Raw genomic sequence first — 56502 nt, forward strand, 5'->3', positions numbered from 1 at the left:
TCGACTCGGTCTTTCAGGTCGATGTATCCCGCAAGACAACTCGGTCGGCTCCCTCTCCCTCTGGGAGAGGGCTGGGGTGAGGGTGTGCTTTTATTCGTGATGCGGCTCGCCAAGGAATGTCAGCGAACTGAACAACCCACGACTGTCCACATCCGCGCTGTCCCTCACCGGCACCTCGACCTGCGCCGCAATCACATTCAACCCTTCATTACGCACCAGCACCTGCGCACGCCCATCCTTGTCGGTCTCGGTGCTCAGGGTGTTTGGCGCGCTGCGATAGTCGCCATACAACTTCACCCCCGCCGCCGGTTTGCCATCGAGCAGCACCCGCACCGGTAACGATTTACCCGGCCCGACCGTCAGCGGATCAACCTCCGGCAGGATCAGCAGTTTGATCTGCTCCAGTTTCGGCAACTTCGTCCCCGGCTGATAGATCGCCAGGCTGTACTTGAACGTCTGCGTGGCCTCGGTGGCGCCGGGCACTTTGCTGCGTCCTTCGTTGATCCACTTCTTGTCCGCCGTCTGCGACCACATGCCGTTGTTCAGCGCCACGGCCAGCACCGCCGGCGGCTTCAATGGTTTCAAACGGGCATGATCGGCCAGGCGCTCGACGCTGACCGGGATCATTTTGCCGCTTGCGTCATAAGCCCAGGCACCGCTGATTTTCTGCGCCTTGAAGGCGTTGTCTTCGGCGCCGTGGCCGTAGATCACTTCGATGTTGCCGCGTCGCTCCTCTGTCCACAGGCCGTGCGCCGACACCTGGCCGGTGAACAGCGCAGCGATGAGCAGAAGGGATTTGCCGTAGTGCATGGTGACGTCCTTTTACAGGTTGAGTGTCAGGCTGACAGTGAAATTGCGTGGCTCGCCGGGGTTGACCCAGTAGTTGCTGTAAGAGCGCTCGTAGTATTTTTCGTCGAAGATGTTGTTCAGGTTCAGGCCGAGCGTGACGTTGTCGCTGGCCTTGTAATGCGCGAGCAGGTCGACGGTCTGGTAGGCCGGCAATTCGAAGTCGCTGCCGGATTCGCCCGAGCGATCGCCGACGTAAGTGAACGCTGCGCCGACGTCTGAACCGCGCAGTCGGCCATCCTGAAATTCATAAACACCCAGCAGACTGCCGCTGCGTTTAGCCACGCCGAGGATGCGGCTGCCGGTAGGAATGGTCGCGTCGCCCTTGGTCACCTCGGCGTCGATGTAGGCGAAGGCGCCGATGACCCGCACCGCGTCGGTCACCTGGCCGCTCACTTGCCAATCGAAACCCTGACTGCGCGCCTTGCCCATGGCGCGGCTGGTGTCGGTGCCCGGATCGAGGGCGAGAACGTTTTCCTTGTCGATGTGGAAGAAGGCGAGGGTGCTGCTCACGCGCTCATCGAACAGTTCGTTCTTGATCCCCACTTCGTAACCGACACCTTCTTCCGGGTCGAAGGATTTGCCGGAGGCATCCAGGCCGTTGTTCGGTTTGAACGAGGTCGAGGCGTTAGCGAACAGGCCGGTGCTCGGCGTGAGCTGATAGAGCAGGCCGGCGCGTTGAGTCAGTGCGTCGTGGCGCTGCTGGCTTTTGGCGTTGCGGCTGTGATCGTCGATGCGCTGATCGAAATGCTCGAAGCGCGCGCCGACCATGCCGCGCAGCTTGTCGGTGAAGATGATCTGGTCCTGCAGATTCAGCGCATGACTTTCGACGTGTTCGAAGAAGTCGGTTCCCGAGCGTGCGCCGTTGGGTTTCGGCTGGCCGTAGACCGGCTTATAGATGTCGATAGCGTAGGGGCCGCCAGCAATGGTGGTGACGCGTTCGTCCTTGCGATAATTCTCGTACTCGGTGCCGATCAGCAATTCGTGCTGCCACGGGCCGAGGTCGAACAGACCGCGCAGTTCCAGTTGGGTGATGCTGTCGTGCCAACTCGTATCGCGTTCGCGCAAGCGGCGGTTGACCGTGTGGCCGTCGGCGTTCAGCGCGCGTTGTTCCGTGGCGTCGCCCCAGAGCTTGCCTTCCTTGTAGTGGCTGGCCAGACGCAGTTTCCAGCTGTCGTTCAGATGGTGTTCAAGAGTGGCCTGGAGCAGGTTGTTGTGGTTGTCGATGTTGCCGTCGTTGGGCTCGCCGAGGAAGGTCGAGCGCGATACGCCGCTCCACTTGTTGTTCGGCGCCACCACACCACGATCGAACGTCGAGTTGTGACGGACGATTTCGCTCTCCACCAGCAGCGAGGTGTCCGGGTTCAACTGCCAACTGATCGAGGGCGCGACGAATACCCGCTGGCTGTCGACGTGGTCGCGAAAGCTGTTGTTGTCTTCTACGGCGAAGTTGATGCGCGAGAGCACATTGCCCTGGTCATCAAGGGGCGTGTTGACGTCCAGCGCGGTGCGGTAGCGATCCCAACTGCCGGCGCTGGTTTGCACAGTGGTGAACGCTTCGGGCTGCGGCTTCTTGGTGACGATGTTCACCGTGCCGCCCGGATCTCCCCGGCCGTAAAGGCTGGCGGCCGGGCCTTTGAGCACTTCGATGCGCTCGATGTTCGCTGCATCCGGCGTGCTCGGGTAACCGCGATTGGCACTGAAGCCGTCCTTGTAGAACTCCGAGGTGGTGAAGCCGCGCACGCTGTATTCGTACAGGGTCAGGCCGCCGAAGTTGTTCTGCTTCGACACGCCGCCGGCAAAATCCAGCGCGCGTTCAACGCTGGTGCTGCCCAGATCCGAGAGCACACTGGCCGGGACCACGCTGATGGCTTGCGGGATATCGCGAATCGCCGTGTCGGTTTTGGTCGCACTGGCCGAGCGAGTCGCGCGATAACCGCTGACCGGGCCGGTGGGTGATTCGTAGTCGGAAGTGACGCTGATGGCTTCCAGCTCAACGGGCTCCGGCTCATCGGCGAAGGCGGGATCGCAGAGCAAACCCAGAGTCAGGCCCAGCAGCGAGGCCTTTTTGCGAGACGACATGTTATGTTGTTCCAATTGCTAGAATTGAAACAATATAACATGCCTGTTGAGAATGTCTGTTATTCGCGCCACTGGCGCGAAAACATTTTTACTCTTCTTTTTCTTTCACCGGTGCCGGCGGTGGACGCAGGCCGATTTCAGCCGTCAGCTTCAGCTCCTTGCCGTTGCGCATGACCTGAATCGTCACCTTGTCGGTCGGTTTGATCCGCGCCACCTGGTTCATCGAGCGGCGACCATCGCCGGCCGGCTCGCCATCGATGCTCAGAATCACATCGCCCAGTTGCAGGCCGGCTTTCTGCGCCGGGCCGTCACGGAAGATCCCCGCGACGACAATCCCCGGTCGCCCGGACAAGCCAAACGACTCCGCCAGTTCCTGAGTCAGCGGTTGTACTTCGATGCCCAGCCAGCCGCGAATCACCTGGCCGTGCTCGATGATCGACTTCATCACTTCCATCGCCAGTTTCACCGGGATGGCAAAACCGATGCCTTGCGAGCCGCCGGATTTGGAAAAGATCGCCGTGTTGATACCGGTGAGGTTGCCGTTGGCATCGACCAGCGCACCGCCGGAGTTGCCCGGGTTGATCGCCGCATCGGTCTGGATGAAGTCTTCGTAGTTGTTCAGGCCCAACTGATTACGGCCGGTGGCGCTGATGATGCCCATGGTCACGGTCTGGCCGACGCCGAACGGGTTGCCGATGGCCAGCGCGACGTCACCGATGCGAATGCTGTCGGAGCGGCCGACGGTGATTGCCGGCAGGTTTTTCAGATCGATTTTAAGGACAGCAAGGTCGGTTTCCGGATCGCTGCCGATCACCCGCGCGAGTGTTTCGCGACCATCCTTCAGCGCCACGACAATCTGGTCGGCGCCGCTGGTGACGTGGTTGTTGGTAAGGATGTAGCCTTCCGGGCTCATGATCACCCCGGAACCCAGGCTCGATTCCATGCGCTTCTGTTTCGGCGAGTTATCACCGAAGAAGCGGCGGAACTGCGGATCCTCGAACAAGGGATGCGCCGGTTTGTTGATGACCTTGGTGGTGTACAGGTTGACCACCGACGGCGCGGCGATGCCCACCGCATCCGCATAGGACACCGGCCCCTGCTGCACGATCGTGGTCTGAGGGGCCTGTTGCAGATTGACGTCGAGGCTCGGCAGCCCGACCCACTCGGGGTAACGCTGAATAATCAACAGAGCGATAAGCACACCGGCCAACAGCGGCCAGCCAAAAAAACGCAGCGCCTTGAGCATTAAGCACGTTCCTGGAAAGGTTGCAGGCGAGGTCAGACCGCCCATAATGTCGCGCATTATACGAGGCCGCGCGCGCCTCTGAACGGGATATTTAGGAGTCTTTCATGGCCGTTGCCCTCAGCACCCTCGTCGAAGAAGCCGACCGTTACCTGGGCAGTGCGAAAATTGCCGATTATTGCCCCAACGGATTGCAGGTCGAAGGCCGCCCGCAGGTGATGCGTATCGTCAGCGGCGTCACCGCCAGCCAGGCTTTACTGGACGCGGCCGTGGAAGCCGAGGCCGACCTGATCCTGGTCCACCACGGTTATTTCTGGAAAGGCGAAAACCCTTGCGTCACCGGCATGAAACAGCGCCGCTTGAAAACCTTGCTCAAGCACGACATCAGTCTGCTCGCCTATCACCTGCCGCTGGATCTGCACCCGGACGTCGGCAACAACGTGCAACTGGCGCGTCAGCTCGACATCACTGTCGAAGGGCCGCTCGACCCGAGCAATCCGAAAGTCGTCGGGCTGGTCGGCTCACTGAATGAGCCAATGACTGCGCGGGATTTCGCGCGCAAGGTGCAGGAAGTCATGGGCCGCGAGCCGCTGCTGATCGAAGGCAGCGGCATGATCCGCCGCGTCGGCTGGTGCACCGGCGGTGGCCAGGGCTATATCGACCAGGGCGTGGCGGCGGGTGTCGACCTGTTCATCAGTGGCGAGGCCTCCGAGCAGACTTTCCACAGTGCGCGGGAAAACGACATCAGCTTCATCGCCGCCGGCCACCACGCCACCGAGCGCTATGGCGTACAGGCGCTGGGTGAGTATCTGGCGAAGCGCTTTGCCCTGGAGCACATCTTCATCGATTGCCCGAATCCGATCTGAACTCACCTCAAACTCCTGTGGGAGCGAGCCTGCTGGCGAAGGCGTCAGACCTTCAATACAAAGGTGCCTGACACCCCGCCTTCGCGAGCAGGCTCGCTCCCACGTTCGGCCCTGACGGCCGAACTGGTGGGCATATTCATATACCCTTTCGATCTAGTTGGCGTCCTGATTAGAAGAGGTCGCTGTGCTAGGATTCCTCGCTCGAACACGGCCCGCTGGCCGTTCATAAGAAAGCTTTCGTGAGTAGCCATGGTCGACAAACTGACGCATCTGAAACAGCTGGAGGCGGAAAGCATCCACATCATCCGCGAGGTGGCCGCCGAGTTCGATAACCCGGTGATGCTGTACTCCATCGGTAAAGACTCCGCCGTGATGCTGCACCTGGCACGCAAGGCGTTCTTCCCGGGCAAACTGCCGTTTCCGGTGATGCACGTCGACACCCGCTGGAAATTCCAGGAAATGTACAAGTTCCGCGACAAGATGGTCGAAGACTTGGGCCTGGACCTGATCACCCACATCAACCCCGATGGCGTGGCGCAGAACATCAACCCGTTCACCCACGGCAGCGCCAAGCACACCGACATCATGAAAACCGAAGGCCTGAAACAGGCACTCGACAAGCATGGTTTCGATGCAGCGTTCGGCGGCGCCCGTCGCGATGAAGAGAAATCCCGCGCCAAAGAGCGCGTGTACTCGTTCCGCGACAGCAAGCACCGCTGGGACCCGAAAAACCAGCGTCCAGAGCTGTGGAACGTCTACAACGGCAAGGTCAACAAGGGCGAATCCATCCGTGTGTTCCCGTTGTCGAACTGGACCGAGCTGGACATCTGGCAGTACATCTATCTCGAAGGCATCCCGATTGTGCCGCTGTACTTTGCCGCCGAACGCGAAGTGATCGAGAAGAACGGCACGCTGATCATGATCGACGACGAGCGCATCCTCGAGCACCTGTCCGATGAAGACAAAGCGCGCATCGTGAAAAAGAAAGTGCGGTTCCGCACCCTTGGCTGCTACCCGTTGACGGGCGCGGTGGAGTCCGAGGCCGAAAGCCTGACGGACATCATTCAGGAAATGCTCCTGACGCGAACTTCCGAGCGCCAGGGCCGGGTCATCGACCACGATGGCGCAGGCTCGATGGAAGACAAAAAACGTCAAGGCTATTTCTAAGGGGCTGTCATGTCGCATGTTTCTGATTTGATCAGCGAGGACATCCTCGCCTACCTGGGCCAGCACGAACGTAAAGAGCTGCTGCGCTTTTTGACCTGCGGTAACGTCGATGACGGCAAGAGCACCCTGATCGGGCGCCTGCTGCACGACTCGAAAATGATCTACGAAGATCACCTCGAAGCGATCACCCGCGATTCGAAGAAAGTCGGCACCACCGGTGACGACATCGATCTGGCGTTGCTGGTCGACGGTCTGCAGGCCGAGCGTGAGCAGGGCATCACCATTGATGTCGCCTACCGCTATTTCTCCACCGCCAAGCGCAAATTCATCATCGCCGACACCCCCGGCCATGAGCAGTACACCCGCAACATGGCCACCGGTGCGTCCACCTGTGACCTGGCGATCATTCTGGTCGACGCCCGTTACGGCGTGCAGACCCAGACCCGTCGCCACAGCTTCATCGCTTCCCTGCTGGGTATCAAACACATCGTCGTCGCCATCAACAAGATGGACTTGAAGGACTTCGACGAAGGCGTGTTCGAATCGATCAAGGCTGACTACCTGAAGTTCGCCGAAGGCTTGAAGATGAAGCCGACCAGCATGCACTTCGTGCCGATGTCTGCCCTCAAGGGCGACAACGTGGTGAACAAGTCCGAGCGCTCGCCGTGGTACACCGGCCAGTCGCTGATGGAAATCCTCGAGACTGTGGAAGTGGCGGGCGATCGCAACTTCATCGATCTGCGTTTCCCGGTGCAGTACGTCAACCGTCCGAACCTGAACTTCCGCGGTTTCGCCGGCACCCTGGCCAGCGGCATCGTGCACAAGGGCGACGAAGTCGTGGTGCTGCCGTCGGGCAAGAGCAGCCGGGTGAAGTCCATCGTCACTTTCGAAGGTGAGCTGGAACACGCAGGTCCCGGTCAGGCGGTAACGCTGACCATGGAAGACGAAATCGACATCTCCCGTGGCGACCTGTTGGTGCATGCCGACAACGTGCCGCCGGTGACCGACAGCTTCGAAGCGATGCTGGTTTGGATGGCTGAAGAGCCGATGCTGCCGGGCAAGAAATATGACATCAAACGCGCCACCAGTTACGTGCCGGGCTCGATCGCCAGCATCGTCAACAAGGTCGACGTCAACACGTTGGAAGAAGGCCCGGCGAGCGCGTTGCAGCTCAACGAAATCGGCAAGGTGAAGATCGCGCTCGACGCGCCGATCGCCCTCGACGGTTACGAAAGCAACCGCACCACCGGCGCGTTCATCGTCATCGATCGCTTGACCAACGGCACCGTTGGCGCTGGCATGATCGTCGCGCAGCCAGTGACGCACGGCACCGCCACGCATCACGGCAAACTGGCGCACGTGGCGACTGAAGAACGCGCCCAGCGCTTCGGCCAGCAACCAGCCACCGTGCTGTTCAGCGGCCTGTCCGGTGCGGGCAAAAGCACCTTGGCGTATGCGGTCGAGCGCAAGCTGTTCGACATGGGGCGCGCGGTGTTTGTACTCGATGGCCAGAATCTGCGTCATGATTTGAACAAAGGTCTGCCACAAGATCGCGCCGGGCGTACCGAGAACTGGCGTCGTGCCGCGCACGTGGCGCGTCAGTTCAACGAAGCGGGGCTGCTGACGCTGGCCGCGTTCGTTGCGCCGAGTGCCGAAGGTCGCGAGCAGGCCAAGGAACTGATCGGCAAGGATCGCTTGCTGACGGTCTATGTGCAGGCGTCGCCGACCGTGTGCGCCGAACGTGATCCGCAAGGTCTGTACGACGCTGGCGGCGACAACATCCCGGGCGAATCCTTCCCGTACGATGTGCCGCTCAATGCCGACCTGGTGATCGACACGCAGTCGCTGAGCCTGGAAGAAAGCGTCAAGCAAGTGCTGGAGCTGTTGCGTCAGCGTGGCGCAATCTAAGGTAGAAGCAGCGACAGGCTTCTAGCTGCAAGCGGCAAGAAAAAGCCCGCCGGTGAGTGATCATCGGCGGGTTTTTTATTTCAGAGCGCTGCAATTAAAACTGTGGGAGCGAGCCTGCTCGCGAAAGCTTTATCTCATTCAACATCTTTGTATGCTGATCCACCGCTTTCGCGAGCAGGCTCGCTCCCACAGGGGGTTATTGGTGACCTGGAAATTCGCGGTGCATCTGCTCCAGCAACGCATCCTTGTCCAGCCACAGCTGATTGATCCAGCCCTGGAACTGCAATCGATACTCGCCGTCCTGATCGTAGTTCTTGCCGATGAAGGCCGGCGGGATTTTGATTTCTTCAAAATGCACCACCACATCGCGCACATTGCCGCAGAGCAAATCCCAGAACCCCGGACGCCCGGCCGGATAATGAATCGTCACATTGACGATTGATTCCAGCTGTTCGCCCATCGCATCGAGCACAAAGGCGATCCCGCCGGCCTTGGGCTTGAGCAGGTACTTGAACGGTGACTGCTGCTGCGCATGCTTGCCTGCGGTGAAGCGTGTGCCTTCGACGAAGTTGAAAATTCCCACCGGGTTATGCCGGAATTTCGCGCAGGTCTTGCGCGTGGTTTCTAAGTCCTTGCCTTTCTTCTCCGGGTGTTTTTCCAGGTACGCCTTGGAGTAGCGCTTCATGAACGGAAAGCCCAGCGCCCACCAGGCCAGGCCAATCACCGGCACCCAGATCAGCTCCTGCTTGAGGAAGAATTTCAGCGGTTGGATCTTGCGGTTGAGCACGTATTGCAGCACCAGAATATCCACCCAGCTCTGGTGGTTGCTGGTGATCAGGTACGAGTGCTGATAGTCGAGACCTTGCAGGCCGCTGAGGTGCCAGCGGGTGCGCCGTACCAGATTCATCCAGCCCTTGTTGTTGCTGATCCACGCCTCGTGGGTGTGGCTCATCAGCCAACCGGCGATGCGCTGGGTAAAGGCAAACGGCAAAGCCTTGACCAGCGCCACGCAGAACAGGAACGAGCACAGCAGAATCGTATTGAGCGCCAACAGCAGCGAGGCGATTACGCCGCGCACGGGTGCGGGTAGAAAATCCAGCATTTACACATCCATAGGTCGGTTGGCGGCTTGAATTGCGGTGAGCGCGATGGTGTAGACGATGTCATCGACTTGCGCGCCGCGCGGCAGGTCGTTCACCGGTTTGCGCAGGCCTTGCAGCATCGGCCCGAGGCTGACGCAATCGGCGCTGCGCTGCACGGCTTTGTGCGTGGTGTTGCCGGTGTTCAGATCGGGGAACACAAACACCGTGGCGCGCCCGGCGACCTGACTGTTCGGCGCCAGTTGCCGCGCCACGTCGGCGTTGGCGGCAGCGTCGTACTGCAACGGGCCGTCGATCAACAGCGAGTTTTGTTGCTCATGGGCGAGCAGAGTTGCCTCGCGGACTTTCTCGACTTCTTCACCGCGCGCCGATTCGCCGCTGGAGTAGCTGATCATCGCCACCCGTGGGGTAATGCCGAATGCGGCCGCCGAGTCAGCGCTTTGCAGGGCGATCTCGGCCAGTTCCGCGGCGCTCGGGTGCGGGTTCATCACGCAGTCGCCGTAGACCAGCACTTCTTCCGGAAAAAGCATGAAGAACACCGACGACACCAGCGTGCAGCCCGGTGCGGTCTTGATCAGTTGCAAGGCCGGGCGGATGGTGTTGGCGGTGGTGTTGATTACCCCGGAGACCAGGCCGTCGACCTCGTCCAGCGCAAGCATCATGGTGCCGATCACCACCGTGTCTTCCAGTTGCTGCTCAGCCATCGGAGCGTTGAGGCTTTTGCTCTTGCGCAGAGCGACCATCGGCTCGACGTAACGCTCGCGGATGTGGTCCGGGTCAAGGATTTCCAGACCCGGCGGCAGCACGATGCCTTGGGCGCGGGCGACCGCTTCGACGTCTTCGGGTTTGGCCAATAGCACGCAGCGGGCGATCCCGCGTTCCTGACAGATCGCCGCCGCTTGCACGGTGAACGGCTCGCTGCCTTCGGGCAGCACGATGCGCTTGTTCGCCGCTTGCGCGCGCTGGATCAATTGATAGCGGAACACTGCCGGCGACAGGCGCATCTCCCGAGGCGTACCGCAGCGCTGGTGCAGCCAGTTGGCGTCGAGGTGGCTGGCGACGAAATCGGTGATGATCTCCGCGCGCTCGCGGTCATCGATCGGGATTTCCTTGTTCAGGCCATTGAGCAGATTGGCGGTGTCGTACGAGCCGGTGCTCACCGACAACACCGGCAAACCGGCCTGCAACGCGCCCCGGCACAGGTCCATGATGCGCGGGTCGGGCAGGGTGTCGCTGGTCAGCAGCAGGCCGGCCAGCGGCACACCGTTGATCGCCGCAAGGCTGACGGCGAGGATGATGTCGTCGCGATCGCCCGGCGTCACCACCAGCACGCCGGGCTTGAGCAGCTCGACGGTGTTGCGCATGGTTCGTGCGCAAATGATGATTTTGCTCATGCGCCGGGTTTCGTAGTCGCCCGCGTTGAGCACTTGCGCGCCCATCAGGTCGGCGACGTCGCGGGTGCGCGGCGCATTGAGTTCCGGCTGAAACGGGATGCAGCCAAGCAAGCGGAAATCACCGCTGCGCAGCAACGGCGAATGTTCCTTCAGACGCGTGGCGAAGGCGTCCATGCTCTCGTCGGTCTTGACCTTGTTGAGGATCACCCCGAGGACCTTCGGATCCTTCGGGCCGCCGAACAATTGAGCCTGAAGCTCGACACGGCCAGAAAGCTCGGCGAGCACTTCGTTTTCCGGCGCCGAGACCAGAATCACCTCGGCATCCAGGCTCTTGGCCAGGTGCAGATTGACCCGCGCGGCGTAACTGGCGCTGCGGGTCGGCACCATGCCTTCTACCACCAGCACGTCTTTGCCGACCGCCGCTTGCTGATACAGGGCGATGATTTCTTCGAGCAATTCGTCGAGCTGACCGTCGCCGAGCATGCGTTCGACGTGCGCCAGCCCCAACGGCTGCGGCGGTTTCAGGCCATGGGTGCGCGCCACCAGTTCGGTGGAACGCTCAGGGCCAGTGTCGCCCGGATGTGGCTGGGCGATCGGTTTGAAGAAGCCGACTTTGAGACCGGCGCGTTCAAGCGTGCGCACCAGCCCGAGGCTGATGGAGGTCAGACCCACGCCAAAATCGGTGGGGGCGATAAAAAAAGTTTGCATGGGAATTCTCTATGCAAGGGTGTCAGCCTATGTCTGGCCGACTACCGAAATTCAGTCGCCAAGGTTAGCGCTAACCGAGCCTTGTGCACACCAACCGCAGGCAAAGGGTTGACCTGTTTTTTCAATACGTTGCGCCGGATCCAGGACCCAGGCGCGGGTTTGCCACGGCGGCTGGTGGCGCAGGTGCTGGGTGTGGCCACAGGAAAGCTCGACCACCCAATGGCCATCTTCGTCCTGATGGAAGCCGGTGATGGTCGAAACCCGTTTGTCCGGGTTGTGGTCGCTTTCACGCGATTGCTTCGCTAAACTTGGCCTTTCTATATTCTTATGCAAAAGGTCTCGCCCCATGCTGATCGCCGCCAATAAGGCTGTCTCCATCGACTATACCCTGACCAACGACGCTGGTGAGGTCATCGACAGCTCCGCCGGCGGCGCTCCGCTGGTTTACCTGCAAGGCGCAGGCAACATCATCCCGGGCCTGGAAAAAGCCCTTGAAGGCAAAGCTGTCGGCGACGAGCTGAAAGTAGCCGTTGAGCCGGAAGACGCTTACGGCGAATACGCCGCCGAGCTGGTCAGCACCCTGAGCCGCAGCATGTTCGAAGGCGTTGACGAGCTGGAAGTCGGCATGCAGTTCCACGCTTCGGCGCCGGACGGCCAGATGCAGATCGTCACCATCCGTGATCTGGACGGCGACGACGTCACCGTTGATGGCAACCACCCTCTGGCCGGTCAGCGCCTGAACTTCGAAGTGAAGATCGTTGATATCCGTGACGCCAGCCAGGAAGAAATCGCTCATGGTCACGTCCATGGCGAAGGTGGCCATCACCACTGATTTTCTGCGCTAAGCTTCGAGTACTGGAGAGGCGCCTGTGGGCGCCTTTTTAGTCCGCGGCTGTCCTTGGTGGCCTCGCCAAGTGGCTGTTTCGAGTAGAACACGAGAATCCTGGAGTTCGGCATGAGTGCTTTTCACGACCTTAAGTTGACAGCCCTGGATGGTCAGGAGCTACCGCTGGCGCCGTTCAAGGGCCAAGTCGTGCTGGTGGTCAACGTGGCCTCCAAATGCGGCTTGACCCCTCAGTACGCGGCACTGGAAAACCTCTACCAGCAATACAAAGATAAAGGCTTTGCTGTGCTGGGCCTGCCGTGCAACCAGTTTGCCGGTCAGGAGCCAGGCTCGGAGAAAGAAATCCAGGAGTTTTGCAGCCTCAACTATGGCGTGACCTTTCCGTTGTCGAGCAAGCTCGAAGTCAATGGCCACGAGCGGCATCAGTTGTATCGCCTGCTGGCGGGCGAGGGCGCCGAGTTTCCCGGTGACATCACCTGGAACTTCGAAAAGTTTCTGCTCGGCAAGGATGGCCGGGTGCTGGCGCGGTTCTCGCCGCGCACCGCGCCGGATGATCCGACAGTGATTGCCGCGATCGAAAAAGCCTTAGCCTGAATCAGAAAATCGCAGCATTGAGCTGCGATTTTTTTTGCCTGCCTTTTGACCCTTAATCATTCAGATCAATAGTGCTGTCACGCAAAGGACGTGGCGGATATTATCGCCGTCATATCGATTCATGCCTGTCGCCAACGTTTTCGTGGAGCCTCTCGATGCCTGTTCAAGCCCTGTTCAAACCGTTCCATCTCGGTGCCCTCGAACTGCCGACCCGCGTGGTCATGGCGCCAATGACCCGTTCGTTTTCGCCGGGCGGTGTGCCGAATTCCAAAGTCATTGAGTACTACCGTCGTCGTGCGGCCGCCGGGGTTGGTTTGATCATCACCGAAGGCACCACCGTCGGCCACATCGCGTCCAATGGCTATCCTAACGTGCCGCAATTTTTCGGTGATGCGCCGCTGGCCGGCTGGAAAAAAGTTGTCGACGCCGTGCACGCCGAGGGCGGCAAGATCGTCCCGCAACTGTGGCACGTCGGCAGCGTACGCCGCCTCGGCACCGAGCCGGACGCCAGCGTGCCGGGCTACGGTCCATCGGAAAAACTCAAGGATGGTCAGGTCGTGGTGCACGGCATGACCAAACAGGACATTCAGGACGTGATCGCCGCGTTCGCCCAGGCCGCCAAAGATGCGCAAAGCATCGGCATGGACGGTGTGGAAATCCATGGCGCCCACGGCTATCTGATCGACCAGTTCTTCTGGGAAGGCAGCAACCAGCGCAGCGACGAATACGGTGGCAGCCTGGCCAACCGTTCGCGTTTTGCCATCGAATTGATTCAAGCAGTGCGCGCAGCCGTCGGTGAGGGTTTCCCGATCATCTTCCGCTTCTCGCAATGGAAGCAGCAGGATTACACCGCGCGTCTGGTACAAACCCCCGAAGCGCTGGGCGAGTTTCTCAAGCCGCTGTCAGACGCTGGCGTGGACATTTTCCATTGCTCGACCCGACGCTTCTGGGAGCCGGAGTTCGACGGCTCGGATCTGAACCTCGCTGGCTGGACCCGCAAGCTGACCGGCAAACCGACCATCACCGTGGGCAGCGTCGGCCTGGACGGCGAGTTCTTGCAGTTCATGGTCAACACCGACAAGGTCGCGCAACCGGCCAGCCTGGAAAACCTGCTGGAGCGTCTGAACAAAGAAGAGTTCGACCTGGTAGCGGTGGGCCGTGCGCTGCTGGTCGATCCGGACTGGGCGCAGAAAGTCCGTGAAGGGCGTGAGCAGGACATTCTGCCGTTCAGTCGTGAGGCGTTGATGACCCTGGTCTAAGCTGCGCCAGTTCGAACCATTCGCGAACAGGCTCACTCCCACCTTCGACCGCATTCCATCTGAAAGAATGCAGTACCCATGTGGGAGCGAGCCTGCTCGCGAAAGCTGTTTCTAAGTCGCCGAAAATCTAAGGTTGTGTCTGCGCCCCAGGCACCACCAGCTCCCCCACACAAGCCCCACGCAAATAACCCTCGAACTGCTCGATAATCGCCGCCCAGCCCTGGCGACTGCCATGCTGCCGCGCATTCAGCCGCACACAGCGCAACCGCTCATCCTCCTCCAGTAACCACGCCGCCGCTTCGCAAAACGCCTGCTCATCGCCGGGCATGGCTGACACGCCGTTGTAGCCGTGGCGAATATGCTGCGCCGCGGCTGCCTGATCATAGGCAACGACGCCGAGTCCCGAAGCCAGGGCTTCCAGCACCACATTGCCGAAGGTTTCGGTCAGGCTGGGAAATACGAACAGATCTCCTGAGGCGTAGTGCGCCGCCAGGGCTTCTCCCCGCTGCGCGCCGCAGAAGATCGCCTCCGGCAGTTCTTTTTCCAGCGCCGAACGCTGCGGGCCATCTCCGACCACGATCAGCTTCAGATGGCGCTGTGGATAAGTTTCGCGCAGACCTTCAAAGCAGTGTTTGAGCAGGCCCAGATTTTTCTCCGGGGCGAGCCTTCCTACGTGGATGACCGCGATATCCGTCTCAGAGAGTCCCCATTGCTCACGCAACGCGGTCTGACGTTTGCTCGGATGAAACAACTGGCTGTCCACACCCCGCGACAACAACGCCAGCCGCTCGAAATGCCGCCGCTCCAGTTCCAGGCGCTGACTGACGCTCGGCACCAGAGTCATTGCCGAACGATTGTGAAACCAGCGCAGGTAATGAGTGAGCATCCGCGTCAGCAGACCGAGGCCGTACTGGCTGGTGTATTGCTGGAAGTTGGTGTGAAAACCGCTCACCACCGCAATCCCCAGGCGCCGTGCGGCGCGCAGTGCCGACAACCCGAGCGGGCCTTCCGTGGCGATGTACAGCACATCCGGCCGCTGGCGTTTCCAGCGGCGCAGCAGTTTATGCATCGACGACTGGCCCCATTGCAGTCCCGGATAGCCCGGTAGTGGCCATCCGCGACACAGCAACAGTGCATCGTCTTCGCTGCGTTGCGGATCGGTGGCCTGGCGCGGGCGCACGAGCTCTACCTGATGCCCACGTGTGCGCAAACCCTCGCACAAGCGGCCAAGGGTATTGGCCACGCCGTTGATTTCCGGTGGGAAGGTTTCGCTGATGAGGGTGATATGTAGAGCTGTCGTCATGACCTCAGTGTCGGCTGAGGCCATGTCGAGCTTGTTACGGTCGGATGATGGATTTGTGACGCGATCAGTGTTGGATCACCAGATTTTCGGCACCACGCTCGCGCACCCAGAACAACGTCGCCCCGGCTACCGCCGCCGGCATCATCAGGATGTTGACCACCGGAATCAGCAGCACCAGATAGACGATCCCGCCAAAACTCATGCTCTGCCAGCGCTTCTGCCGCAGCCAGGCCAGCATCTCGTTCCAGCCCAGTTTGTGGTTGTCCGCCGGGTAGTCGATGTACTGGATGGCCATCATCCACACGCCGAATAGCAGCCATAACGGCGCGGCGACGATATTTACCACCGGGATGAACGACAGGATGAACAGGCCGATGGCGCGCGGCAGGAAGTAGCCGAGCTTGCGCATTTCCCGGGTGAGGGTGCGCGGGATCATCGCGATCAGTTCGCCCCAGCTGAACGCCGGGAAATCATCAGTGCCGCGCACCACCACTTCGACTTTTTCCGCAAGGAAGCCGTTGAACGGTGCGGCAATGATGTTGGCGAGCATGGTGAAGGTGAAAAACACCATCAAGGCCACTAGGACCACGAACAATGGCCAGAGGATATAGCTGAGGAAACTCAGCCATTCAGGCAACGACGGCATCAGCGTGTCGACCCACAGGCTGAACTGGTGGCCGGCCAGATAGATCAATCCGACGAACAGCACCAGATTGATCGCCAGCGGCAACAACACGAACAGGCGCAGGCCAGGGCTCAGGACCAGTTTGAGGCCTTCGCGCAGGTATTGCGGGCCGGACAGAACAGGGGCGGGCATAAGGTGCTCCGAAGCAAGGGAAAACGCGCCGACGTTACCGGCTTTGCCCTAGCGGCGAAAGCGCGGCAGAGCAATCGACATTCACTGTAACAAAGAGGTCTATCTCGTCAGCGTCTCGGCATAGAGACCACCTATGAGCTGGATTGTTAAACCGTATTTCCTTAATCTTGCCCCCCTCGATACGCTGCACCCAACTTTTTACAGGACTGTCGAGTTCAAGCCTTCCCCAAGGTGTCCACGGTCCTTTTTTATTCCGCCGGCCGTCCGGCGTCCGCGCCAGATTTTTCATGGCCGGCCAACAGGAGCAGATTCATGTCTGAAGTCCGTCATTCGCGAGTGATCATTCTCGGTTCCGGCCCCGCCGGCTACAGCGCTGCGGTCTACGCGGCCCGCGCCAACCTCAAGCCACTGCTGATCACCGGTATGCAGGCCGGCGGTCAACTGACTACCACCACCGAAGTCGACAACTGGCCGGGTGATGTTCATGGTCTGACCGGCCCGGTGCTGATGGAGCGCATGCGCGAGCACGCCGAGCGTTTCGAGACCGAGATCGTATTCGATCACATCAACGCCGTGGACTTCGCTGCCAAGCCGTACACCCTGACCGGCGACAGCGCCGTCTATACCTGCGATGCATTGATCATCGCCACCGGTGCCAGCGCCCGCTACCTGGGCCTACCGTCGGAAGAAGCGTTCATGGGCAAAGGCGTGTCGGCCTGCGCGACCTGCGACGGTTTCTTCTACCGCAACAAGCCGGTCGCTGTGGTTGGCGGTGGCAACACCGCTGTCGAAGAAGCGCTGTACCTGGCCAACATCGCCAGCACCGTGACTCTGATTCACCGTCGCGAAACCTTCCGCGCCGAGAAGATCCTGATCGACAAGCTCAACGCCCGTGTGGCTGAAGGCAAGATCATCCTCAAGTTGAACGCCAACCTGGACGAAGTCCTCGGCGACAACATGGGCGTCACCGGTGCGCGTCTGCGCAATAACGATGGCAGCTTCGACGAAATCAAAGTCGACGGCGTGTTCATCGCCATCGGCCACACCCCGAACACTTCGCTGTTCGAAGGCCAGTTGACCCTGAAAGACGGTTACCTGGTTGTGCAGGGCGGCCGCGAAGGCAATGCGACGGCCACCAGCGTCGAAGGCATCTTCGCTGCCGGTGACGTGGCTGACCACGTTTACCGTCAGGCCATCACCTCGGCCGGCGCCGGCTGCATGGCGGCACTGGACACCGAGCGCTACCTGGACGGCCTGCAGAACGCCACGTTCTAAGACCGCAGGGCACAAAAAAAACCGGCCAGAGATTGGCCGGTTTTTTTGTGCACGCTCTTCCTGCTCCAACGCAATTCGATCGTTCCCACGCTCTGCGTGGGAATGCAGCCCGAGACGCTCTGCGTCCCAAAGCGGACGCAGAGCGTCCAATGAGGCATTCCCACGCGGAGCGTGGGAACGATCCGAATCCCGTTGTTAGCGACGGGTCAGGGGTTGTGCGGTGAATTCAACCCCGGCCAGGCCGTGCTTGATCAACGCGCGGATATTGCTGTGATCGCTGCCCTCAGGCGTCGCCAGCACCGAACGGTAATGCTCGCCGAACGCCAGCAGCGCTTCTTCATCACTCAGACCCTCAAGCAATGCCAGGCCCAGTGTCTTGCACGAACCTTCGTTCTGCCCGGCAGCGTTTTCCACGCCGCCGTTGTTGAATGCTTGCGGCTGGTAGTCGTAACCGGCGGCGATGAACGCCAGGGTGTCGGCGAAAACATGCTCGCCACTCTTGAGCCTGGCGCGCAGGGTGTTCAGATCAGTCATTGGGTTTTCCTTTGGCAAACGCCGCTTGTTGTTCGGCGCTGGCTTCTTGCTGGTATTGGGCTTTCCACTCGGCGTAGGGCATGCCATACACCACTTCGCGGGCGTCATCGAGGCTGACCTCGATCTGGCGTTGATCGGCTTCGGCCTTGTACCACTTCGACAGGCAGTTGCGGCAGAACCCGGCAAGGTTCATCAGGTCGATGTTCTGCACGTCCTTGCGGCTGTCGAGGTGGGCGACCAGTCGGCGAAAGGCGGCGGCTTCGAGTTCCAGGCGTTGTTGATCAGTCATGGGGGTCTCTTCGAGACAGCTTTGAGCGGCAAGCTTCAAGCTGCAAGATGGGTGTCTGTGAGCAAAGTTTACAGCTTGCGGCTTGAGGCTTGAAGCTAGCGACTCGCCGCGAGCGTAATCGATACCGACTCGGCGAAGCGCAGGGCGTGCGGTTTGTCGACTTCGACTTCGGCGTACAGCACCGATGCATTGGTCATCACCAGGTCGAGCAATTCCTGGGTCAGGCGTTCGAGCAGGGCGAAGCGGTTACCTTCGACGTGGGCGATGATCGCTTTGGTGATGGTGCGGTAATTCAGCGCGTGGTCGATGTCGTTGTCACGCACCGCCTCCTGCGCCGCGTACAGAATGGTCAGGTTGATCAGCACATCCTGCTTGTTGAGGATTTCGTCCTCGTTGATGCCGATAAAGGTGCGCAGGCGCAGATCCTTGACCCGGATGCGCGCCATCCCCGGTTGAAGTTGTGGCATTGATTTGCTCCGTCCAGTCTATTGCAGGCGTTCTGGTGGATCTTACTCGACTCGCGGCCGAAGCGGGACGGCCTATTTGACGTGCCGTCCACCGTTGACGGTGAGGGTCGTGCCGGTGACATAGGGATTGTCGAGCAGATAGCGCAGGCTCTGATAGATCACCTCGCTGCCGGGCTCGATACCCAACGCGGACTTGGCCAACGCCTTGGCGCGGTACGCCGCGTCATCGTCTGGGTTGAACAATAACAGCGCCGGGGCGATGCCGTTGACCTTGATGGCCGGCGCAAAGCGCGCGGCAAACGACAGGGTCAGACTGTCGAGCCCGGCCTTGCTGGCGCAATAACCGATGTGCTTGCTGCTGCCTTTGCGGGTGACATCGTCGCTGATGTGGATGATGTCGGCAGGCGTCGAGCGCTGCAGCAACTCGGCGCAGTGCAGGTTGATCAGGTAAGGCGCGAGCATGTGAATGTTGAACATGCGATTGAAGGCTTGTGCTTCGCTGCCCTGGGTTTCCGCCAGCCATTCGGAGGCGTTGTGCACGACGGCGCGCAAGCTGTCGGTGTGGGCTTTCAGCGCGTCGATGAAGGCAAGAATCCCGGCCTCGCTGGAAAAGTCCGCGAACAGCGCTGTCGCGCCAAGATCGCGAAGTGCCTGCACGCCCGGTCGCTCGGTGCGGTAAGTGAAAATCAGCGGGTGGCCGTCCTCGATCAAGCGCTGCGCGCAGTGCAAGCCGACACGCTGGCCGGCGCCGGTGATGAGGATCGGGGCTGCGGAATCTGGCATGGGCGGCTCGCATCGCGGTTGAAGCGAAAACTATAACAGGCTCGCCGCCCGCAGCAGATCAGCGATTTTGCGCCGACGGTGTGGCCGCCAGTGGCCGGGTCGGCGTGCTGTTCAACCAGTTCGCCAGCAGGCGCGTCGACAACGGGATGAAGAAATACACCATCAGCGGCGTCAGGCACGCCGTGCCGATCAATATCCGCGGCAACAGGCTCAACTCAGCCAGCAGCGGGCCGAGGATAAAGTTGAAAATCAGCGACACCGGGAAAAACGCGAGCCAGATCGCCACGGCCTGTTTCCAGCGCGGTGGGCGTTGCCCGGCAGCACCAAACCAGCCTTCAATGCCGCTGACCCGGTGCTCCTTGGGATGTTCGAACAAATCGCTGCCGCGGTTCAGCCAGGCGGTACGCGACGCCGAGTATTCCCAAGCATGCAGGGTCTGCTCATCGACAAAGCGAAAGATGATCTGGAATTCGTTGTCACCGGGCGGTGGCGCAAGGACGCCGGAACCCAGGTAGCCGGGGAAGTCGGTGGCCAGTTGTTCGCCTTCGCGCAACCATGCAATGAGATCGTGATAGCGGCCATCAGCGACGCGACGCGCTACCATCAACGTAACGGGGGAAGTAGACATTTTGTATCTCCGTATTTCGAGCGCGTCGTTCCGGGTAGGAGCTTCGCCTGACGCAGGCCGGGGTAGAGGCCTGCGCTTTACAACAAGCAAGGATTATTCCTGATTTTGTCGATTAAACCAGCCATATTCGTCGCAGATCACTACTTGAAGGTTTCCAGTCCATCATGTTTAAAATGGGATCCAATAAACCGACATGGAAGTTGACCGCCAGATGCCTGTAATCACGGATACTCGCCCGGCCTCAACAGCACCCGGCACGCTCGAACGCGAAGAGCTGTTCCCCATCCGCGAAGTGGCGCGCCTCACCGGCGTCAATCCGGTGACCCTGCGGGCCTGGGAGCGTCGCTACGGATTGATCCAGCCGACCCGCACCGAAAGCGGGCATCGTTTGTATTCCATGAACGATATCGAGCGTGTTCGCAGCATCGTCGACTGGATCGATCGCGGCGTGGCCGTGAGCAAAGTCGGCAAGATCCTGGCGAAAACAGAGCCTCTGAAGGTGCTGGCAAACTTTATCCCCGATGATCATGTGCAGGCCGATTACAAGCAATGGCAGGAGCAGGTTCAGCAGGCGGTCAGTGAGTTCGACGATCAGCAGCTGGATCGCGTCTACGGACAGATTTTCTCGTCGTACACGCTGCCAGTGGTGTTCGAAGCCATCATCATGCCGTTGTGGCGGCAATTGCTGCAGCGCCAGGACGCTTTCGGGCAAACCAGCGAATGGTTGTTTCTCGACGGATTCCTCAGGGCGCGCGTGCTGCAGCGCATCGTCATGCTGCGGGGGGCTCAACCGCGCCGGGTGGTCGTCAGTGCGCTTGCGGGGCAATGCAGAGAGCTTGAGTTGCTGGTCGCGGCGCTGTTTCTCAGTGGCAACGATTCTGGCGTGCGGGTGCTGACCACGGGCCAGCCTTTCGATGAATTGACGCTGGTCTGCGAAAAGGTCAAGCCTGACGCGCTTGTGCTGTTTTCAAACCATGCCCCCGGTCCGGAGCTGCCCCGGCGCCTGAATCGTCTGGCACTGAGTCTGGATTGCCAATTAATGTTGGCCGGCGATGCCTCGGAACTGGCCGAAGACAGCCTGGCCGGTTCATCGGTGGCATGCCTGGGAAATGAGGGCGCGACAATGCGTCAACGCATGAAGCAATTCATGGCAGGCAAACTGGATACCTGAAACTCAGGCGTGAAGGGCGGGGTGGGTCAGGCGATGCTGTTGCAGGATGAACTGGCGCAAGCGCTCGGTTTCGTCGGCATCGGTCTGGCTCAGTTCGTAGGCGAAGAAACCTTGCTCGGTCTCACGCTCGAAATGGCCGCGCAACGAAATGCGCTCATAACCGGAAGGGCTGAACCACAGGGCGAAATGTTTCGGTGGTTTGGTCTTGTTGCGCACTTCCAGCAACACACCTTTGTGCGATACCTCGTGTACCCACAGCGTGCCGGGCTGGCCTTTGGCGTTTTCCAGCGCCACCGGCTCTTCCAGTACCAGGCGCCATGGGCGCACCATCGGGCCGTCTTCGTAGATGCTCGGCACACCGAGACGCAGATGCAGCGCGTGGAACTCGTCTTCCACCAGATGCAGCGGGAAAGTCATCTGTTGATTTTCGAAGTTGGCCTGGATCGTCACCTGCTCGTGAGCAGCCAGACGTGTCAGCAGGTCACGGATCTGCGAGCCACCATTAACCAGCAGACTCGACGTTGCATCCCGCACGTTAAGTTGCGGGTTGTGCTGCATGGTCTGGATGAAATCCAGCTCGTCCTGGGTGAGGAGGGCGTCGCGCTGCATGGCTAACTCGAAGTGAATAGTTACAAAGTCATTGGTGATTGTAGTTAATGACCATCAGTTCGCGGTTTTGTTTGCGCCGTTCGTCGCTTTCAACGCCGCTAGCTCGCTTTGCAGCGCCGCCACTTGTGCTTCCAGCTGCACAACCCGCTGCTGCGCCTTGACCTGAAGCGTTACATCTTTTTGCACGCCGATGAAATAAGTCTGCCCGTCATCGGCATTTTTTATCGTCGACAATGACAATTCGTTCCAGAACGGCGTGCCATCCTTGCGATAGTTGCGCAGGATCTCCCGGCAGGAACCGCCTTCACGCAATGTCTCGCGAATCAGCTGCAGACTTGGTTGATCACGGTCTCCAGCCTGCAAAAAACGACAGTCCTGGTAGAGGATCTCCTCACTGCTATAACCGGTCATGCGCTCGAAGGCAGGGTTGACGTAAATAAGGATGTTGTCCTGCTCGCCTTCCTTTTCAGCGACCACGATTCCGTCATTCGACGCATTAATCACCATTTGCAGCAGGCTGGCGTTGATCATCCGAGAATCCCTTCCGTTATGTCAGTGGCAGGCATTCTAGAAGAAAGCCGCGGACTGTCTATAGGCCAGCAGCTTGCATTGAGAGCCAATCGCAACTTCGCGGCGTGGGGCTGTTACTATCGCGGCTCTTTTTTTCAGTTTCAGGATCAGATTGATGAAAGTCGCCATCCTCTCCGGTTCGGTCTACGGCACCGCCGAAGAAGTCGCCCGCCACGCCCAGAACCTGCTGAAAGCCGCCGGCTTTGAAACCTTCTACAACTCGCGCGCCGCGTTGGCCGATATTCAGGCGTTCGGTCCCGAGGCCCTTCTCGCTGTGACTTCGACCACTGGCATGGGCGAGCTGCCGGACAACCTGCAACCGTTGTATTCGACCCTGCGCGATCAGTTGCCTGCTTCGTTGCGCGGCCTGCCCGGCGCGGTGATCGCCCTCGGTGATGCCAGCTACGGCGACACCTTCTGCGGCGGTGGCGAGCAGATGCGCGAACTGTTTGCCGAACTGGGGGTAAACGAGGTTCAGGAAATGCTGCGCATCGACGCCAGCGAAAGCGTCACGCCGGAAACCGATGCCGAGCCGTGGCTGGCGCAGTTGATTGAAGCGCTCAAGGGCTGATCGCGGGCAATAATCGCTGCACCTTCTAAGCGTTGTTGCATTGCAACGGATCCAGGCTGTTTGCCCGGCTGACTCGTTCAGTCATCAAGCTGGCTGCCAATGCAACTACGCGATGCCCTGCGCCTGACTAGACTGCTGACACGAGCAGAACAAGAAGAACGCAGAGGTGCATACAGTGAGCGTAGCCCCCGTCCAATCGTCGCCGAACGTCAAAGATCAGGTCAGCGCTGCCGAGTGGCAGACCCGCGTCGATCTTGCCGCCTGTTACCGTCTGGTCGCGCTGCACGGCTGGGACGATCTGATCTTCACGCATATCTCGGCCAAGGTGCCCGGCACCGAAGATTTCCTGATCAATCCGTTTGGCCTGATGTTTCATGAGATCACCGCTTCGAGCCTGGTGAAAGTCGATCAGGCCGGCAACAAACTCATGGACAGCCCGTACGAGATCAACCCCGCCGGTTACACCATTCACAGCGCCGTCCACGAAGTGCGCCACGATGTGGTTTGCGTGCTGCATACGCACACTGCGTCAGGCGTTGCGGTGTCGGCGCAAAGGCAGGGGGTGCTGCCGATCAGTCAACAGTCACTGTTTGTGTTGTCGAGCCTGGCCTATCACGCCTACGAGGGCGTGGCCCTGAGTCATGAAGAAAAGGCGCGCCTGCAAGCCGACCTCGGCGACAACAGTTTCCTCATGCTGCACAACCACGGTCTGCTCACCTGCGGCGGCACGATCGCCGACACTTTTCTGATGATGTTCACCTTCCAGCGAGCCTGCGACATTCAGGTCATGGCGCAGACGGGAGGGGCCGAACTGATCGCTATCGAACCGCAGATTCTCGCCGGCGCCAAGGCAATGATTGCCGGCGTCACCAAAAGCGCTCAAGGCATGGGCGGCGCGCTGGCGTGGCCGGCGCTGCTGCGCAAACTCGACCTGCAGGATCCGGGGTATAAATTCTAATGCCGCTCGCCGAGATTCCTCTGAGTGTCTGGCGCAAGCGCAGCCGGACATTCGTTTTTCATGGCCAGTCGATCCGCTACTGGACAGTCGGGCAGGGTGAACCGTTGCTGTTGATTCACGGTTTCCCCACTGCCAGTTGGGATTGGCATTACCTGTGGCAGCCACTGGCGCAGCGTTATCAGGTGATCGCCTGCGACATGCTCGGTTTCGGCGATTCGGCAAAACCGCGCAATCACACCTATAGCCTGCTGGAACAGGCCGATCTGCAACAGGCACTGCTCGCGCATCTGCAGGTTGAACAAGCGGTGCACATCCTCGCTCACGACTACGGCGACAGCGTCGCTCAGGAACTGCTCGCGCGGCATTACGAAAAACGCATCGAAGTTGCCAGTTGCGTATTCCTTAATGGCGGTCTGTTTCCGGAAACCCATCGTCCGCTGCTGATGCAGAAACTGCTGCTCAGCCCGATTGGCTGGCTGCTTGGCCGCGCCTTCAGCCGTGAGGCGTTGGTCAAAGGTTTCCGGCAGATCTTCGGCGCGCAGACCCAGCCATCTGAAAGCGAACTGGATGATTACTGGAGCCTGGTCGACAGCAACCATGGCCCGCGCATCCTGCATAAATTGATCACTTACATCCCCGAGCGCCGGGTGCAACGTGAGCGCTGGGTGACGGCCATGCAGCAGGGTGACATTCCCTTGCGGGTGATCGATGGCGCATTTGACCCGATCTCCGGCGTGCACATGGTCGAGCGATATCGCGAACTGATCCCTGATGCAGACACCGTGCTCTTACCCGGCATCGGCCACTATCCGCAAACCGAGGTGCCGGCGCTGGTGCTCAAGCACTATCTGGCGTTTCGCGATCGTCTGGTATTGCCTCCGCGCAAAGTGGCTTACTCCTGATTCTCGCCGAGAGCACGGGCTCTCGGCGTCCTGACACTCGATCATCCCTCAGCCTTATCGCGCACCATTCAGCCGCAGCCGTGTTCGTTGTGACCCAAAGCGCCGTGCCTGACACTCGGGGCAATATCCCTTGGCCTGCTGGAGTTGCCGCGATGAATGAACCTGTGCGTTTCGAAGATAAAGTCGTGATTGTCACCGGCGCCGGTGGCGGCCTCGGGCGTGCCCATGCGCTGCTGTTCGCCAGGCACGGCGCCAAAGTGCTGGTCAACGATCTCGGTGGCTCGACGCAGGGCGAGGGCGCCAATGCTTCGGCTGCCGACCGCGTAGTGGCGGAAATCCGCGAGGCCGGCGGTATTGCCGAAGCCAACCACGACTCGGTGACTGACGGCGACAAACTGGTACAGAACGCCCTCGATGCCTTCGGCCGCGTCGACGTCGTGGTGAACAACGCCGGGATCCTGCGCGACAAGTCATTTCACAAGATGGACGACGCCGACTGGGATCTGGTCTATCGCGTCCACGTCGACGGCGCCTACAAAGTTACCCGTGCCGCCTGGCCGCATTTGCGCGAGCAAAACTACGGCCGCGTGATTTTCACTGCGTCGACTTCTGGCATTTACGGCAATTTCGGTCAGTCCAACTACGGCATGGCCAAACTCGGGCTGTACGGGTTGACCCGAACGCTGGCGATCGAAGGGCGCAAGAACAACATTCTGGTCAACGCCATCGCCCCGACCGGCGGCACGCGCATGACCGAGGGCCTGATCCCGCCGCAAGTATTCGAGCAACTGAAGCCGGAACTGGTCAGCCCGCTGGTGGTGTATCTGGCCAGCGAGCAATGCCAGGAAACGTCCGGCCTGTTCGAAGTCGGCGGCGGCTGGATGGGCAAGGTGCGCTGGGAACGCAGCCTCGGTGCCGGCTTCGATCCGCGCGAAGGGTTCTCGCCAGAGGATGTGGCGGCGCACTGGCAGCAGATTTGTGATTTCGAAGGCGCGGCGCATCCGAAGGACAATATTGAAGCATTGAAGGAAATGATGGCGAATTTGCAGAAGTATTCGATTTGAGTGAAGAGGCCACCAGGCTCAGGCTTGGTGGCCTCGTGAATTCATGAGTATCTACGTTCAGTAATAAACTTCGGCGCCTTCCAATTTGGTCCCTTGATTGGAATTGGACCATCACCATTTGCCAGCACGCCTTCTTTGAAAAGTTGTGCATATGTCGTTAATAGCTCGCCGCTCGCGATAAGCTCGAATTTATATCGCCCAATCATTCTATCCAAGGATGGGTATGCCATGCCGATGCCGAAAGCCGTCAGTACATCAGCAATTGGTTCGTGCTTGAGGATTTCTTCGATAGGAATCATTGGCCTGTTCCTTTAAGCAATTGTTCATATATGCGTTGCATTTGCTTGTTTCCCGCCCGCAGCGCGTCAGGTGAATAAAGGACATGATCCTCGCTTCCGAGCTTGAAGTCCTCCAGCGTGGCGGTATGGGCATTATTCCAGGCGGGAGATCCGTTTTCGGGCTTGAAGTCATCGCTAAGTCCCATTGCTCGAAATCTTTCCAGTTCACGAATCTCATGGGTGTAATAACGTAAGTCCGTATCAGTAAGCTCCCAGTGGCCGCTTAAGATCTTTTCCAGCCGCTGAATCATGATGTCGTTGGCGTCTGATTGATCGAGCCGACCGATGTGCAGTTTTACCAAGTCTATACCTGACTTTGTAATAACCGCCGTACGCCAATCCAGATCGAGAATCGCTCCTCCCGCCGCCTCTGGATTGAAGTAGCGGCCGCTGTATTTGCCTCTGACTGAAGCTCCTTCATAGGGATTGCTGAACACCACATACAGCGGTGCAATCCCGGAGTCATCAGGGAATACGATAATGAATCTCTCCCAGCCTTCGACGAGGATCGGGTTCAGGTCCAGTCGCCCTTCAAGCGGAAGAATCGGAGCCCCCGAGTACGCGGATGGTCTTTTCCCAAAGATGGGCAATTCAGTCGAGCTGTCTTGCGGTGAAATGGCGGGCGTCCATGTCAGGAAGTCAGTGGGAGAATCCGGTAACGCGACTTCATAAACATCATTGAGCGAGTCATACGCCGCATTCAGGACAGGGATGCTTGAGCGAATATGAAAGTCATCGTTGGTCGCAACAAAGATTTGTACACCGGCATCGATTTGCCGGGCGCCCAAGCCGATATGCATCTCAAATATGCCCCGTTGATCGGCAATTTCACGCAATGCTCCCGCGGGCTCCGACGATAATTCAGCAAGTGGAACGCTCACCACAAACCGCTCGCCGTTGCCCAAGCGTGATGGCATGAGCAGCGCCGCAAACCCGACCAATGCCGGACTGCTCAACAGCGCGGGGCCGCCCGCTTCGAGTGTATGCAGGGCGGTACGCAGCGCTGCGAGAATTGACGAGGATTTTTCCGGACTCAGTACAGCAGCGACTGACGCAAATGAAAAAGCCGGACCAGTCGTTGCCTGCGCGCCGGATGCGGGAAATTCACGCTGAGTTTCGGGTGTTTCCACCCGCTGATCGCGCGATTGCTTTTCGCGTTCAGCCTGGAGGTTCTCTCTCTGGCGCTGAGCCTCTGCCAGTGCCTCCAACTGAGCGCGCTCCGCTGCCTGTTGTCGTTGCGCAGCTCGCGCCGCAAGCCTTGCTTGTTCTGACTCCAGACGCCTTGCTTCTGTCCTTGCCGCCTGTTGAATGCGCGCACGGATTCGTTGTCGCTTGGCCTCGGCGACTGCCATTTGGCGCTTTTGCTCGGCATCTGTTTGCGCTACCTGCTCCCGGCGCATCGCTTCGGCAATGTCACGCTGGCGCTGTTGCTCAGCGGCAATGCGGGCACGTTCTGCAGCTTGGCGTTGCGCCTCTGCCGCTGCCGCCTGGGCCTGTTCCTGGGCTTGTACGGTGGCCAGCCAATTGAGTACGCCAGCCTGTTGCTGGTTGAGCAGCGCCAATGTCTGGCCCAGCAGCCGCGCTTCGTGGGCGGCCCGAAAGGACTCGCTCCACAACGCTCTGCTGCGGACCGCTGCGCCCTGCGCGCGCCGATTGGCCGATGCCTGATTCAGGTAATCCTTGAAGGTTTTTCCCAGTGGATCGCTGCCATAAAAGCGGTTGGCGATGGCAGTCTGCCGTTGAAACTCGGCGCTCTTGCGTTGAATCAAGGTGTTCCTGACGCCCACTTCGCGGGCCAGTGCTGCGGCCGGTGGCAGAGGATTGGTCGGTCCTTCCAGCCTGGTTGCCGCCAGTTCGACCTCAATGGTTTGGGGAATCGAGGCGGTTCTTGCGTTGAATTCCTGTTCCACGGCGACTTGCGTTTCATGCATCAATTCACGCGTCTGCGGATTGGCGCCGGCAGGGCCGAACATGCCGCTGTAGGAGTAATTCATGTCGCGTTCTTTGAATGGTTCGAAGCCATCAGGACCGAATTCCCTGATATGTACTGGATCCAGTTCTAAAGGTGGAGGCTTTGGCATATTCATGTCCTTTTGAATGTGCGTTTTCACTCGCTCGAAAAGTGCGCACGGGTGGCGATGACGTCCGTGTCACCAGCGAATGGTTGAGGTGTTTCAAGTTACCTCAGAGTGGCGGTAATCAAATCCGAGAAGCCCGTCAGTAACAGGGCGTTATGTCGAAAGGGTTTTCACGGGTTTTTATCGATGCAGAGGGTATTCATCCGAGCTTCGAAGAAATGTCCGACGCGCTGATCGGAAGCGTTACCGAACCGCTATCCAGCCTTTTTAAACGCCCATAAAAAAGGCCGCTGCAAACGCAGCGGCCAAGGTAAGACGTTGGATCAAGGAGCTACAAATCAACGTCAGTGAACAGCGGGGCGGTAAACCGAAAACATCGATTTATCCAGAATCTGTAGCCAGTCGCTCGCGATTCAGCGGAGCGGGCTTCGCGCTTTGCGGCGTGTGCCGGGAAAGCGCGCTCAGAATAAGGTCTCAAGCCTGTAGGAAAAATACCGATTCCAGACATGCACTGTTACGGGGCGCGCAACAGTGAGGTGCCCATGAATGGCGCTGATGATGCGCCATCCAGCCAACCCATGAACCTCTCAAGGCCCCACCGCGCAAGGCCATTCATCCTTTCGAGCGACAACGCAAATACCTCCTTGGTGCGCTTATCGACCGCAGCGACCGGCAGTAGGGTGGGGCCTTCTGTCACTCACCGGGGAAGACGCATGACAAAAACAACAATGCGCGCCATCTTCACACCGCAGGCGCTGGCCGCTGCGGTGGCTCTGGGTTGCGGCGCCCAGGCGCACGCGGTCGCCTTCAACATCGGCGAAATCGAAGGCACCTTCGACTCGTCACTCTCGGTCGGCGCGAGCTGGGGCCTGCGCGATGCCGACAGTTCGCTGGTCGGCACGGTCAATGGCGGCAGCGGACAATCGTCCACCGGTGATGACGGGCGGCTGAATTTCAAGAAGGGCGAAACCTTCTCGAAAATCTTCAAGGGTATCCACGACCTCGAACTGAAGTACGGCGATACCGGCGTGTTCGTGCGGGGCAAATACTGGTACGACTTCGAACTCAAGGACGAAGACCGCGAGTTCAAACAGATCAGCGACAGCGGCCGCAAGGAAGGCGCCAAGTCTTCCGGCGCGCAGATCCTCGATGCCTTCGTCTATCACAACTATGCCATCGCCGATCTGCCGGGCACCGTGCGGGCCGGCAAGCAGGTGGTGAGCTGGGGCGAAAGTACCTTCATCGGCAACTCGATCAACAGCATCAACCCGGTCGACGTCTCGGCATTCCGCCGTCCCGGTGCCGAGATCAAGGAAGGCCTGATTCCGGTGAACATGCTGTTCGGTTCGCAGAGCCTGACCGACAAACTTTCGGTCGAAGGCTTCTACCAACTGGAGTGGGACCAGACCGTTCTCGACAACTGCGGCACCTTCTTTGGCGTCGACGTCGCGGCGGACGGTTGCAACAACGGCTACACCGTCGGCAGCCCAGCGGTGGCGCCACTGGTGCCGCTGACCACCGCGTTCGGCCAAGGCATTCAGGTCACCCGCGAGGGCGTGGTGATCCCCCGTGGCGGTGATCGCGATGCGCGCGATTCCGGGCAGTGGGGCACGGCGCTGCGCTGGCTCGGCGAAGACACCGAGTACGGCCTCTACTTCATGAACTACCACAGCCGTACGCCGACGGTCGGCACCACCACGGCGGGGCTGTCGACACTGGCGGCATTGCCAGGCATGGTCGGCATTGCCAACGGCCTCGCGCCTGGCAGCGGTGCGGGGCTGGCGCAAAGCGTGATGCTCGGGCGCGGTCAGTACTATCTCGAATACCCGGAAGACATTCGCCTGTACGGCGCGAGTTTTTCCACCACGCTGCCCACCGGCACCGCGTGGACCGGTGAGGTCAGCTACCGGCCGAACGCGCCGGTGCAGGTCAACACCAACGATCTCACCCTGGCGTTGGTCAACCCGATTGCCGGCGGCACCGCATCGCCACTCGCGACTTCGCCGGGTGCGGACAACAAAGGCTACCGGCGCAAGGAAGTCACGCAAATCCAGAGCACCCTCACACACTTCTTCGATCAGGTGCTCGGCGCCGAACGCTTGACCGTGGTCGGCGAAGCAGCGGTGGTGCATGTCGGTGGTCTGGAGTCCCGCAGTGAGCTGCGTTACGGCCGTGATTCGGTCTACGGTCAGTACGGATTCGGCGGCGATACCGACGGCTTCGTCACCTCGACTTCGTGGGGCTATCGCGCCCGGGCGATTCTCGATTACGCCAACGTCATCGGCGGGATCAACCTCAAGCCCAACCTGTCGTGGTCCCATGACGTCGCCGGTTACGGCCCCAACGGTCTGTTCAACGAAGGTGCGAAAGCCATCAGCTTCGGCGTCGATGCCGACTACCGCAACACCTACACCGCAAGCCTGAGTTACACCGACTTTTTCGGTGGCGACTACAACGTCCTCGAAGACCGTGACTTCGTGGCCCTGAGCTTCGGCGTGAACTTCTGATCTGCCCGAGAAGGATGACTGCAATGCGCAAAACGATTCTGCAATGTGGCGTGCTGGCCTTGAGTCTGCTGGCGGCCAACGTGATGGCGGCGGTGTCGCCGGATGAGGCGAACAAACTCGGCACCAGCCTGACCCCGCTCGGCGCCGAGAAGGCCGGCAATGCGGACGGTTCGATTCCGGCCTGGACCGGCGGCATCCCGAAAAACGCCGGTGCGGTGGACAGCAAGGGCTTCCTCGCCGACCCGTTTGCCAACGAAAAACCGTTGTTCACCATCACCGCCGCGAACGTCGAGCAGTACAAAAGCAAGCTCTCCGATGGCCAGGTGGCGATGTTCAAACGCTACCCGGAAACCTACAAGATCCCGGTCTACCCGACCCACCGCACCGTGGGGGCGCCAGCGGAAATCTACGAGTCGGCCAAGCGCAGCGCGCTCAACGTCAACGCGATCAACGATGGCAACGGCCTGGCCAATTTCACCGGCAATCGCTACTACGCCTTCCCGATTCCGAAGAACGGCGTCGAGGTGTTGTGGAACCACATCACCCGTTATCACGGTGGCAATCTGCGGCGGATCATCACCCAGGTCACGCCGCAGACCAACGGCAGCTACACGCCGATCCGCTTCGAAGAAGAGATCGCCGTGCCGCAACTGATGAAAGACATCGACCCGGAAAAAGCCGCCAACGTGCTGACCTTTTTCAAGCAATCGGTGACCGCCCCGGCGCGGTTGGCCGGTAACGTGCTGCTGGTGCACGAAACCCTCGATCAGGTGAAGGAACCGCGTCTGGCGTGGATCTATAACGCCGGTCAACGCCGCGTACGTCGGGCGCCGCAAGTGGCCTATGACGGCCCGGGTACAGCGGCCGATGGCCTGAGGACTTCCGACAACTTCGACATGTTCTCCGGCGCGCCGGATCGCTATGACTGGAAACTGGTTGGCAAGAAGGAAATGTACATTCCCTACAACAGCTACAAACTCGACTCGCCGAAGCTCAAGTACGACGACATCGTCAAGGCCGGGCATATCAATCAGGACCTGACCCGTTACGAACTGCACCGCGTCTGGGAAGTGATCGGCACGGTGAAACCGAACGAACGGCACATTTACGCCAAGCGCCACATGTACATCGACGAGGACAGCTGGCAAGTGGCACTCGCCGATCACTACGACGGTCGCGGGCAACTGTGGCGCGTCGCCGAAGGTCACGCGCAGTACTACTACGATCATCAGGCCCAGGCTTACACGCTGGAAGCGCTCTACGACATCATTGCCGGCCGCTACATTGCGTTGGGCATGAAGAACGAAGAAAAGCACAGCTTCGAATTCGGCTTTGAAGCCAAGGCCGCCGATTACACCCCGTCGGCTCTGCGCGCCGAGGGCGTACGCTAACGGCTCCGCTATACCGCTGGACAAAAGGCGACCGCACGGTCGCCTTTTTTATGGCCATCGATCAGCGTGCTGAATACTCGTCAACAAGGGCGCGGGAGAGGGCTAGGGTGAGCGCACAACGATAAGAAGGCTCACCCGATGACCGCCATGACCCCGTGCCTGGATCGACCCGGATTTTTGCCCAGGCTTTCTTCGCATCATCAACCTCGCAGCCGTTTGAGCGCACCTTTGCTGGCATCCAGCGCGCGGGTGAAGCTGTTGTGCGCGCCCGCGGGCAGTGGCAAAACCGCACTGCTCACCGAATGTCTTCTTCAGGCGCGTGCAGAGTGCGAGGCCATCTGGCTGCCGCTGGCGGGAGCGGCGCTCAGCACTGAAGAATTCTGCCTGCGTCTGACGCGGGCGCTCGGGCTGGTCGAAGGCCTTGACGATACGCAACTGATGGCGGAGCTGGCCCATTGGTCGAGGCCGACTTCGCTGTTTATCGACGATTACAGTCGTCTGCCGGATCCGGCTGTGGACGCGCTGCTGGATCGCTTGCTGGCGGTCAGCAGTCCGGCGCTCACCTGGTGGGTCAGCACTCGGCGCCGGCCGCAGTGCAACTGGCCGCGGCTGTTGCTCGATGACGAACTCTACGAATTCGAAAGCGCCAGCCTGGCGCTGACTCACGATGAAGTGGTATCGGTGCTGCACCATTTGCCGCCAGACCAGGCGGAGCGTGTCGCTGCCCGTATCATCCAGCGTACCGGCGGCTGGTGCGCGGGGGCGCGCATGGCGCTCCTGCAAAAGTGCGACTGGTCGCAAAACCTGCAGCCGCAGCAGCGTGTCGACACTCTGCTCGATTATCTGCAGCACGAACTCTTCAGCAACCTGACGCCGGAGCAGGACGAGGCATGGCGTGTGCTGGCTCATCTGCCACGGTTCAACGCGCCGTTATGCGAGCATTTGTTCGGCCCTGGCGAAGGCGCTCAGTTGCTGCGTGATCTGCAAGTGCTGGGCTGCTTCATCGAGCCTTGGCAAGCGTCCGCTGACTGGCTCCAGGTGTTCCGCCCGCTGTCGCGAATCATCCAGGAATCGCATTGGCCGTGTGCGCGTTCCTGGCACCGGCGCGCCTGTCAGTGGTTCAGCGCGACGCAGGATTGGCGAGCGGCGTTCGAACAAGCGTTGTTGGCCGAGGAATACGAAACTGCCGTCAGCCTGTTGCAGCATTTCAGCTTCGAAGACTTGTTCGAAGACCAGACGGTCGTCCTGCTGTTGCGTTTGCACGAGCAGCAAAGCCAGCAGCTGACCCTGATGACACCCCAGCTGATCGTGCTGGTCACGGGCGCCTTATTGTTTGCCGGCCGGTTCGAACAGGCCGGGCAATGCCTGGCTCATCTCGGCCGCTTCATGCCACAACCGACAGCGCAGCTGGAGCAGCAACTGCTGGCCCGCTGGCAGGCGCAACAGGGATGGCTGTTTCACCTGCAAGGGCAAATGGAGCCGGCACGCGCCTGCTTTCAGGAGGCGTTGTCCGCACTGGCTGACGATGCCTGGCAGGCCCGTGTGATGTGCTTGTCGGGACTGACCCAGCAGGCGTTGCTGTGCGGTGAGCTCGATCAGGCCCATGCCCTCAACCGCGAGGCGCTGTGCCTGGCGCGGGCTCACGGCTCGTTGCTGTTCGAAGGCTTGCTTGAGCTTGACCATGCGCAATGGCTCGAGCAGCGAGGCGCGCCTTTGCGTGCGGAAAGCCTGCTGGTGGAGATCGAGCACTTGCTGCGTCAACGCAGCATGGTGCCCACGCCGCTGCTCGGCCGTATCGCCCTGCGACGCGGACGACTGGCGCTGTGCATGGGCCTTGAAGAGCAGGCTGCGCAGCTGTTCAGCCAAGGCCTTGAAGATTGCCTGCGCAGTGCAGACAAACGAGTCTTGTATGGTTATCTGGGGCAGGCGCAACTGGCCGGCAATCGCGGCGATTATGCCTGCGCTTTCGAACGCCTGCGCGAGGCCGAAAGGGTCATGCAGCAGCGGCAGATTCCCGATACGGTCTATCGCGGTGTTGTGTTGCAGGTCAGCAGCCAGTTCTGGTTGCAGCAGGGCCGACCGCATCTTGTCCAAGAAGCGTTGAGCCGACTGTTACGGCATTACCGGGGACCTTCTGCGTTGCAGGCGCCACCCGCGACGTTCGAACTGATTATTCGCATCGAATACCTGCTGGCCTGCGCGAATGCGCAATCGATCCCTGACGAAACCGCTCTGCCCACCATTGAACGATTGCTGAAACGCGCTCAGGCCAAAGGCATGTTGGCGGCGGAAACGGAGTTGCTGCTGGCCTTCGCCCAGTTGGCCGAATTGCACGGTGACACGGTGGCGGCGCAGCAAGCTTTCCAGCGAGCCGCAATGCTGGCGGAGCGCTGCCGGTTGCAGCAAGCCATGCGCGAGTGGGAATTACGCCGAGGCAGCGCCGGCACGGCGTCTGGCAAGCAGATTCCTGTCTGGCTGAGCGATAACGCTGATCATGCCCCAGGCCTCAGTCGACGCGAGCGCGAAGTGCTGGCATTGATTGCTCAGGGTGCTTCGAATCAGCAGGTTGCCGAACAACTGTTTATTTCATTGCATACAGTAAAAACCCATGCGCGGCGTATTAACGGAAAGTTGGGTGTGGAGCGCAGAACTCAAGCGGTGGCAAAAGCAAAGTTGATGGGGATACTGATTTAGGTTGTGATGTTTTGCAGTACAAAAGATTGCATGTGTTTGTTGGCATGTTTTGTAAATTGTTCTCCCTTCAAGTTGCCTGAAAAAGAAACTACCTTGCAACTATCTACAGTGGCTGTGTTCGCAGCTCTGGATAGTCAAGTAAGGAAAAGATGTGGTCAAGTTATATAAAAGTCTGATGCGTGGTTCTTTGGGTGAGCAAGTTACCTGGCCTGAAGAGTGGGAAAAGGCAATCCAGGCAAAAGAAGATCTTTTCAAGATCGTCGACGCCATGCCGAGCGTGCTGGATATTCTTCGCAGCATGCTTGACAGTGAATTGAAGCGTTTGGGCAAGATAATCGATATCGACAATGTTTACATCAATACGGACTCGGCTTTTCCCGATAATGGAAGTCGTCCTTCTGGCACTCTTTGGGAAGTGACTGTTCATTGTCTTGATAATAATGTCAGCCCCGCTTACATAATGGGCGGTGATGGGGTTTATTCTCTGCCGGACACCCGGAATGAGCAGTTCAAGGTCAATGCTCTCAATGTCCTTATTGTCGAGGATCTGATTGCTGCGGTGACCACCGGGTTGCAAAAGACATTGCAAACCGAGATCGCAAAGTTCTGGGCGGCGCCAGTCAGGTCCATGCGACCGGACACGGCACCGTTGTCCAATAAGCAGGCTTTCATCGAAGCCTGCGCCGTGGTCACCAGTGCAGAGCTTTCGCTGTCGGTCATGGCCAACAATTTTGACGCCTGGTTGGGCGAGCGATTCGCTCATCTGCTCGACGCAGATGGCGGTCGCGCAGCGTTTGAAGTCAGGCTGCAACCTGAACGGGATTACCTGCTGTCGCTTCAGCCTTGTTTCGTTCTGGACAACGCCGAGCGTGCGGATGCAGAAATGCCGCTGGTGAATGAGTCAACCTCTTATCTCCTGCATACGCCGGAGAACGGCTTTGAATTTTTTGAAAAAAATATCGATCTGCATAGCAAACTTCAGCAGCGACTGTCCCTGGGTGGAGAACAGATCAGGTATCTGAAAGCTGCGCAAAGTCCTCATGCGTTTTGTGCCGAGGCTCACCTCAAAGGTCAGCTTGAAAGTGTTTCACTCTTGATCGGCGGCCAGGAACAACTGGCAAAACCGCTGACTTCCATGCTGCAGGACAATCAAGGCCTGCATGTGCTGCGTTACGGCATCGAAACCCGCTTCTATCTGCTTTGGGCTGCATTGAAACGCACCGACTGGCCGCTATGGCTGCATGCCGCGGGTAGCGATATGCAACAGCGCTATAGCGAGCTTGAAGAGTCGCGGGATCAATACCAGGCTGTCTACTCAAACACCTTCGATGCCTGTTTTTCATTCAAGGATTATGTAGTGCGCACATTCGCCGAATGGGCGGACAGGGTACTTGGTGAACAACTGGATCCGGAATCGATAAGTGTCCATAGCTCGTACAGTCTGCAAATTGCCGGGCGTACTATCGAACAGGAAGAAACCCGGACGCTGACGGAGTTTATTGTTTTCGGGCTGCACGACACTGGTTATAAAGCGGCTCTGACTATCATCGGCGCTCCTGCCGGAAGTCGGCTGACGGCAGTAGCGCTTGAACAGTGGCTGGAAAATCGTAACCTGCGACTGGAATTTACCGGCAGTCTTGCATACTCGCCCTCGGTGGCTTACCAGGAGGCTTATCGCAACTATCTCTGCAGTCAGATGGAGTTCGCGGCTTTTGTTGCTCGTCACTCCGGGAAACTGGATTCCACTGATGCCAATATCATCGCGCGGGCCATGGCCAATGATCCTGCGGTGACTATTCAGGGGTTGAAAATCAGACTGCAAGCGCCAGCGCTGAAAGACGTTCTGATGATTTCGGCCAAAGAATACGTGCCGTCGCTGATGCTGGTCAAAACAGCTGGAGGACAATTCGAACTGCAGAAATTTCCCGATATCTACGCCGCGAACCGCTGGCTGGAGTCGGCATTGTCGGCGGATCGTGAATACGCCGCATTGATGATCCATCCCGACTACCTGCAAGAGGCGGGTGAGTTGCTTGGCAGCGCTGGCACTCAACTGAGCTATCGCTACACGATTGATAGCCGGCCGGTCGATTTTTATCTGAACGCCAAAGCACCGTTGGCGGACTACGCGAATGTCGCCTACCGAGCCGAAGTTGCCCTGCACAAAGCCATTGCACCGGCCGGTTATCGCGCGCTTGGCTTCGAGGGCCGCAAGCGCTATTCGCGTCTGTGCACCGAATTCAAGGCACTGTCCATGGTTGAGGCGCGAGACAATGGTTTTCCGACATTCGAGCAATTCACTTACGACTCGGTGAAAGCTCAGATCGAAGACATTTTGCGTTCGCGTGGCAGTTACGTTTCGGTCAATCCCGACCAGATCATTGTGCAAACCGAAGACTTTCGTAAGAGCGTTACCGACGTTTTGCTTGAAGGACTCGCTTTTGAAGCGGCGCATCCAGCCTACGAAACGAAATTCAGCCCGAAATACTATTTGGTCAACGGCCATCCCATCGTTGAAAAACTGGATATCCGCGACCTTTCCTCGCTGTCGAAAACATTCCGACCCGGCGACAGATATACCGCGATGCTGAAAGAGCAATATCAGAACAAGGCGCATCCTGATTACTCATTCAAACGCGCTGTACACGCCCGGAAAATCCGCTGTGAGATGTACCGCAATGCATTTGCCGACTATACCAACGGCAGATTAACCACTGAATCTTTCTCTGCTGTCCAACGGATTATCGACAATCTGAAAGAAGGTGGCGGCTATCCATCAATCGTCAATAGCGTCTCCGAAGGCGACATCGGGCTGTATAAATTCAACATCGGCACGCTGGGTCTGACGGCTGCCGGTGACCGTACAGTTGGCGGCGTTTATATTTTTCGACTGAAGTTATCGTCAGGTTTCTTCGACTTGCTCTATACGCCTGACGCGCCGGATCAAGTCAGCTTCCGGCCGATCGCTGATTTCATTCCTTCGATTCGTTTTCGCAAAGGCCCGTTCAGGACCTACTACAGCGAGCGGATACTGCTGGTTGACCAGAAAGTGATCAATGATTACTTCGATAATCTGGTCGCAACGGTTGATACCCGACCGGTCATTCGCACGCAGCAGCGTTCGTTACTGCCCGATCTGTTCACTTTCCACGACGAGCGAGTGCGCCGTGTATTGAGTGACATCGACGAACGGACCACCAGTCTCAATGAAATAATTGCCGCCCTGGTTTATGAAAACCTGTTGAAGGCCGCAAACATCGTCAGCCTGGTGGTGCCACCCGTAGGCACTGTGGTGGTGGCTGTGCAGGTGATGAAAAGCATCTACGACGCGTCGCAGTCGCACCGACGGGGTGATTATTCCGCCGCGCTGGGGCATGTGCAGGATGTATTGAGCGGACTGCTGACATTGGGTCAGGCTGCAGCGGCGGGGGCGCCGGTTAAAGAACTTACCCGTGCGCAACGCTCATTTCTAAGTCTGTTTGAAGACGCCCGCACGGTCGCGGAACTCGTCACGTATTACACCGGCCATGAAGACCCCGCCGATGAGCTGATCGGTTTCTTCAAGTCACTGATGCAAGAGGGTGACAGCGCATTGAGCAAGACCACGGTGCGTTGAGTCGTTTCGAGCGCACATAAGCATTACTTAACTTTCGTAACCCATGCGCCAACTCACGGCCCGCGTCGCAGCCAACAACCGCTGCGCCGCCGGGCCGTTTTCGTCGGCGTGGAACAGCGAGGTCGGGCCGACGATGGTCAGCACCGCAGCGATCTGGCCGACCGCGTTGAACACTGGCGCAGAAAGCGCATCCACACCCGGCATCAACAAACCATGCACGTGATGCAGACCGCGTTCGCGGATCTGTTCACACAGCGCTGCATAGGCTGTTTCATCCTTGAGCGGATGCTCCGCGACAGCGATTTCCTGTTCGCGCAATTCATCGGTTTCCCGGTGTGGCAGGTAAGCGCTGAACACCAGCCCGGTGGACGAACTGAGCAGCGGCAGCACCGAACCCAATTGCGTCACCACTGTCACCGCGCGCACCGCCGGTTCGATATGCACCACGGTTGCACCCTGATTGCCCCACACCGCGAGAAAGCAGGTTTCGTTGAGTTCGTCGCGCAACTCGGACAGCGGCAGGGCGGCGACTTTCAGCACGTCCATGCTGTTGAGTGCGGCCAGGCCCACCCGCAACGCTTCGCGACCGAGGCCGTAATGGTTGGTGGCGGCGTTCTGTTCGGCAAATCCTGAAGCAATCAACGCCTGCAGATAGCGATGCACCTTGCTCGCCGGCATCTGCACGTGTTCGGCCAGACGCGACAGCGAAGTCGACGGTGACAACTCGGCCAAAGCCTTGAGGATGTCGGTGCCGACCTCGGCGGAGCGGACTTTCTGTTTGCCGTTGCTGTCGCTGGTTTTTTCCATGGGGCTGGCGGTTCCGGTTCGAATGGGCGTCTTTATAGCTTGACGCTGGATAGCGAGCAAATTACGTTATGCGTAATCAGATTACGATAATAACAACCCCGGCGTGCCGAGACCTCTGAGCCAGAGCGATGGGCCATTGCCGACTCCCTGTTCAGGAGGCTCCATGAACCTCGATTCAACCGCGCAGGACCTGGTTTACCAGTCCGGCTTCGGCAACGAATTCAGCACCGAAGCGTTGCCCGGCGCGCTGCCCGTTGGCCAGAATTCCCCGCAAAAAGCCCCGTATGGCCTGTATACCGAATTGTTCTCCGGCACCGCGTTCACCATGCCGCGCAGCGAAGCGCGCCGCACCTGGATGTACCGGATTCAGCCATCGGCCAACCACCCGGCGTTCGTCAAACTGGAACGGCAACTGGCCGGCGGACCGTTGGGTGAAGTGACGCCCAATCGCCTGCGCTGGAATCCACTGGAGCTGCCTACCGAACCGACGGATTTCATCGATGGCCTGGTCAGCATGGCGGCCAACGCCGGCGCCGAGAAACCGTCCGGCATCAGCATTTATAACTACACCGCCAACCGTTCGATGGAGCGGGTATTCTTCAACGCTGACGGTGAAATGCTGCTGGTGCCGCAACTCGGTCGCCTGCGTATCGCCACCGAACTGGGCGTACTCGAAGTGGCGCCGCTGGAAATCGTCGTGCTGCCGCGTGGCCTGAAGTTTCGCGTCGAGCTGCTCGATCCACAGGCACGCGGTTACCTCGCCGAGAACCATGGCGCGCCGCTGCGCCTGCCGGATCTGGGGCCGATCGGCAGCAACGGTCTGGCCAATCCACGGGATTTCCTTACCCCGGTCGCCGCCTACGAAAACCTGCAGCAACCGACCACTCTGGTGCAGAAATTCCTTGGCCAGTTGTGGGCCACCGAACTCAATCATTCGCCGCTCAATGTGGTCGCCTGGCACGGTAACAACGTGCCGTACAAATACGACCTGCGCCGTTTCAACACCATTGGCACGGTGAGTTTCGATCATCCGGATCCTTCGATCTTCACCGTACTGACCTCGCCGACCAGCGTGCACGGTCTGGCCAACCTCGATTTCGTGATCTTCCCGCCGCGCTGGATGGTCGCCGAAAACACCTTCCGGCCACCGTGGTTCCACCGCAACCTGATGAACGAATTCATGGGCCTGATCCAGGGCGAATACGACGCCAAGGCTGAAGGCTTCGTGCCCGGCGGCGCTTCGTTGCACAGCTGCATGAGCGCCCACGGCCCCGACGGCGAGACCTGCACCAGGGCGATCAACGCCGAGCTTGCACCTGCAAAAATCGATAACACCATGGCCTTCATGTTCGAGACCAGCCAGGTGCTGCGCCCAAGCCGTTTCGCCCTCGACTGCCCTCAATTGCAATCCAGTTATGACGCTTGCTGGGCCTCGCTGCCCGCCACGTTCGACCCGACCCGGAGATAACCCATGACACAGAATTCCATCACCCGCAGTTGGGTCGCTTCGGCCAACGGTCACAGCGATTTTCCGTTGCAGAATCTGCCGCTGGGCGTGTTCAGTCTCAACGATTGCAGTCCGCGCGCGGGCGTGGCGATCGGCGAGCACATCTTCGATTTGCAAGTCGCGCTAGAGGCCGGGCTGTTCGACGGCGTCGCACGCAGTGCGGTGGAAGCCATGCATGGCGGGCAGTTGAACGCGTTCTTCGAACTTGGCCGTGAGGCGCGGGTGGCCCTGCGCGAACGCCTGATCGAACTGTTCAGTGAAGGCAGCACGCTGCGTGGCAGCATCGAAGCGCAAGGCGCGAAAGTCTTGCCACTGGCTGCCGATTGCCAGATGCACCTGCCGGCGCGAATCAGCGATTACACCGACTTCTACGTCGGCATCGAGCACGCGCAGAACGTCGGCAAACTGTTCCGTCCGGATAACCCGCTGTTGCCGAACTACAAGCACGTGCCGATCGGTTACCACGGTCGCGCTTCCACGGTGCGAGCGTCCGGCACCGACGTGCGCCGGCCGAAGGGCCAGACGCTGCCGGCCGGGCAGACCGAACCGGTATTCGGCCCATGCGCACGTCTGGATTACGAACTGGAGCTGGGCATCTGGATCGGCCAGGGCAATGAGATGGGCGAGCCGATTGCCATCGGTGACGCTGCCGAGCACATCGCCGGTTTCTGCCTGCTCAACGACTGGTCGGCGCGGGATATCCAGGCTTGGGAATACCAGCCACTCGGCCCATTTCTGTCGAAAAGCTTCATCACCAGTGTTTCGCCCTGGGTGGTGACGGCCGAAGCACTGGAACCATTCCGCATGGCACAGCCGGCGCGCCCTGAAGGTGATCCGCAGCCGCTGCCGTATCTGCTCGACAAGCGTGATCAGGACGGCGGCGCCTTTGACATCGAACTGGAAGTGCTGCTGCGCACCGAAGCCATGCGCGAGCAGAACCTGCCGGCTCATCGCCTGACCCTGAGCAACACCCGCTACATGTACTGGACCGTCGCGCAAATGGTCGCGCACCACAGCGTCAACGGCTGCCAGTTGCAGGCCGGTGACCTGTTTGGTTCGGGCACTTTGTCCGGCCCGGAAAACGGCCAGTTTGGGAGCTTGCTGGAGATCACTGAGGGCGGTAAGAAACCGATCGAACTGGCTTCCGGCGAAGTGCGCAAGTTCCTTGAGGACGGTGACGAAATCATCCTGCGCGCTCGCTGTGCCCGCGAAGGTTTTGCCTCGATCGGCTTCGGCGAATGTCGCGGCACCGTGATCGCTGCACGCTGACAGGAGCGGCTTATGGATCTCTATGGCTATTACCGTTCCACTTCATCGTACCGGGTGCGAATCGCACTGGCGTTGAAGGGCCTCGATTACCAGGCGCTGCCGGTCAACCTGATCGCACCGTCGGGTGGTGAACATCGGCAGCCGGCGTATCTGGCGCTCAATCCCCAGGGCCGGGTGCCAACCTTGCGCACCGATGACGGTGCGCTGCTGATTCAATCGCCGGCGATCATCGAGTATCTGGAAGAGCGTTATCCACAGGTGCCGTTGCTGCCGGATGATCTGCTGACGCGCGCGCAGGTGCGCGGTGTCGCGGCGGTGATCGGCTGCGATGTGCACCCGCTGCACAACGTCAGCGTGCTCAATCGCCTGCGCCAGTCCGGGCAGGATGAAACGCAGGTGGTGGAGTGGATCAGCCATTGGATCAGCCAAGGGCTGGCAACGGTGGAGCAGTTGATCGGCGACAGCGGTTTCTGTTTTGGCGAATGGCCGTGTGTGGCGGATGTGTATTTGATTCCGCAGTTGTATGCGGCAGAGCGGTTCAACGTCAGCCTGGAGGCGTATCCGAAGATTTGCCGTGTGGCTGCGTTGGCGGCTGAACATCCGGCGTTTATCAAGGCGCATCCTGCCAATCAACCAGACACCCCGTAATTCCTGTGGGAGCGAGCCTGCTCGCGAAGACGGCGTGTCAGTGGCCTTTCATTCAGCTGACACACCGCTTTCGCGAGCAGGCTCGCTCCCACACAGGTTTGTGTGGGCCTCAAGGATGGGGGCAAACCTGCAAAAAGCGGTCAATGCACGACGGAGTTGGGCGGCAGATGGCCGAGGCGTTCGGTCAGGCGCAGGCGCTGGATCGGGTCTTCGCTGAGCAATAACGCATGCTCCAGATCGAAGCGTTCAGCGTTCGGGCAATCCAGCCGTTGATACAGACTGGCCCGGGCCATGTAATCAGAGGCCTTCGCATCACCCAGTTCGAGCACTCGTTCTGCGTCGATCAGCGCGGCGATGTGATCGTCGTGGGTCAGATGCAATTGGCGCAGATTGCGTGACAGACGCTGCAGCATCTGCACTGGCGTGGCCGTCAGTAGATGCTCGGCGCTGAGCTGCATGTTCGGCCCGTATTGGCGTTGCAACAGTTCGCGACAGTCGTTGGGATACAAGCGTCGCCCGCCGCAAGGGTCGAGCAAGTGGTCGGCGCCGGGTACCCGCAACAGGAAATGCCCGGGGAAGTTGACCCCGACCAAAGGAATCTCGAGGCCATGCGCCAGTTCCAGTGCGATCAACGCCAATGCCAACGGCTGACCGCGCTGGGTGTGCAACACACGATGCAGCAGCGCCGCCTGCGGGCGCAGCGGCAGGAAATCATCCTGTGCGAAACCGAGATCGACCATGCGCCGCAACAGCGGTTGCGCCAGTTCGCTGACCGGCAGCATCGGCAGCCCATAGCTGACGCGTAGTTGCAGATCCTTGAAGGTGCGCAACCATGCCTCGGGCTCGAGGGTTTTGTCGTGCTCGGCACTTATCCACAGCGCAGCTTCCAGCAGGGCCGGCGGTGAACGATGCAGGCATTCGAAAAAGCGTTGGCGCGCACTCATCTGAATCTCCCTCCAATGCCTCGTTTTAGCCCCGTCCGTGTTGTTCGTCCAGTGCCGGGCGCGTTGAGCGCGAGTTATAGCGGCGCAACATTGTCCGCTCGGCGGCTCATGCCGGTGCGCGCCAGCAATTTTCGGGGGCAAGCCTATACTGGCGTTCTACAAGAAGTGATTCGGGAGCCTGTCGATGTTCGCTCTCATGCAAAGCACTCGCCTGGAATCGCTGCACTTGAGCGTGGACCCGGTCACCGGGTTGAAGGCGGTCATTGCCATTCATGACAGTCGCCTGGGGCCAGCCCTGGGCGGCTGCCGTTACCTTGCCTATCCCAACGACGAATCTGCGGTCGAGGACGCCATTCGCCTGGCGCAAAACATGAGCTACAAAGCGGCGCTGGCCGGTCTTGCGCAGGGCGGCGGGGTGGCGGTGATCGTGCGCCCGGCCCATGTCGAGAATCGCGCCGCATTATTCGAGGCTTTCGGCCGTTGCATCGAGCAGCTCGACGGTCACTACATCACCGCCATCGATAGCGGCACTTCAGTGGCGGACATGGACTGCATTGCCCAGCAGACCCGGCATGTCACCAGCACCACCTCGGCAGGCGATCCGGCACCGCACGCGGCCATGGGCGTGTTCACCGGCATTCGCGCCACGGCGATGGCGCGTCTGGGCAGCGACAACCTCGAAGGCCTGCGCATCGCGATTCAGGGGCTTGGCAATGTCGGTTATGCACTGGCCGAGCAACTGCACGCTGCCGGCGCCGAGTTGCTGGTCAGTGACATCGACCACGGCAAGGTGCAACTGGCGATGGAGCAGCTCAATGCTCACCCGATCGCCAACGACGCATTGCTCAGCACGCCTTGCGACATTCTTGCGCCTTGTGGGTTGGGCGGTGTGCTCAACAGTCACTCTGTGTCGCAACTGCGCTGTTCTGCTGTGGCCGGTTCGGCGAACAATCAACTTTCCCATCTGGATGTGGCGGATCAACTGGAACGGCGCGGGATTCTTTATGCGCCGGACTATGTGATCAATGCCGGCGGGCTTATTTACGTTTCGCTTAAACATCGTGGCGAGGAGTTGCCGACGATTACGGCGCATCTGTCGAAAATCAGTTCGCGGCTGACCGAAGTCTTCGCCCATGCTCAGGCGGAAAAACGTTCGCCGGCGCGGGTGGCGGATGAGTTGGCGGAAAAGGTTTTGTATCGCTGAAAGCAAAAGATCGCAGCCTTCGGCAGCTCCTGCACTCGAAATGCAGTAGCTGCCGAAGGCTCGGGCCGCGATCGGACGATCTTTCTGATTACTTCGGCGCTTTCGCTGCTTTGGCGGGCTTCGCCGGCGCCTCGTCAGGTTCTGCCGCTTCAGCTTTTTCGACAGGCTCGGCCGGCGCATTGATCAGCTCCGACAGCGCATCGGGCTGGCTCTTGAATGCCCGGGCGAACACATCACGATTCTTCGCCATGTAGATCCCGGCTTCTTCCACTTGCTGTTCGGTCAGGGACGGAACGGCTTTTTGCAGCACATCGGCCAGATATTCGGCCAGTTCGAGCATTTTGTCATGACGATCAGCTTCGGCTTTATCCATGAACAAGCGCTCCAGATCTCGGCTGCTGCGGTATACCACTTCGACGGCCATTCACCACCTCACATGCCTTCACGTTAAGTTGTCTTGACGACTACTGTATCCATATACAGCGAAAAGGATAAGCGAATCCCTGCGCCATGGGTAGTGGCTTTTCAATGTAGACCGGATTTGGCGTTTGTCAGTGAGCCGTGTCGCTGCTGTTCGCGAGCTGGCTCGCTCCCACGGGGAATGTGCAAAGCCGCGAGCCTGCGACCAAACGCCACGGCGCGGGATTTGCGGCGGATCGCCATGATGCGTGGCCCTGAACCTGCATGAAAACCGTTGCAACAAGGCGCGCGCGCAAAACCGTCACGTGCGATACGCATCATCCGCCCGAAACGGGCTAAGGAAACTCATCGTGAAAATAAACTGGGCCGAGAAACTGCGGCGTAACGTGCATCAACTGGCCGAGTCCCTGGGCAACCTGTTCGTCGAAACCTTCCACTATCTGGCGCTGTTCGCCATCGGTGCGGTGACGGCGTGGGCGGCGGTGATGGAGTTCCTCGGCATGCTCGAAGTCGGGCACATCAAGATTGATGACATTCTGTTGCTGTTCATCTATCTGGAACTGGGCGCGATGGTCGGGATTTATTTCAAGACCAACCATATGCCGGTGCGCTTTCTGATTTACGTAGCGATCACCGCGCTGACGCGCTTGCTGATTTCCAACGTCTCGCACCACAACCCGCCGGACATGGGCATCATCTACCTGTGCGGCGGCATTCTGCTGCTGGCGTTTGCGATCCTGGTGGTGCGTTACGCTTCGTCGCAATTCCCCTCAGTGAAGATCGAGAACCCGCAGCGCAAGATCGGTACGGGTTCCAGCGAACATCCTGAAGTGGAGAAGGGCGAGCTCTAAAGGCCCGCCGCCTGGCCGGGCTGGCCTTTGACCCGTGGCGGTGGCGGGGTGAGCCCGGCGCCGCTGGTCATGGCTTCGAGAATCGACATGGCGCTGTGGCCCTGTTCGATGGCGATGCCGAACTGGATGCTTTGCACCAGCCGTTTCAAACGCTCGGGATCGTTGCGCTGTTCGGCACTGATCATGCGCTTGGCCACGATGCGGCCGGCGTTGGACAGGGTCAGCATGATGCTGCCGTCCAGGCCCTGAATGCTCAGATTGATCTGATAGTCCGGCGCGAAAGCATCGGTAATGATTTGAAATGGGTTGTCCATGATGCGTCACCGCCTGATTGAACGTGCAGTTGTTGACCGGCCATGATCCGATTTGGTTCGCAACACCAGACCACTGGCATCTCGTTCGCTGAGGTTTGCAATGTCCGTTTGCCTCAAGGGTGATGTAGCAAGGGGCATGCCGGAAAAATTGTCGAACAATAAACACGGCGAAAAAAACGGCGAGCCTCGGGGCTCGCCGTTTTTTGTGGCGCGTTTTCAGGGCAGGAATGAGCTGATGATCGCTGACAGTGCAGTCAGGCCGATCAGCACTCCACCCAGTTCACCGCCAGCCCGCCCCGCGAGGTTTCCTTGTATTTGTCGTGCATGTCGGCGCCGGTGTCGCGCATGGTGCGGATCACCCGGTCGAGGGAAATGAAGTGATTGCCGTCGCCGCGCAGGGCCATTTGCGTGGCGTTGATCGCCTTCACCGCCGCGATGGCATTGCGCTCGATGCACGGCACTTGCACCAGACCACCGACCGGATCGCAGGTCAGGCCGAGGTTGTGTTCCAGGCCGATTTCGGCAGCGTTCTCCAGTTGCTCCGGTGTCGCACCAAGGACGTCGGCCAGGCCGGCGGCGGCCATGGCGCAAGCCGAACCGACTTCGCCCTGACAGCCGACCTCGGCACCGGAGATGGAGGCGTTTTTCTTGCACAAAATCCCGACAGCGGCTGCGCCGAGAAAGAACGCGACGACATCATCGTCAGACGCATCCGGATTGAATTTCATGTAGTAGTGCAGAACCGCCGGAATGATCCCGGCGGCGCCATTGGTCGGCGCGGTGACCATGCGCCCGCCGGCTGCGTTTTCTTCGTTGACGGCGAGGGCGAACAGGTTGACCCATTCCATCGCCGACAGGGTCGAGCTGATCACATTCGGTTTGCCGATTTCCAACAGGCTGCGATGCAGTTTTGCCGCGCGACGCGGTACTTTCAGACCGCCGGGCAGGATGCCTTCGTGGCGCAAACCTTGTTCGACGCACTCACGCATTACTGACCAGATGTGCAACAGGCCTTGGCGAATCTCGGCATCGCTGCGCCAGGCGCGCTCGTTGGCCATCATCAGTTCGGACACGCGCAGATTATGTTGTTTGCACAGGGCAAGCAGCTCGGCGGCGCTGGAAAAGTCGTACGGCAACACTATGTCACTTGCGGGCGTTAAACCGGACTCCGCTTCAGCCGCTTCGACGATGAAACCGCCGCCCACCGAGTAATAGGTTTGCGTGAACAGCTCGGCGCTTTCGCCAAAGGCGCTCAGCGACATCGCATTGGGATGGTAGGGCAGGCTCTCGTCGAGCAGCAGCAGATCGCTCTGCCAGTCAAACGCAATTGAACGTTGACCGGCGAGGGACAGTTGCCCGGTTTCGCGCAGTTGCTGGATGCGTGGATCGATGGTCGAAGGATCGATGCTGTCCGGCCACTCGCCCATCAGGCCCATGACCGTCGCGCGGTCAGTGGCGTGGCCGACGCCGGTGGCCGAGAGCGAACCGTACAGGCGGATCTGCACACGTCGCACATCATTGAGCAGATGCTGATCGATCAGAGCCTGGGCAAAGGTCGCCGCTGCACGCATCGGACCGACGGTATGGGAACTGGACGGGCCGATGCCCACTTTGAATAGATCGAAAACACTGATAGCCATGCTAAACCCTTACAAGCAATGGAGTAGGAATCGCTGCCATTTTTTGTCGGACAAGCGCAATGTCGGCGATACTGCCTGCCTCGGTTCGAGGTGACCAACGAAACCTCCTAAGACAGCCTTTAGCAGGACTAAACAATGAGTCGTCAATTGCATGCCCAGACCTATGTCTGGCTGCAGGTGTTTGCCTGTGCCGCGCGGCACCTGTCGTTCACCCGTTGTGCCGAAGAGCTGCACATCACCCCGGGCGCGGTCAGCCAGCAGATTCGCCAATTGGAAGAGCGCCTGGGCTTTCGCCTGTTTCATCGGCGCGCGCGCGGCGTTGAGTTGAGTGCACAGGGGCAGCGGCTGGCGATTACCGTCAATGAAGCCTATGGCAGCATCGATGCGGAATTGCGCCGGCTGGACGCCGGGATGATCAGCGGGACTCTGCGGTTGCGCTCGATCCCGTCGTTTCTTGGCAAGTGGCTGACTCCGCGCCTGCCGCGCTTGCAGCAACGCTTTCCGGATATCCAGTTGCGCCTGGTGGCCGAGGACAGCAGCGTGCCACTGCATGAGGGCGATTTCGATCTGGCCATCGACCTTAACGATGGCAGTTACCCAGGATTGTTATCCACAGCCTTGCTCGACGAGCAGATTTTCCCGGTGTGCGCGCCGAGCCTGTTGCGTGGGCGCCCGCCGTTGCACGGGCCGGCCGATCTGGTGCATTTCCCGTTGCTGCACGACATCACCGCCTGGCGTGGCAGTTACGAGTACGCGGAATGGGAGTTCTATTTGAATGCGATCGGCTTCGACGGCGCCGATGTGCGGCGCGGCCACACGTTCAACCGCAATCATCTGACCATCGAAGCGGCGATCGCTGGCATGGGCGTGGCGATTGCCCGGCGCACGTTGCTCAACGATGAGCTGGAGCGCGGCACTTTGATCGTGCCGTTCGGCTTGTCGGTGCCCAACCATAAACGCTATGTGCTGCTGTATGCACCGGGGGCGTTGAGCCATCCGGGCGTGCGCGCTGTGCACGACTGGCTGGTGGAGGAGGCGGGGATTTTTCGCAGTTTGCACCCGCTGAACGAGCAGCAGATGTGAGCAGATTTTTCTGCGGAGCGGGTCGACCCAACTCCCGACATTAACAGCGCCTCGCTCGGTTGTCCGGCTTTTTTTGCGAATGAATATTTTTCTTTTTTCAGGGGTTGAAATGTTCGCCGCTCGGGCCGATTGTTGTAACCAGGAGGTCAGGAAATTCACTTCAAGGCCTCCAGCGAGCTAGCTGAAATAAGGGATGAACTATGCAAATCCAAGTCAACAGCGATAACCATATTCAAAGCAGTAAGCGACTGGAGGAGTGGGTACGTACAACTATTGAGAGCACGCTCGACCGTTATGAAGAAGACCTGACCCGTGTCGAAGTCCACCTGAGCGACGAGAACGGCGAGAAACCAGGTCCCCATGACTTGCGCTGCCAACTGGAAGCGCGGCCAAAAGGCCACCAACCGATTTCCGTGACCCACAAAGCCGATTCGCTGGAACAGGCGATCGACGGTGCCGCCGAGAAACTGGAGCACAAACTGGATCATCTGTTCGGCAAACTGCGAGGTAAACCACGCGCCGCTGTAGTGCCATTTACTGGCAAGGCCAACGACAAGCTGTTGGCGGAAGAATTTGACGAGAATGAACAGGCAGCGATCAACAGTTGATGCGCTGATTTCACAAGTCACACAAGGAGAACGGGCCTGCTGATGCAGGCCCGTTTTTTTGTTTGTGGTGTTGGTGATTGCTCGCAGGGTTTAAGACCGTAGCCCCTCACCCCAGCCCTCTCCCGAGGGAGAGGGAGTCGATCCGGTTGTTTTCAAGTCCAGCGTTCGGCTCGATATTGCAGGCGAGCGTAAATCGTAAATACACCTCGGTCAGTCCCTCACCCTCTGGGAGAGGGGGCCGATTCCGGTTGTTTTCAAGTCCAGCGTTCGGCTCGATATTGCAGGCGAGCGTAAATCGTAAATACACCTCGGTCAGTCCCTCACCCTCTGGGAGAGGGGGCCGATTCCGGTTGTTTTCAAGTCCAGCGTTCGGCTCGATATTGCAGGCGAGCGTAAATCGTAAATACACCTCGGTCAGTCCCCTCTCCCTCTGGGAGAGGGTTAGGGTGAGGGGCTTTTGATCTTCAATGGGCTGCGGTCAGAACGCCACCGTCGTCTGCACATAAACCGTCCGCGGCTCACCCACGTACTTGCCCTTGTTGTTGTCATCGAACGAGCGTGTGAAGTACTGCGTGTTGAAGATGTTCTTCACCCCCACCGCTACATTCAGATCAGACAACTGCGGGCCGAAGTCATACCCGGCGCGGCTGCTGAACAGCATGTAGCCGGGGATCTTGCCGGTGCTGCCATCGGCGCTTTCTTTCGAAGTGTTGGCGTTGTCGGCGAACTGGTCGCTCTGGAAGCTGCTGTCCAGATTCATCTTCCATGGCCCTTCGGTATAACCGACGCCAATCGTGCCTTTGTGCTTGGAGGAAAACGGCACGCGGTTGCCTTTGTTCGGCCCGTCCTCGCGGATGGTGGCGTCGACATAGGCATAACTGGCGTAGACATCGAAACCGGCCAGCGCCGGGCTCAAGTCGTCGAGCGCGTAATTGACGCTGGTCTCGATGCCCTGATGGCGGGTTTCGCCGCGAGCGATCACCGAGTCGTTGGTCTGGTTGCTTTCGTACTGGTTGTCGAAGTTGATCAGGAATGCGCCGATCTCCGCGCGCAGGGCACCGTTGTCATAGCGCGTGCCGAGTTCCCAGGTGCGGGCCTTTTCCGGTTTCACCTCGCCGCTGCTCACGCGGTTGGGCATCTGGCTGTATTGCACGCTGCCGAACGAGCCTTCGGTGTTGGCATACAGATTCCAGCTGTCGGTGAGGTGATAGAGCACGTTCAGCGCCGGCAGCGCGGTGTTGTAGTCGCCCTTGTATTTGACGTTGGTCAGGTTGTTGGTCTGTTGCGACTCGATCATCTCGTAGCGCACGCCCGGGGTGATGGTCCATTTGCCGATGTCGATGCGGTCATCGACGAAGAACGCGTTGGCCTCGGTACCACCGCGAGTGTCGCGGTCGTTGCGGCTGCTGGTGGTTGGGTATTCGTTGGCGCTGATCGGCGTGCGATAACGCAGTTCGTGGCCGGCCTCGTTGATGTAGCGATAGCCGACGCCGACTTCGTGACTGCTCGGACCGAGGTCGAAGCCTTGGGCGAAACGGGTTTCCAGGCCACGTACCCAGTACTCGCGCGGCGACAGCGAAAGGAATGTGCCCTGATCCAGATAACCGCTGCGCAGGGTTTTGGTGAAGAAGGTGTTGGCGGTGAATTCGCGGCGATCTTCCTGATAGCGATAGCCGAAGTTGAACATCGTGCGGCGCCCCCAGAACTGATCTTTCGGCCGCGTCGATTGATACGGATCGGCATCGTAATCGGCGACGTTGAGACCACCGGGCATGTCGGCCTTGCCTTCGTAATACTGGGCCATGGCGTTGAAGCTGTTGGCTTCGTCGAGCTGATATTTGCCCTTGAGGATCAGGTCGTCGATCTCGGTGTCGCTGTGTTCGCGCCAGTCACCGCCACGGGTGCCGGAGTACAACAGCGCACCACCGAGGCCGTTGGCGTTGGTGCCGCCGGCCAGCAGATTGGCGCTGGTCTTGAAACCGTCGTGGCTCGACGATGGGCTGGTTTCAGTCTGGAAACCACCCTTGACCGTTGGCTCGTCCGGAATCGCCCGGGTCACGAAGTTGACCACGCCGCCGACGTTCTGCGGGCCGTAACGTACCGCACCGCCGCCACGCACCACGTCCACCGCATCCATGTTGCCCATGCTGATCGGCGCGAACGACAACTGCGGCTGACCATACGGCGCGAACGGTACCGGGATGCCGTCCATCAATACTGTCGAGCGCGCGGCCAGGCGTGGATTCAAGCCACGAATGCCGAAGTTCAGCGCCATGTCGTGGCTGCCGGTGCCGTTGTTCTCCGGCGCATTCACACCGGGGATGCGGTTGAGCACATCGCGGGCCTGGGTCGCGCCCTGGCGTTCGAATTCTTCGCGGCGGATCACATCACGTGCCCCGGGGTGTTCGAAGACATTGATCTGCGCCGCATCGCCGAGCCAGTCGCCGACTACGGTCGAGGTGCCCAGCTCCAGCGCCGCGTCAGCCAGCGGTTGCAGGCTGAAGGCATTGTCGCCTTCGGCGCGGGCTTGCAGGCCGGTGCCTTCGAGCAGGGCATCGAGGCCTTGTTGCATCGTGTAATTGCCCTCCAGACCCCGGCTCTGCACACCGCTGGTGACTTGCGAGCCAAAGGAAATCAGCACGCCGGCTTCACGGCCAAACTGGTTCAGCGCGGTTTCCAGCGACGCCGGGGCGATGTGATAAACCTTGGTTTCGGCGCCCAGCGCAGCGGGCAAGGCGGTGAAACTCAGGCTGGCGCCGAGCAGAAGATTGCGCAGGCTGCGGGCCAGTGGGGTAAGGCGGGTGGGCTGCATGTGGATGATCCTGAGAAGGTGGAATCAAGGGGGCTTTCCTTCTCTGTCACGCCAGATCTGAAAAACGGCTCATGGTTTTGGCGTTTTTTTACACCCGCGCTTCGACGCTCACCCAATAACGGGTAAAGCGCTTCACTCTGACCGGCAGACTGATCTGCAACAGGTCGAGAATCCGCTCGCTGTCATCCAGTGGATACGTCCCGGAAATCAGCAAATCGGCAACCTGGCTGTCGCACCGCAGCTGCCCGCGCCGGTAGCGGCCAAGCTCTTCGAGGAAGTCGCCGAGGCGCATATGGGCGGCGACCAGCATGCCGTCAGTCCACGCACCACTGTTGGCGTCCAGTGGTTTGGCCGCGCTGACGGAGCTGGCAGTAAAACTCAACTGCCGCGCGACCGGCAGCAGCAGGGGCGCGCGCTGGCTGGCGATGAGTTCGACTCGTCCTTCGAACAGGGCGATCTGCGTGCGATCGGCAAACTGCCGCACATTGACGCGCGCACCTTGGCTTTTCAGCACGCCGTGTGCCGTGCGTATCTCGAACGGATTTGCAGCGCTCAACAGCATTTCGCCCTCGAGCAGACGAATCGTACGCTGCGCGTCATCGACATCGACGGAACTTGCGGTATTGAGCTGTAACGAATCGGCACCGCCCAAGCCGATCTTGCGCCGCTGGCCCACCGGCGTGCGGTAATCGGCGAGCAGCGACGGCAACGGCGTGTGCTCGCGCATGCCCCAGGTCGCCGCTGAGCCGGCACCGAGAATCAGCAACATTTTCAACGCCTGACGGCGGCTGCCGGACTTCGGTCCGTTCAACGCCGCGTGGGCCAACGGCGACGAAACGCCGCGCAAGCGCTGGTTGACCCGTTGCATGTGTTCCCACGCCCGGCGGTGTTCGCTGTGCGCATCCAGCCATTGTTGCCAGGCCTGCTGCTGGCGCGGGGTGAGGGTGCCCTGCTGCATTTCCAGCAACCAGTGCACCGCCTGTTCGGCGACTTGCGCAGAGAAGTCCGGCGCGCGATTCACAGGGCGAAATAGCAGCGCATGGCCGCTTTGTTCAGATGGCGTTTGACCGTGGCCACTGAGATGCCCAGTTCTGCGGCGATCTGTGGATAAGTCAGACCATCGACCTGCGCGAGCAGAAAGGCGCGTTTGACCTGGCGCGGCAAGCCGTCGAGCAGCTCATCGAGTTCGATCAACGTCTGCAGGATGATCGCTTTGTGCTCTTCCGACGGCGCAACCATCTCAGGCATCTGCGCCAGTGTCTCGAGGTAGGCGCGTTCCACATCCTGGCGCCGGTAATGATTGAACAGCACGCGCTTGGCCAAAGTGGTGAGAAAGGCGCGCGGTTCGATGATCATCGGTGGTTCGCGGGCGGTCAGCACCTTGATGAACGTGTCCTGAGCCAGATCCGCCGCGCTGTCCGGGCAGCCGAGCTTGCGCCGCAACCAGCCGGTGAGCCAGCTGTGATGAGCATGGTAGAGCGATTCGACGGGATGGGCGGGCGGCAACGAAATCACTCCGGACGCAAAACTTGCGTAGAGAACGTGCATTAGAGAACAAGAACGGTTCGCATTGTAGAGGCTGGCGAGAGTGTCCGGCAATCAGATGCTTTTGCGTATGAGAATATTTATCATTAATATTGCTCGCCTGTAGATTCGGCTTGTCGGCCGAACGTTTCCGTTTCAGGGTCGAAACATGAAAGGCAAACTCGCCACCCTTCCCATGTCCTATCGTCTGGCCGTCACTTCGCGAGTGCTGGCGGCGATTTTCGGCGGCTATCTGGTCGCGGCGCTGGCCAGTGTCACCCTGACGTTGTGGCTGCCGCTGAACCGCGCCGAAGCGGTGGTCACTGGCATGACCGTGTCCTTTCTGGTCTATCTGGTCGCGGTGCTCTGGTGTTTTGCCTGCCGCAGCGCGTGGTCGGCGTGGGTCGGCCTGTTGGTGCCGAGCGTGATTCTCGCCACCGTTTCCGGTGCCGCGCGCGGTCTGGGGCTGGCATGAAAGAGGGCTTCCGGCAGGCGATGGCCTGGCTGCACACCTGGGCCGGGCTGGTGTTCGGCTGGTTGCTGTTCGCGATTTTTCTCACCGGCACGCTCGCTTATTTCAAAGATGAAATCAGCCACTGGATGCAGCCGGAAATCGCTGCACATTCGCTTGATAGCGAAGCGAGCCTGGCGCTGGCGCAAGATTATCTGCAACAACACGCCGCCGGTGCCTCGCGCTGGCTGATCGATTTGCCCAATGCCCGCGACCCCGGCCTGACGGTGCGCTGGCAGCAGGCGCCGGGCAAACCCGGCGAGCGCGGCCGCTTCGAATCCCGAACTCTCGACGCTCAGACCGGGGCCGAGGTGCAGGGCCGCGAAAGCATGGGCGGCGAGTTCTTTTACCGTTTCCACTTCCAGTTGCAGATGCCTTACCCGTGGGGGCGCTGGCTGGCGACTATAGCCGCAATGGTGATGTTCGTTGCGTTGATCAGCGGCATCATCACCCACAAGAAAATCTTCAAGGACTTCTTCACCTTCCGCCCGCGCAAGGGCCAGCGTTCCTGGCTCGACGGGCATAACGCCGTGGGCGTGCTGGTGCTGCCGTTTCATTTGATGATCACTTACAGCAGCCTGGTGATTTTCATGTCGATGGTTATGCCGGCGAGCATCGTTGCCTCTTACGGCAGCGACGTGCGCAAGTTCTACGACGAAGTCTTTCCCGCCTCGAAGACGCCCGAGCGCGCCGATGTCGCCGCACCGCTGACCGCCATGGCGCCGCTACTGGCCAAGGCCAGCGAGCAGTGGTCGGGCGGCCACACCGCGCGCCTGTCGGTGAGCAATCCGGGCGATGCCAGCGCTACGGTGGTGCTGTCCCGCGCGGGCGATCGGGTGGTGCATGATTTCGGCCGGGCGGTGACCTTCAACGGCGTCACCGGACAGCTTCTGAGCAGTACCCCCGATCAACCGATGGCGATGGCGGTGGGTGGCGCGTTTTATGGTCTGCACATGGGGCATTTCGCCGGGCCGCTGTTGCGCTGGCTGTATTTCATTTGCGGACTGGCTGGCACGGCGATGATTGGCACCGGGCTGGTGATCTGGCTCGGCAAGCGGCAGCTCAAGCACGTGAAAAGCGCGGCGCTGCCGTTCGAACTGCGCCTGGTCGAGGTGCTTAATATCGCCAGCATGGCCGGCCTGGTATCGGCGGTGGCGGTGTTCTTTTTGGCCAATCGACTGTTGCCGGTGAGTCTGGCGGGGCGGGCCGATTGGGAAGTGAATGCGTTCTTCATAGCCTGGGGTCTGAGTGTGGTGCACGCCGTGTTGCGTCCGGGGCGCAAGGCGTGGATCGAACAGCTGACGCTCGGCGCCGCGCTGTTTATCGCGGTGCCGCTGATCAATGCGCTGACCACACCGTGGAATCTTGGCGCGACCCTGATGCAGCGCGACTGGGCACTGGCCGGACTTGATCTGACGTGTCTGGCGACGGGGCTTTTTCTCGGCTGGGCTGCGCGCAAGATGCAGCGTACGGGCGACTCCGTCAGCGTTCGCAAAGCAAGTTCTTCGCCTCGCTCGATCACAGTCGAACAGGGGGCCAACTGATGCTGCTGGCCCTGTTGCTCACCTATGCCGGCTTCACCGCGTTGTGCCTGTCGATGCCACGTCATCACGCCGAATTGCTCGGCGCCAAACCGTCGACGCGCCGCCGTCAGGGTCTGGCGCTGGCGGGATGGCTGTTGCTGGCGCTTTCGCTGTGGGCGGCGGTCGCGGCCAGTGGCTGGAGTTTCGGTCTGGTCGACTGGTTCGCGGTGCTGATGCTCAGCGCTTTGGCATTAGTGCTGT

50 protein-coding genes and 1 pseudogene (1 of these 51 only partly in view) are annotated in these 56502 nt (G+C 59.8%); 26 read left to right on the forward strand and 25 right to left on the reverse strand.

All coding sequences use genetic code 11. The features are described from left to right. Positions 1–90: 90 nt before the first annotated feature. From V8J63_RS25210 to algW, 3 genes are all read right to left on the reverse strand, one after another. On the reverse strand, positions 91–810 hold the full coding sequence (locus tag V8J63_RS25210) for a DUF4198 domain-containing protein (protein WP_130927087.1): 720 nt from the start codon (positions 808–810) through the stop codon (positions 91–93). 12 nt (positions 811–822) lie between these two features. After that, the gene (locus V8J63_RS25215) at positions 823–2928 is read right to left on the reverse strand and encodes a TonB-dependent siderophore receptor (protein WP_336464801.1); all 2106 of its coding nucleotides are present in this window, start codon (positions 2926–2928) and stop codon (positions 823–825) included. Between the two features lie 88 nt (positions 2929–3016). Then, positions 3017–4174, reverse strand: coding sequence for a Do family serine endopeptidase AlgW (algW, locus tag V8J63_RS25220; protein ID WP_016770590.1), 1158 nt, complete (start codon positions 4172–4174; stop codon positions 3017–3019). Positions 4175–4278: 104 nt separating this feature from the next. Here algW and V8J63_RS25225 point away from each other — a divergent pair, with 104 nt between their 5' ends. From V8J63_RS25225 to cysN, 3 genes are all read left to right on the forward strand, one after another. Next, positions 4279–5037, forward strand: coding sequence for a Nif3-like dinuclear metal center hexameric protein (locus tag V8J63_RS25225; RefSeq protein WP_024011629.1), 759 nt, complete (start codon positions 4279–4281; stop codon positions 5035–5037). A gap of 249 nt (positions 5038–5286) precedes the next feature. Then, complete coding sequence (gene cysD / locus V8J63_RS25230) at positions 5287–6204, forward strand: sulfate adenylyltransferase subunit CysD (RefSeq protein ID WP_016771664.1); 918 nt, start codon at positions 5287–5289, stop codon at positions 6202–6204. A gap of 9 nt (positions 6205–6213) precedes the next feature. Beyond that, positions 6214–8112, forward strand: coding sequence for a sulfate adenylyltransferase subunit CysN (cysN, locus tag V8J63_RS25235; protein ID WP_336464802.1), 1899 nt, complete (start codon positions 6214–6216; stop codon positions 8110–8112). Positions 8113–8308: 196 nt separating this feature from the next. Here the strand turns inward: cysN and V8J63_RS25240 are convergent, their stop codons facing one another. From V8J63_RS25240 to V8J63_RS25250, 3 genes are read right to left on the reverse strand one after another with little or no spacing between them, the layout of a single operon-like run. After that, positions 8309–9214 (reverse strand): acyltransferase, encoded by a 906-nt coding sequence (locus V8J63_RS25240; protein WP_125927120.1) that lies wholly within the window; start codon positions 9212–9214, stop codon positions 8309–8311. Beyond that, positions 9215–11314: a phosphate acetyltransferase gene (gene pta, locus V8J63_RS25245; protein ID WP_024011632.1), complete on the reverse strand. Its 2100-nt coding sequence runs from the start codon at positions 11312–11314 to the stop codon at positions 9215–9217. It abuts the gene before it with no gap. A 51-nt stretch (positions 11315–11365) separates the two neighbouring features. After that, positions 11366–11692, reverse strand: coding sequence for a DUF3565 domain-containing protein (locus V8J63_RS25250; protein WP_073473919.1), 327 nt, complete (start codon positions 11690–11692; stop codon positions 11366–11368). On the opposite strand from V8J63_RS25250, the gene V8J63_RS25255 reads away from it, so the two are divergent. From V8J63_RS25255 to V8J63_RS25265, 3 genes are all read left to right on the forward strand, one after another. Beyond that, positions 11661–12146 (forward strand): FKBP-type peptidyl-prolyl cis-trans isomerase, encoded by a 486-nt coding sequence (locus V8J63_RS25255; protein ID WP_016771661.1) that lies wholly within the window; start codon positions 11661–11663, stop codon positions 12144–12146. The two genes, V8J63_RS25250 and V8J63_RS25255, sit on opposite strands and share 32 nt — an antisense overlap. A 123-nt stretch (positions 12147–12269) precedes the next feature. After that, positions 12270–12752 carry a glutathione peroxidase gene (locus V8J63_RS25260; protein WP_016771660.1) on the forward strand — a complete coding sequence of 161 codons (483 nt, stop codon included), beginning with the start codon at positions 12270–12272 and terminating at the stop codon, positions 12750–12752. Between the two features lie 155 nt (positions 12753–12907). Beyond that, positions 12908–14011 carry an NADH:flavin oxidoreductase gene (locus V8J63_RS25265; protein ID WP_122508236.1) on the forward strand — a complete coding sequence of 368 codons (1104 nt, stop codon included), beginning with the start codon at positions 12908–12910 and terminating at the stop codon, positions 14009–14011. A 127-nt stretch (positions 14012–14138) separates the two neighbouring features. Here V8J63_RS25265 and V8J63_RS25270 read toward each other — a convergent pair whose 3' ends face one another. Continuing rightward, positions 14139–15338, reverse strand: a complete 1200-nt coding sequence (locus V8J63_RS25270) for a glycosyltransferase family 4 protein (RefSeq protein WP_130887176.1) — start codon at positions 15336–15338, stop codon at positions 14139–14141. 40 nt (positions 15339–15378) lie between these two features. Beyond that, positions 15379–16131, reverse strand: a complete 753-nt coding sequence (cysZ, locus tag V8J63_RS25275) for a sulfate transporter CysZ (RefSeq protein ID WP_130887177.1) — start codon at positions 16129–16131, stop codon at positions 15379–15381. Positions 16132–16443: 312 nt separating this feature from the next. Here cysZ and trxB point away from each other — a divergent pair, with 312 nt between their 5' ends. Next, positions 16444–17406: a thioredoxin-disulfide reductase gene (trxB, locus tag V8J63_RS25280; RefSeq protein WP_016771656.1), complete on the forward strand. Its 963-nt coding sequence runs from the start codon at positions 16444–16446 to the stop codon at positions 17404–17406. A gap of 195 nt (positions 17407–17601) precedes the next feature. Here the strand turns inward: trxB and V8J63_RS25285 are convergent, their stop codons facing one another. The 5 genes from V8J63_RS25285 to V8J63_RS25305 all read right to left on the reverse strand — a co-directional run bounded on the left by V8J63_RS25285 (position 17602) and on the right by V8J63_RS25305 (position 20107). Beyond that, complete coding sequence (locus V8J63_RS25285; RefSeq protein ID WP_122881963.1) at positions 17602–17940, reverse strand: HopJ type III effector protein; 339 nt, start codon at positions 17938–17940, stop codon at positions 17602–17604. Continuing rightward, positions 17933–18229, reverse strand: a complete 297-nt coding sequence (locus tag V8J63_RS25290) for a DUF1244 domain-containing protein (RefSeq protein WP_056782977.1) — start codon at positions 18227–18229, stop codon at positions 17933–17935. The genes V8J63_RS25285 and V8J63_RS25290 overlap by 8 nt, the downstream gene beginning before the upstream one ends. Positions 18230–18324: 95 nt before the next feature. Further along, positions 18325–18696 (reverse strand): dihydroneopterin triphosphate 2'-epimerase, encoded by a 372-nt coding sequence (gene folX / locus V8J63_RS25295; protein WP_016771653.1) that lies wholly within the window; start codon positions 18694–18696, stop codon positions 18325–18327. A 72-nt stretch (positions 18697–18768) separates the two neighbouring features. Then, positions 18769–19479 (reverse strand): dihydromonapterin reductase, encoded by a 711-nt coding sequence (gene folM / locus V8J63_RS25300; RefSeq protein WP_110600284.1) that lies wholly within the window; start codon positions 19477–19479, stop codon positions 18769–18771. Between the two features lie 58 nt (positions 19480–19537). Next, positions 19538–20107, reverse strand: coding sequence for an antibiotic biosynthesis monooxygenase (locus tag V8J63_RS25305; RefSeq protein ID WP_073473745.1), 570 nt, complete (start codon positions 20105–20107; stop codon positions 19538–19540). A gap of 211 nt (positions 20108–20318) precedes the next feature. On the opposite strand from V8J63_RS25305, the gene V8J63_RS25310 reads away from it, so the two are divergent. Then, positions 20319–21278 (forward strand): MerR family transcriptional regulator, encoded by a 960-nt coding sequence (locus tag V8J63_RS25310; RefSeq protein WP_038861127.1) that lies wholly within the window; start codon positions 20319–20321, stop codon positions 21276–21278. Between the two features lie 3 nt (positions 21279–21281). Here the strand turns inward: V8J63_RS25310 and V8J63_RS25315 are convergent, their stop codons facing one another. Both V8J63_RS25315 and V8J63_RS25320 read right to left on the reverse strand, forming a co-directional pair. Then, the gene (locus tag V8J63_RS25315) at positions 21282–21887 is read right to left on the reverse strand and encodes a hypothetical protein (protein WP_024011639.1); all 606 of its coding nucleotides are present in this window, start codon (positions 21885–21887) and stop codon (positions 21282–21284) included. 54 nt (positions 21888–21941) lie between these two features. Then, entirely contained in the window at positions 21942–22418 is a 477-nt protein-coding gene (locus V8J63_RS25320) for a PAS domain-containing protein (RefSeq protein ID WP_125927124.1), read from the reverse strand. Between the two features lie 154 nt (positions 22419–22572). On the opposite strand from V8J63_RS25320, the gene V8J63_RS25325 reads away from it, so the two are divergent. The 4 genes from V8J63_RS25325 (at position 22573) to V8J63_RS25340 (ending at position 25952) form a co-directional block, all read left to right on the forward strand. Then, entirely contained in the window at positions 22573–23028 is a 456-nt protein-coding gene (locus V8J63_RS25325) for a flavodoxin (RefSeq protein ID WP_110646375.1), read from the forward strand. A gap of 175 nt (positions 23029–23203) precedes the next feature. Next, positions 23204–23986 (forward strand): class II aldolase/adducin family protein, encoded by a 783-nt coding sequence (locus V8J63_RS25330; protein ID WP_130887178.1) that lies wholly within the window; start codon positions 23204–23206, stop codon positions 23984–23986. Continuing rightward, a complete protein-coding gene (locus V8J63_RS25335) occupies positions 23986–24888 on the forward strand; it encodes an alpha/beta fold hydrolase (RefSeq protein ID WP_336464803.1) in 903 nt (300 codons plus the stop codon). Before V8J63_RS25330 ends, V8J63_RS25335 begins: the two co-directional genes overlap by 1 nt. Before the next feature lie 152 nt (positions 24889–25040). Continuing rightward, a complete protein-coding gene (locus V8J63_RS25340; protein ID WP_336464804.1) occupies positions 25041–25952 on the forward strand; it encodes an SDR family oxidoreductase in 912 nt (303 codons plus the stop codon). A 41-nt stretch (positions 25953–25993) separates the two neighbouring features. On the opposite strand, the gene V8J63_RS25345 is transcribed toward V8J63_RS25340, so the two are convergent. Both V8J63_RS25345 and V8J63_RS25350 read right to left on the reverse strand, forming a co-directional pair. Then, positions 25994–26251, reverse strand: a complete 258-nt coding sequence (locus V8J63_RS25345) for an immunity protein (protein WP_122508245.1) — start codon at positions 26249–26251, stop codon at positions 25994–25996. Further along, entirely contained in the window at positions 26248–28284 is a 2037-nt protein-coding gene (locus V8J63_RS25350; protein ID WP_241668026.1) for an S-type pyocin domain-containing protein, read from the reverse strand. The genes V8J63_RS25345 and V8J63_RS25350 overlap by 4 nt, the downstream gene beginning before the upstream one ends. 797 nt (positions 28285–29081) lie before the next feature. On the opposite strand from V8J63_RS25350, the gene V8J63_RS25355 reads away from it, so the two are divergent. The 4 genes from V8J63_RS25355 to V8J63_RS25370 all read left to right on the forward strand — a co-directional run bounded on the left by V8J63_RS25355 (position 29082) and on the right by V8J63_RS25370 (position 38576). Continuing rightward, complete coding sequence (locus V8J63_RS25355; RefSeq protein ID WP_038860649.1) at positions 29082–30875, forward strand: DUF1302 domain-containing protein; 1794 nt, start codon at positions 29082–29084, stop codon at positions 30873–30875. A gap of 23 nt (positions 30876–30898) precedes the next feature. Next, positions 30899–32266: a DUF1329 domain-containing protein gene (locus V8J63_RS25360; protein WP_039759308.1), complete on the forward strand. Its 1368-nt coding sequence runs from the start codon at positions 30899–30901 to the stop codon at positions 32264–32266. Between the two features lie 138 nt (positions 32267–32404). Next, entirely contained in the window at positions 32405–34960 is a 2556-nt protein-coding gene (locus V8J63_RS25365) for a LuxR C-terminal-related transcriptional regulator (protein ID WP_336464805.1), read from the forward strand. 151 nt (positions 34961–35111) lie between these two features. After that, entirely contained in the window at positions 35112–38576 is a 3465-nt protein-coding gene (locus tag V8J63_RS25370; RefSeq protein WP_130888943.1) for a dermonecrotic toxin domain-containing protein, read from the forward strand. 27 nt (positions 38577–38603) lie between these two features. Here the strand turns inward: V8J63_RS25370 and V8J63_RS25375 are convergent, their stop codons facing one another. Next, positions 38604–39383: an IclR family transcriptional regulator gene (locus V8J63_RS25375; protein WP_024011648.1), complete on the reverse strand. Its 780-nt coding sequence runs from the start codon at positions 39381–39383 to the stop codon at positions 38604–38606. Between the two features lie 163 nt (positions 39384–39546). On the opposite strand from V8J63_RS25375, the gene hmgA reads away from it, so the two are divergent. The 3 genes from hmgA to maiA are packed head-to-tail and all read left to right on the forward strand — an operon-like array spanning position 39547 to position 42807. Further along, entirely contained in the window at positions 39547–40851 is a 1305-nt protein-coding gene (gene hmgA / locus V8J63_RS25380; RefSeq protein ID WP_122750886.1) for a homogentisate 1,2-dioxygenase, read from the forward strand. A 3-nt stretch (positions 40852–40854) separates the two neighbouring features. After that, entirely contained in the window at positions 40855–42159 is a 1305-nt protein-coding gene (gene fahA / locus V8J63_RS25385; RefSeq protein ID WP_130888942.1) for a fumarylacetoacetase, read from the forward strand. Positions 42160–42171: 12 nt separating this feature from the next. Then, positions 42172–42807 (forward strand): maleylacetoacetate isomerase, encoded by a 636-nt coding sequence (gene maiA, locus V8J63_RS25390; RefSeq protein WP_130888941.1) that lies wholly within the window; start codon positions 42172–42174, stop codon positions 42805–42807. A 140-nt stretch (positions 42808–42947) separates the two neighbouring features. Here the strand turns inward: maiA and V8J63_RS25395 are convergent, their stop codons facing one another. After that, positions 42948–43751, reverse strand: coding sequence for a SirB1 family protein (locus V8J63_RS25395; RefSeq protein ID WP_024011653.1), 804 nt, complete (start codon positions 43749–43751; stop codon positions 42948–42950). 184 nt (positions 43752–43935) lie between these two features. Between V8J63_RS25395 and V8J63_RS25400 the strand changes: the two genes are divergently transcribed. Then, complete coding sequence (locus V8J63_RS25400) at positions 43936–44955, forward strand: Glu/Leu/Phe/Val dehydrogenase family protein (RefSeq protein ID WP_130888940.1); 1020 nt, start codon at positions 43936–43938, stop codon at positions 44953–44955. Between the two features lie 169 nt (positions 44956–45124). On the opposite strand, the pseudogene V8J63_RS25405 reads toward V8J63_RS25400, so the two are convergent. Further along, positions 45125–45379: pseudogene (locus tag V8J63_RS25405) on the reverse strand (YebG family protein); the annotation flags it as partial. Positions 45380–45725: 346 nt separating this feature from the next. Here V8J63_RS25405 and V8J63_RS25410 point away from each other — a divergent pair. After that, positions 45726–46226: a phosphate-starvation-inducible protein PsiE gene (locus tag V8J63_RS25410; RefSeq protein ID WP_016771633.1), complete on the forward strand. Its 501-nt coding sequence runs from the start codon at positions 45726–45728 to the stop codon at positions 46224–46226. Here the strand turns inward: V8J63_RS25410 and V8J63_RS25415 are convergent. Next, positions 46223–46540: a DUF3509 domain-containing protein gene (locus tag V8J63_RS25415; protein WP_016771632.1), complete on the reverse strand. Its 318-nt coding sequence runs from the start codon at positions 46538–46540 to the stop codon at positions 46223–46225. The genes V8J63_RS25410 and V8J63_RS25415 overlap by 4 nt on opposite strands. Before the next feature lie 263 nt (positions 46541–46803). Next, positions 46804–48180 (reverse strand): L-serine ammonia-lyase, encoded by a 1377-nt coding sequence (locus tag V8J63_RS25420; RefSeq protein ID WP_125927133.1) that lies wholly within the window; start codon positions 48178–48180, stop codon positions 46804–46806. A 135-nt stretch (positions 48181–48315) separates the two neighbouring features. Between V8J63_RS25420 and V8J63_RS25425 the strand changes: the two genes are divergently transcribed. Both V8J63_RS25425 and V8J63_RS25430 read left to right on the forward strand, forming a co-directional pair. Further along, positions 48316–49263, forward strand: a complete 948-nt coding sequence (locus V8J63_RS25425) for a LysR substrate-binding domain-containing protein (RefSeq protein WP_130888939.1) — start codon at positions 48316–48318, stop codon at positions 49261–49263. A 200-nt stretch (positions 49264–49463) separates the two neighbouring features. After that, positions 49464–49871: an HPF/RaiA family ribosome-associated protein gene (locus tag V8J63_RS25430; protein ID WP_016771629.1), complete on the forward strand. Its 408-nt coding sequence runs from the start codon at positions 49464–49466 to the stop codon at positions 49869–49871. 478 nt (positions 49872–50349) lie between these two features. Here V8J63_RS25430 and fecA read toward each other — a convergent pair whose 3' ends face one another. The 3 genes from fecA to V8J63_RS25445 all read right to left on the reverse strand — a co-directional run bounded on the left by fecA (position 50350) and on the right by V8J63_RS25445 (position 54231). Beyond that, the gene (fecA, locus tag V8J63_RS25435) at positions 50350–52683 is read right to left on the reverse strand and encodes a TonB-dependent Fe(3+) dicitrate receptor FecA (RefSeq protein WP_130888898.1); all 2334 of its coding nucleotides are present in this window, start codon (positions 52681–52683) and stop codon (positions 50350–50352) included. A gap of 88 nt (positions 52684–52771) precedes the next feature. Beyond that, positions 52772–53704 (reverse strand): DUF4880 domain-containing protein, encoded by a 933-nt coding sequence (locus V8J63_RS25440; protein WP_130888897.1) that lies wholly within the window; start codon positions 53702–53704, stop codon positions 52772–52774. Beyond that, the gene (locus V8J63_RS25445) at positions 53701–54231 is read right to left on the reverse strand and encodes a sigma-70 family RNA polymerase sigma factor (protein WP_122881974.1); all 531 of its coding nucleotides are present in this window, start codon (positions 54229–54231) and stop codon (positions 53701–53703) included. Before V8J63_RS25445 ends, V8J63_RS25440 begins: the two co-directional genes overlap by 4 nt. A gap of 145 nt (positions 54232–54376) precedes the next feature. On the opposite strand from V8J63_RS25445, the gene V8J63_RS25450 reads away from it, so the two are divergent. The 3 genes in view from V8J63_RS25450 to V8J63_RS25460 are tightly spaced (each overlapping or abutting the next) and all read left to right on the forward strand, a layout consistent with a single transcriptional unit that may run on beyond the window. After that, positions 54377–54682: a DUF3649 domain-containing protein gene (locus V8J63_RS25450; protein WP_041479671.1), complete on the forward strand. Its 306-nt coding sequence runs from the start codon at positions 54377–54379 to the stop codon at positions 54680–54682. Beyond that, positions 54679–56262, forward strand: coding sequence for a PepSY-associated TM helix domain-containing protein (locus V8J63_RS25455; RefSeq protein ID WP_130888896.1), 1584 nt, complete (start codon positions 54679–54681; stop codon positions 56260–56262). The genes V8J63_RS25450 and V8J63_RS25455 overlap by 4 nt, the downstream gene beginning before the upstream one ends. Further along, positions 56262–56502 carry the 5' portion of a DUF3325 domain-containing protein gene (locus V8J63_RS25460; RefSeq protein WP_122610800.1) on the forward strand. The gene runs 86 nt beyond the window's last position, so the window shows 241 of its 327 coding nt (coding positions 1–241); the start codon lies at positions 56262–56264; the stop codon falls past the right edge of the window. Before V8J63_RS25455 ends, V8J63_RS25460 begins: the two co-directional genes overlap by 1 nt.

The organism is Pseudomonas sp. CCNWLW23 (assembly GCF_037095675.1).
GTDB classification, from domain to species: domain Bacteria; phylum Pseudomonadota; class Gammaproteobacteria; order Pseudomonadales; family Pseudomonadaceae; genus Aquipseudomonas; species Aquipseudomonas atacamensis.

Bases quoted from the DNA above. Each gene is read 5' to 3' on its own strand.
- trxB (WP_016771656.1), top strand. From the start codon at position 16,444: ATGTCTGAAGTCCGTCATTCGCGAGTGATCATTCTCGGTTCCGGCCCC.
- V8J63_RS25425 (WP_130888939.1), top strand. From the start codon at position 48,316: ATGAGTCGTCAATTGCATGCCCAGACCTATGTCTGGCTGCAGGTGTTT.
- cysD (WP_016771664.1), top strand. From the start codon at position 5,287: ATGGTCGACAAACTGACGCATCTGAAACAGCTGGAGGCGGAAAGCATC.
- V8J63_RS25210 (WP_130927087.1), bottom strand. From the start codon at position 810: ATGCACTACGGCAAATCCCTTCTGCTCATCGCTGCGCTGTTCACCGGC.
- V8J63_RS25335 (WP_336464803.1), top strand. From the start codon at position 23,986: ATGCCGCTCGCCGAGATTCCTCTGAGTGTCTGGCGCAAGCGCAGCCGG.
- algW (WP_016770590.1), bottom strand. From the start codon at position 4,174: ATGCTCAAGGCGCTGCGTTTTTTTGGCTGGCCGCTGTTGGCCGGTGTG.
- V8J63_RS25240 (WP_125927120.1), bottom strand. From the start codon at position 9,214: ATGCTGGATTTTCTACCCGCACCCGTGCGCGGCGTAATCGCCTCGCTG.
- V8J63_RS25360 (WP_039759308.1), top strand. From the start codon at position 30,899: ATGCGCAAAACGATTCTGCAATGTGGCGTGCTGGCCTTGAGTCTGCTG.
- V8J63_RS25415 (WP_016771632.1), bottom strand. From the start codon at position 46,540: ATGGACAACCCATTTCAAATCATTACCGATGCTTTCGCGCCGGACTAT.
- maiA (WP_130888941.1), top strand. From the start codon at position 42,172: ATGGATCTCTATGGCTATTACCGTTCCACTTCATCGTACCGGGTGCGA.
- V8J63_RS25355 (WP_038860649.1), top strand. From the start codon at position 29,082: ATGACAAAAACAACAATGCGCGCCATCTTCACACCGCAGGCGCTGGCC.
- V8J63_RS25325 (WP_110646375.1), top strand. From the start codon at position 22,573: ATGAAAGTCGCCATCCTCTCCGGTTCGGTCTACGGCACCGCCGAAGAA.
- folX (WP_016771653.1), bottom strand. From the start codon at position 18,696: ATGCCACAACTTCAACCGGGGATGGCGCGCATCCGGGTCAAGGATCTG.
- V8J63_RS25250 (WP_073473919.1), bottom strand. From the start codon at position 11,692: ATGGAGACAGCCTTATTGGCGGCGATCAGCATGGGGCGAGACCTTTTG.
- V8J63_RS25395 (WP_024011653.1), bottom strand. From the start codon at position 43,751: ATGAGTGCGCGCCAACGCTTTTTCGAATGCCTGCATCGTTCACCGCCG.
- V8J63_RS25255 (WP_016771661.1), top strand. From the start codon at position 11,661: ATGCTGATCGCCGCCAATAAGGCTGTCTCCATCGACTATACCCTGACC.
- fahA (WP_130888942.1), top strand. From the start codon at position 40,855: ATGACACAGAATTCCATCACCCGCAGTTGGGTCGCTTCGGCCAACGGT.
- V8J63_RS25305 (WP_073473745.1), bottom strand. From the start codon at position 20,107: ATGTCTACTTCCCCCGTTACGTTGATGGTAGCGCGTCGCGTCGCTGAT.
- V8J63_RS25350 (WP_241668026.1), bottom strand. From the start codon at position 28,284: ATGAATTACTCCTACAGCGGCATGTTCGGCCCTGCCGGCGCCAATCCG.
- fecA (WP_130888898.1), bottom strand. From the start codon at position 52,683: ATGCAGCCCACCCGCCTTACCCCACTGGCCCGCAGCCTGCGCAATCTT.
- V8J63_RS25365 (WP_336464805.1), top strand. From the start codon at position 32,405: ATGACCGCCATGACCCCGTGCCTGGATCGACCCGGATTTTTGCCCAGG.
- V8J63_RS25315 (WP_024011639.1), bottom strand. From the start codon at position 21,887: ATGCAGCGCGACGCCCTCCTCACCCAGGACGAGCTGGATTTCATCCAG.
- V8J63_RS25225 (WP_024011629.1), top strand. From the start codon at position 4,279: ATGGCCGTTGCCCTCAGCACCCTCGTCGAAGAAGCCGACCGTTACCTG.
- V8J63_RS25285 (WP_122881963.1), bottom strand. From the start codon at position 17,940: ATGACTGATCTGAACACCCTGCGCGCCAGGCTCAAGAGTGGCGAGCAT.
- V8J63_RS25270 (WP_130887176.1), bottom strand. From the start codon at position 15,338: ATGGCCTCAGCCGACACTGAGGTCATGACGACAGCTCTACATATCACC.
- folM (WP_110600284.1), bottom strand. From the start codon at position 19,479: ATGCCAGATTCCGCAGCCCCGATCCTCATCACCGGCGCCGGCCAGCGT.
- V8J63_RS25450 (WP_041479671.1), top strand. From the start codon at position 54,377: ATGAAAGGCAAACTCGCCACCCTTCCCATGTCCTATCGTCTGGCCGTC.
- V8J63_RS25455 (WP_130888896.1), top strand. From the start codon at position 54,679: ATGAAAGAGGGCTTCCGGCAGGCGATGGCCTGGCTGCACACCTGGGCC.
- V8J63_RS25420 (WP_125927133.1), bottom strand. From the start codon at position 48,180: ATGGCTATCAGTGTTTTCGATCTATTCAAAGTGGGCATCGGCCCGTCC.
- V8J63_RS25260 (WP_016771660.1), top strand. From the start codon at position 12,270: ATGAGTGCTTTTCACGACCTTAAGTTGACAGCCCTGGATGGTCAGGAG.
- V8J63_RS25290 (WP_056782977.1), bottom strand. From the start codon at position 18,229: ATGACTGATCAACAACGCCTGGAACTCGAAGCCGCCGCCTTTCGCCGA.
- V8J63_RS25375 (WP_024011648.1), bottom strand. From the start codon at position 39,383: ATGGAAAAAACCAGCGACAGCAACGGCAAACAGAAAGTCCGCTCCGCC.
- V8J63_RS25215 (WP_336464801.1), bottom strand. From the start codon at position 2,928: ATGTCGTCTCGCAAAAAGGCCTCGCTGCTGGGCCTGACTCTGGGTTTG.
- V8J63_RS25430 (WP_016771629.1), top strand. From the start codon at position 49,464: ATGCAAATCCAAGTCAACAGCGATAACCATATTCAAAGCAGTAAGCGA.
- V8J63_RS25400 (WP_130888940.1), top strand. From the start codon at position 43,936: ATGTTCGCTCTCATGCAAAGCACTCGCCTGGAATCGCTGCACTTGAGC.
- hmgA (WP_122750886.1), top strand. From the start codon at position 39,547: ATGAACCTCGATTCAACCGCGCAGGACCTGGTTTACCAGTCCGGCTTC.
- cysZ (WP_130887177.1), bottom strand. From the start codon at position 16,131: ATGCCCGCCCCTGTTCTGTCCGGCCCGCAATACCTGCGCGAAGGCCTC.
- V8J63_RS25265 (WP_122508236.1), top strand. From the start codon at position 12,908: ATGCCTGTTCAAGCCCTGTTCAAACCGTTCCATCTCGGTGCCCTCGAA.
- V8J63_RS25320 (WP_125927124.1), bottom strand. From the start codon at position 22,418: ATGATCAACGCCAGCCTGCTGCAAATGGTGATTAATGCGTCGAATGAC.
- V8J63_RS25445 (WP_122881974.1), bottom strand. From the start codon at position 54,231: ATGCACGTTCTCTACGCAAGTTTTGCGTCCGGAGTGATTTCGTTGCCG.
- cysN (WP_336464802.1), top strand. From the start codon at position 6,214: ATGTCGCATGTTTCTGATTTGATCAGCGAGGACATCCTCGCCTACCTG.
- pta (WP_024011632.1), bottom strand. From the start codon at position 11,314: ATGCAAACTTTTTTTATCGCCCCCACCGATTTTGGCGTGGGTCTGACC.
- V8J63_RS25340 (WP_336464804.1), top strand. From the start codon at position 25,041: ATGAATGAACCTGTGCGTTTCGAAGATAAAGTCGTGATTGTCACCGGC.
- V8J63_RS25345 (WP_122508245.1), bottom strand. From the start codon at position 26,251: ATGATTCCTATCGAAGAAATCCTCAAGCACGAACCAATTGCTGATGTA.
- V8J63_RS25310 (WP_038861127.1), top strand. From the start codon at position 20,319: ATGCCTGTAATCACGGATACTCGCCCGGCCTCAACAGCACCCGGCACG.